Origin of the sequence: Rothia sp. HMSC073B08, from assembly GCF_001812975.1 — a bacterium.
Taxonomy (GTDB): domain Bacteria; phylum Actinomycetota; class Actinomycetes; order Actinomycetales; family Micrococcaceae; genus Rothia; species Rothia mucilaginosa.
On sequence record NZ_KV811050.1, the window covers coordinates 46,524 to 104,194 of the forward strand.

At 60.3% G+C, this 57,671-nt stretch carries 42 protein-coding genes, 2 tRNA genes and 1 other RNA gene (1 of these 45 only partly in view); 26 read left to right on the plus strand and 19 right to left on the minus strand.

Annotation, left to right across the window (positions count from 1 at the left end; genetic code table 11):
* Positions 1-260 precede the first annotated feature (260 nt).
* Positions 261-333 (minus strand) — tRNA-Lys (locus HMPREF2884_RS01260).
* Between the two features lie 219 nt (positions 334-552).
* On the opposite strand from HMPREF2884_RS01260, the gene bcp reads away from it, so the two are divergent.
* The 8 genes from bcp (at position 553) to HMPREF2884_RS01300 (ending at position 10,001) form a co-directional block, all read left to right on the plus strand.
* Entirely contained in the window at positions 553-1,029 is a 477-nt protein-coding gene (bcp, locus tag HMPREF2884_RS01265) for a thioredoxin-dependent thiol peroxidase (RefSeq protein WP_005508643.1), read from the plus strand.
* Between the two features lie 185 nt (positions 1,030-1,214).
* Positions 1,215-1,296: transfer RNA gene (locus HMPREF2884_RS01270), tRNA-Leu, on the plus strand.
* Positions 1,297-1,445: 149 nt separating this feature from the next.
* A complete protein-coding gene (locus HMPREF2884_RS01275) occupies positions 1,446-3,566 on the plus strand; it encodes an ABC transporter substrate-binding protein (RefSeq protein ID WP_070614946.1) in 2,121 nt (706 codons plus the stop codon).
* 210 nt (positions 3,567-3,776) lie between these two features.
* Positions 3,777-5,258, plus strand: coding sequence for a malate:quinone oxidoreductase (locus HMPREF2884_RS01280; protein ID WP_049337811.1), 1,482 nt, complete (start codon positions 3,777-3,779; stop codon positions 5,256-5,258).
* Between the two features lie 262 nt (positions 5,259-5,520).
* Positions 5,521-6,912: a YihY/virulence factor BrkB family protein gene (locus HMPREF2884_RS01285; RefSeq protein WP_070614948.1), complete on the plus strand. Its 1,392-nt coding sequence runs from the start codon at positions 5,521-5,523 to the stop codon at positions 6,910-6,912.
* A 100-nt stretch (positions 6,913-7,012) separates the two neighbouring features.
* Positions 7,013-8,068 (plus strand): alpha/beta fold hydrolase, encoded by a 1,056-nt coding sequence (locus HMPREF2884_RS01290; protein ID WP_070614951.1) that lies wholly within the window; start codon positions 7,013-7,015, stop codon positions 8,066-8,068.
* Between the two features lie 184 nt (positions 8,069-8,252).
* Positions 8,253-9,344, plus strand: coding sequence for an S-(hydroxymethyl)mycothiol dehydrogenase (locus HMPREF2884_RS01295; protein ID WP_049337814.1), 1,092 nt, complete (start codon positions 8,253-8,255; stop codon positions 9,342-9,344).
* A 9-nt stretch (positions 9,345-9,353) separates the two neighbouring features.
* Positions 9,354-10,001, plus strand: a complete 648-nt coding sequence (locus HMPREF2884_RS01300; protein WP_005508635.1) for an MBL fold metallo-hydrolase — start codon at positions 9,354-9,356, stop codon at positions 9,999-10,001.
* 105 nt (positions 10,002-10,106) lie between these two features.
* Here the strand turns inward: HMPREF2884_RS01300 and HMPREF2884_RS01305 are convergent, their stop codons facing one another.
* From HMPREF2884_RS01305 to HMPREF2884_RS01315, 3 genes are all read right to left on the minus strand, one after another.
* On the minus strand, positions 10,107-11,699 hold the full coding sequence (locus HMPREF2884_RS01305) for an MFS transporter (RefSeq protein WP_246827904.1): 1,593 nt from the start codon (positions 11,697-11,699) through the stop codon (positions 10,107-10,109).
* A 62-nt stretch (positions 11,700-11,761) separates the two neighbouring features.
* The gene (locus tag HMPREF2884_RS01310) at positions 11,762-15,010 is read right to left on the minus strand and encodes an AAA family ATPase (RefSeq protein ID WP_070614953.1); all 3,249 of its coding nucleotides are present in this window, start codon (positions 15,008-15,010) and stop codon (positions 11,762-11,764) included.
* On the minus strand, positions 15,007-16,203 hold the full coding sequence (locus tag HMPREF2884_RS01315) for an exonuclease SbcCD subunit D (RefSeq protein ID WP_070614955.1): 1,197 nt from the start codon (positions 16,201-16,203) through the stop codon (positions 15,007-15,009). The genes HMPREF2884_RS01310 and HMPREF2884_RS01315 overlap by 4 nt, the downstream gene beginning before the upstream one ends.
* A gap of 378 nt (positions 16,204-16,581) precedes the next feature.
* Between HMPREF2884_RS01315 and HMPREF2884_RS01320 the strand changes: the two genes are divergently transcribed.
* Positions 16,582-17,727: an ADP-ribosylglycohydrolase family protein gene (locus HMPREF2884_RS01320; RefSeq protein ID WP_070614957.1), complete on the plus strand. Its 1,146-nt coding sequence runs from the start codon at positions 16,582-16,584 to the stop codon at positions 17,725-17,727.
* Between the two features lie 441 nt (positions 17,728-18,168).
* Here HMPREF2884_RS01320 and HMPREF2884_RS01325 read toward each other — a convergent pair whose 3' ends face one another.
* From HMPREF2884_RS01325 to HMPREF2884_RS01335, 3 genes are all read right to left on the minus strand, one after another.
* Entirely contained in the window at positions 18,169-19,539 is a 1,371-nt protein-coding gene (locus HMPREF2884_RS01325; protein WP_070614959.1) for an RNA polymerase sigma factor, read from the minus strand.
* A gap of 399 nt (positions 19,540-19,938) precedes the next feature.
* Positions 19,939-21,822, minus strand: a complete 1,884-nt coding sequence (locus tag HMPREF2884_RS01330; protein ID WP_070614961.1) for a metal-dependent hydrolase — start codon at positions 21,820-21,822, stop codon at positions 19,939-19,941.
* Between the two features lie 215 nt (positions 21,823-22,037).
* Positions 22,038-22,943 carry a PAC2 family protein gene (locus HMPREF2884_RS01335; RefSeq protein WP_005505492.1) on the minus strand — a complete coding sequence of 302 codons (906 nt, stop codon included), beginning with the start codon at positions 22,941-22,943 and terminating at the stop codon, positions 22,038-22,040.
* Between the two features lie 435 nt (positions 22,944-23,378).
* Here HMPREF2884_RS01335 and HMPREF2884_RS01340 point away from each other — a divergent pair, with 435 nt between their 5' ends.
* The 3 genes from HMPREF2884_RS01340 to sucB all read left to right on the plus strand — a co-directional run bounded on the left by HMPREF2884_RS01340 (position 23,379) and on the right by sucB (position 28,561).
* Entirely contained in the window at positions 23,379-24,875 is a 1,497-nt protein-coding gene (locus tag HMPREF2884_RS01340) for a leucyl aminopeptidase (protein ID WP_070614962.1), read from the plus strand.
* 462 nt (positions 24,876-25,337) lie between these two features.
* Positions 25,338-26,723, plus strand: coding sequence for a dihydrolipoyl dehydrogenase (lpdA, locus tag HMPREF2884_RS01345; protein WP_049337822.1), 1,386 nt, complete (start codon positions 25,338-25,340; stop codon positions 26,721-26,723).
* 191 nt (positions 26,724-26,914) lie between these two features.
* Entirely contained in the window at positions 26,915-28,561 is a 1,647-nt protein-coding gene (gene sucB, locus HMPREF2884_RS01350; protein WP_070614964.1) for a 2-oxoglutarate dehydrogenase, E2 component, dihydrolipoamide succinyltransferase, read from the plus strand.
* 203 nt (positions 28,562-28,764) lie between these two features.
* On the opposite strand, the gene HMPREF2884_RS01355 is transcribed toward sucB, so the two are convergent.
* A complete protein-coding gene (locus HMPREF2884_RS01355) occupies positions 28,765-30,360 on the minus strand; it encodes a peptidase (RefSeq protein WP_070614966.1) in 1,596 nt (531 codons plus the stop codon).
* 91 nt (positions 30,361-30,451) lie between these two features.
* On the opposite strand from HMPREF2884_RS01355, the gene lipB reads away from it, so the two are divergent.
* The 5 genes from lipB (at position 30,452) to budA (ending at position 36,430) form a co-directional block, all read left to right on the plus strand.
* Positions 30,452-31,246, plus strand: coding sequence for a lipoyl(octanoyl) transferase LipB (lipB, locus tag HMPREF2884_RS01360; RefSeq protein WP_256388058.1), 795 nt, complete (start codon positions 30,452-30,454; stop codon positions 31,244-31,246).
* A gap of 164 nt (positions 31,247-31,410) precedes the next feature.
* Positions 31,411-32,418: a lipoyl synthase gene (gene lipA / locus HMPREF2884_RS01365; protein ID WP_005505472.1), complete on the plus strand. Its 1,008-nt coding sequence runs from the start codon at positions 31,411-31,413 to the stop codon at positions 32,416-32,418.
* Positions 32,419-32,627: 209 nt separating this feature from the next.
* On the plus strand, positions 32,628-33,344 hold the full coding sequence (locus tag HMPREF2884_RS01370; protein ID WP_005505470.1) for a DUF4191 domain-containing protein: 717 nt from the start codon (positions 32,628-32,630) through the stop codon (positions 33,342-33,344).
* 346 nt (positions 33,345-33,690) lie between these two features.
* Positions 33,691-35,115 carry a type I glutamate--ammonia ligase gene (gene glnA / locus HMPREF2884_RS01375; protein ID WP_005508615.1) on the plus strand — a complete coding sequence of 475 codons (1,425 nt, stop codon included), beginning with the start codon at positions 33,691-33,693 and terminating at the stop codon, positions 35,113-35,115.
* 565 nt (positions 35,116-35,680) lie between these two features.
* Positions 35,681-36,430, plus strand: coding sequence for an acetolactate decarboxylase (gene budA, locus HMPREF2884_RS01380; RefSeq protein ID WP_005508614.1), 750 nt, complete (start codon positions 35,681-35,683; stop codon positions 36,428-36,430).
* 126 nt (positions 36,431-36,556) lie between these two features.
* On the opposite strand, the gene HMPREF2884_RS01385 is transcribed toward budA, so the two are convergent.
* Both HMPREF2884_RS01385 and HMPREF2884_RS01390 read right to left on the minus strand, forming a co-directional pair.
* On the minus strand, positions 36,557-36,985 hold the full coding sequence (locus tag HMPREF2884_RS01385; protein ID WP_060824575.1) for an HIT family protein: 429 nt from the start codon (positions 36,983-36,985) through the stop codon (positions 36,557-36,559).
* Positions 36,986-37,040: 55 nt separating this feature from the next.
* The gene (locus tag HMPREF2884_RS01390; RefSeq protein WP_060824574.1) at positions 37,041-37,718 is read right to left on the minus strand and encodes an MBL fold metallo-hydrolase; all 678 of its coding nucleotides are present in this window, start codon (positions 37,716-37,718) and stop codon (positions 37,041-37,043) included.
* A gap of 157 nt (positions 37,719-37,875) precedes the next feature.
* On the opposite strand from HMPREF2884_RS01390, the gene HMPREF2884_RS01395 reads away from it, so the two are divergent.
* Complete coding sequence (locus HMPREF2884_RS01395; RefSeq protein ID WP_060824573.1) at positions 37,876-38,340, plus strand: Fur family transcriptional regulator; 465 nt, start codon at positions 37,876-37,878, stop codon at positions 38,338-38,340.
* 265 nt (positions 38,341-38,605) lie between these two features.
* Here the strand turns inward: HMPREF2884_RS01395 and HMPREF2884_RS01400 are convergent, their stop codons facing one another.
* The 6 genes from HMPREF2884_RS01400 to HMPREF2884_RS09210 form a co-directional block, all read right to left on the minus strand.
* The gene (locus HMPREF2884_RS01400; RefSeq protein WP_060824572.1) at positions 38,606-39,526 is read right to left on the minus strand and encodes a metal ABC transporter permease; all 921 of its coding nucleotides are present in this window, start codon (positions 39,524-39,526) and stop codon (positions 38,606-38,608) included.
* Positions 39,523-40,422 carry a metal ABC transporter ATP-binding protein gene (locus HMPREF2884_RS01405; protein WP_049327709.1) on the minus strand — a complete coding sequence of 300 codons (900 nt, stop codon included), beginning with the start codon at positions 40,420-40,422 and terminating at the stop codon, positions 39,523-39,525. The genes HMPREF2884_RS01400 and HMPREF2884_RS01405 overlap by 4 nt, the downstream gene beginning before the upstream one ends.
* Positions 40,423-41,430 (minus strand): metal ABC transporter solute-binding protein, Zn/Mn family, encoded by a 1,008-nt coding sequence (locus HMPREF2884_RS01410; protein ID WP_070614971.1) that lies wholly within the window; start codon positions 41,428-41,430, stop codon positions 40,423-40,425.
* 352 nt (positions 41,431-41,782) lie between these two features.
* On the minus strand, positions 41,783-42,865 hold the full coding sequence (locus HMPREF2884_RS01415; RefSeq protein WP_070614973.1) for a hemolysin family protein: 1,083 nt from the start codon (positions 42,863-42,865) through the stop codon (positions 41,783-41,785).
* Positions 42,862-44,196: a hemolysin family protein gene (locus HMPREF2884_RS01420; RefSeq protein WP_070614975.1), complete on the minus strand. Its 1,335-nt coding sequence runs from the start codon at positions 44,194-44,196 to the stop codon at positions 42,862-42,864. The genes HMPREF2884_RS01415 and HMPREF2884_RS01420 overlap by 4 nt, the downstream gene beginning before the upstream one ends.
* On the minus strand, positions 44,187-44,372 hold the full coding sequence (locus HMPREF2884_RS09210) for a hypothetical protein (protein ID WP_141762572.1): 186 nt from the start codon (positions 44,370-44,372) through the stop codon (positions 44,187-44,189). Before HMPREF2884_RS09210 ends, HMPREF2884_RS01420 begins: the two co-directional genes overlap by 10 nt.
* 411 nt (positions 44,373-44,783) lie before the next feature.
* On the opposite strand from HMPREF2884_RS09210, the gene HMPREF2884_RS01430 reads away from it, so the two are divergent.
* The 8 genes from HMPREF2884_RS01430 to HMPREF2884_RS01465 all read left to right on the plus strand — a co-directional run bounded on the left by HMPREF2884_RS01430 (position 44,784) and on the right by HMPREF2884_RS01465 (position 54,773).
* Positions 44,784-48,461 carry a multifunctional oxoglutarate decarboxylase/oxoglutarate dehydrogenase thiamine pyrophosphate-binding subunit/dihydrolipoyllysine-residue succinyltransferase subunit gene (locus HMPREF2884_RS01430; protein WP_070615067.1) on the plus strand — a complete coding sequence of 1,226 codons (3,678 nt, stop codon included), beginning with the start codon at positions 44,784-44,786 and terminating at the stop codon, positions 48,459-48,461.
* A 220-nt stretch (positions 48,462-48,681) separates the two neighbouring features.
* Positions 48,682-49,281 (plus strand): GDSL-type esterase/lipase family protein, encoded by a 600-nt coding sequence (locus tag HMPREF2884_RS01435; protein ID WP_005505446.1) that lies wholly within the window; start codon positions 48,682-48,684, stop codon positions 49,279-49,281.
* Between the two features lie 231 nt (positions 49,282-49,512).
* Entirely contained in the window at positions 49,513-49,587 is a 75-nt protein-coding gene (locus tag HMPREF2884_RS09490; protein WP_095343185.1) for a 50S ribosomal protein bL37, read from the plus strand.
* Positions 49,588-49,744: 157 nt separating this feature from the next.
* On the plus strand, positions 49,745-50,485 hold the full coding sequence (locus tag HMPREF2884_RS01445) for a sigma-70 family RNA polymerase sigma factor (RefSeq protein WP_070614979.1): 741 nt from the start codon (positions 49,745-49,747) through the stop codon (positions 50,483-50,485).
* 88 nt (positions 50,486-50,573) lie between these two features.
* The gene (gene rsrA, locus HMPREF2884_RS01450; protein ID WP_070614981.1) at positions 50,574-50,888 is read left to right on the plus strand and encodes a mycothiol system anti-sigma-R factor; all 315 of its coding nucleotides are present in this window, start codon (positions 50,574-50,576) and stop codon (positions 50,886-50,888) included.
* Positions 50,889-51,136: 248 nt separating this feature from the next.
* Positions 51,137-52,618: a 3-phosphoshikimate 1-carboxyvinyltransferase gene (gene aroA / locus HMPREF2884_RS01455; RefSeq protein WP_070614983.1), complete on the plus strand. Its 1,482-nt coding sequence runs from the start codon at positions 51,137-51,139 to the stop codon at positions 52,616-52,618.
* Positions 52,619-53,746 (plus strand): ribosome small subunit-dependent GTPase A, encoded by a 1,128-nt coding sequence (gene rsgA, locus HMPREF2884_RS01460; RefSeq protein WP_012903240.1) that lies wholly within the window; start codon positions 52,619-52,621, stop codon positions 53,744-53,746.
* A gap of 82 nt (positions 53,747-53,828) precedes the next feature.
* A complete protein-coding gene (locus HMPREF2884_RS01465) occupies positions 53,829-54,773 on the plus strand; it encodes an inositol monophosphatase family protein (RefSeq protein ID WP_070614985.1) in 945 nt (314 codons plus the stop codon).
* A 121-nt stretch (positions 54,774-54,894) separates the two neighbouring features.
* On the opposite strand, the gene HMPREF2884_RS01470 is transcribed toward HMPREF2884_RS01465, so the two are convergent.
* The 3 genes from HMPREF2884_RS01470 to HMPREF2884_RS01480 all read right to left on the minus strand — a co-directional run.
* On the minus strand, positions 54,895-55,491 hold the full coding sequence (locus HMPREF2884_RS01470) for a hypothetical protein (protein ID WP_070614994.1): 597 nt from the start codon (positions 55,489-55,491) through the stop codon (positions 54,895-54,897).
* Between the two features lie 1,513 nt (positions 55,492-57,004).
* Positions 57,005-57,377, minus strand: a transfer-messenger RNA (tmRNA) gene (ssrA, locus tag HMPREF2884_RS01475).
* 290 nt (positions 57,378-57,667) lie between these two features.
* Positions 57,668-57,671 carry the 3' end of a DUF4190 domain-containing protein gene (locus tag HMPREF2884_RS01480; protein ID WP_070614996.1) on the minus strand. The gene runs 905 nt beyond the window's last position, so the window shows 4 of its 909 coding nt (coding positions 906-909); its start codon lies off the right edge, out of view; it ends in the stop codon at positions 57,668-57,670.

Here is a 57,671-nt window from a genome sequence, read left to right on the forward strand (position 1 = left end):
CCAGTTCGCTAGGCACGGGGCGCACATACTGAGCCACCACGCAACCCAACGAACCGGCGGGATTCCGCGAACCCCTGAACCACAGATGCGCAGAGGTATAGATATTCCCCGTCGCGACATCAGGGTGTCCGAAGCGAAGCGAGGACGGGTCCCCTGTAGGAGCAAGGGGAATATCTATACCTCAAGCCCAGCAAAATCTTTTTCAGAGGGAACGCAAAAATCCCGCCGATTCCGAAGAATCAGCGGGATTTTCTTTGAAGTGCGCCCCCTGGGACTCGAACCCAGAACCCATTGATTAAGAGTCAATTGCTCTGCCAATTGAGCTAGAGGCGCTTGTCTGTTTCAAGGTTTCCCTTGCAACAGAAAAATACTATACGCGAGTTTTTGTGGTGTGCGCAAGTTGATTTGGAGTGAGCCTGGACACATTATTTGGGTGGGGTGTGTGGGACACTAGACTGTGTGTATTGCATGGGGCGCGTCCGCCCTTGGTACTGTGTGGGGCGCATCCGCCGCTCCCCTGCTGATCTCTATTGATGTTTTGAGGAGTTATTGATGAGCGTTCGTCTTGAGCCGGGTACCCCGGCGCCTGCTTTTACCCTTGCTGACGCTTCGGGTAAGGAACATAGCCTGAGTGATTATGCGGGTAGCAAGGTGATTTTGTATTTTTACCCGAAGGCTTCGACTCCGGGTTGTACGAAGGAGGCGTGCGATTTCCGCGATAATTTGGCGTCGTTGAAGTCGTTGGGTTACGTGGTGTTGGGTGTTTCTCCGGATTCGCCGGCGGCTATTGCTCGTTTTGTGGAGAAGGAGTCGTTGACGTTCCCGCTGCTGTCTGATGCTGATCATGCGGTGGCTGAGGCGTATGGTGCGTGGGGTGAGAAGAAGAATTACGGCAAGGTGTATGAGGGCCTGATTCGTTCGACGTTTGTGATTGATGAGCAGGGTGTTATTTCTGTGGCTCAGTACAATGTGCGTGCGACGGGTCATGTGGCGAAGTTGCGTCGTGATTTGGGTATTGACCCGAAGTAGGGTCACGTTTTCTGGGGTTTGCGTATCGCCGTTCTGTTGCTTCTTGAGGGGGTTGTTGTTCGGCGTGTTTGCGGACTTTTGCCCTATGGGGGCTTCTTTTAAGGCTTGGAGAACCTTGGTTCCTGGTGTACACTAATTTTTTGTTGCCTCAGACGCATGCATCTTCGGATGTGGGGTGACGCTACGCGCGAGTGGTGAAATTGGCAGACACGCAGGATTTAGGTTCCTGTGCCTTATGGCGTGGGGGTTCAAGTCCCCCCTCGCGCACACACATTCACATTGGGCCCGCCGTCACGGTTTTCGTGGCGGCGGGTTCTCTTGTATGTGCCTTGCCGGGGTGGATGTGTCTCGCCCGGTTGGGTGTTGAACCGTTATCCTGAGAGATAAGCATCCGCGACGGAAGAGAGGACCCTCCCGTGCAGCATCAGCCTTATGCATCGTCAGCTGTTGGCAGTTCTGATGCGCTGCTGCGAGCCACTGCCGGCTCGAGTGGCTTGAGTCGACGTGCCGTTTTGCGTTTTGGCGCGCTTTTTAGTGCTGGTTTGGCGCTTTCTGCGTGTTCTGGTCAGTCTTCTGCTGGTTCTTCGGCGAGTGCGAGCGCGTCGTCTGCTGATGCGCGTCGTGTGTTTCGTTTTGCGCAGGGTGCGGCGCCGTTGGGTTTGGATCCGGCGTTGTTTCCTGTGGCGAGTACGTATCAGGTGACGGCGCAGGTTTTGCAGACGTTGTTGGTGGCGAATCATTACACGGGTGATCCTGAGGTTCAGGATTCGTTATGTAGTGAGTGGACGGTTTCTGATGACCGTTTGGTGCATACGTTTGTGTTGCGTGAGGCGCATTTTAGTAACGGTTCTGCGTTGACTGCGGATGCTGTGGTGCAGAATTTCCAGAGGTGGCAGGCGTTGGCTACGGGTGAGGGTACTGCTGCTTTGGCGGTGCCTGCTCAGCCGTTGTTTGCGTGGGGTTTTGGTGTGCCGAAGCCGGGTTCTATTGATCCTTCGGCGGTGGAGCCTGCGCCTGTTCAGGCGTCTCCGTCGGGTGCGGCGACTCCGTCTGCGAGTGCTTCTGAGACTGCTGCCCCGAGCGCGTCTGCTTCTGCATCGGCTTCTGATGCTGCGCATCCGGGTGAGAAGAAGTCGGATTCCGCTCAGTCCTCTGTGGTGCAGTCGTTCTTGCCGTTGGTTTCGTCGGTGGTGGCGAAGGGTAACTCTGTGGTGGTGACGCTGTCGCGTCCTTCTCTGGCGTTTCCGCGTATTTTGACGCAGCAGGCGTTTGGCATTATTGATCCTTCGCTTTTTGGTGCGGATCAGAAGCTGACGGGTAACCCGGTGGGTACGGGTGCGTTCCGTGTGGAGTCGTTCGAGGCTGGCACGGTTCGCTTGCTGAAGAATACCCATTTTGATGGTCAGGCACCTGAGCTGGATGAGATTCAGATTTCGACCCTCACTTCGTCGGATAAGCGTTATTTTGCGCTGATGGAGGGTCACATTGATGCGTGTGATCAGGTGAATTCGTCTGATCTGGGTCAGTTGGCGCGTGATGGCTATCAGACGCCGGGCCGTGACCCGTTCTCGCTGGTGTATTTGGGTTTGAATACGGCGCATCCGGTGTTGAAGAATATTTCGGTGCGTCGCGCTATTTCGCATGCTGTGGATCGCGGTGCACTACGTCAGTATTATCCGCAGGGCACCTCGGATGCGCAGACGCTGATTTCGCCGTCGTTCCGCATTAAGGCTGATGACGCGAAGGATTACACGGACCGTAATCAGGATATGGCACGCTCGCTGTTGGCGACTGCTGGGTACGACAATCAGGTGATTGAGTGTTACTACCCTGCCGATGTGTCTCTGCCGTGGATGGATACTCCGCAGAAGGTGTATTCGGAGATGGTGGCTTCGCTGATTGAGGTGGGCCTGAATATTAAGCCGGTGCCTCTGCCGTGGTCTGAGTATCTGTCGAAGAGCCGTGAGGTTTCTTCTGAGCGCGGTATTACGTTGGCGGGTTTCTACGGCATGTACCGTGACCCGTATGCGTTCTTTGGTCCGGTGTTGGCGCCGCTGATTGCTGAGCATCAGGTGCGTTCGTTGATTGCTAATGCGCCGTCGGATATGACGACTGGTTTGATGAAGAAGAGTTCTGATGTGCCGTCGTCGGGTGGTGCGAATTCGAATGTGCGGATTTCTGCGACTCCGAGCCCGCAGCCGAGTTATTCGCCGGACCCGTTGATGCCTGAGGAGGAGGCTTCGGCTTCTGCTTCGCCGAGCCCGTCGGCGTCGCCTTCGCCGTCGCCTACTGCTGTGGCGGTGGCGCCGTCGCCTCGTTTTACTGAGATTTTGGAGGCGATTCGTACCGCGGACTCTGCCGATTCGGTGGATTCGCAGCGCGAGTTGTATGCGAAGGTTGTGTCTCAGTTGGGTCAGTTCATGCCGGCGGTTCCGTTGCTGAATGTGACGTCTAAGGTGGCGGTGAGCCGTGAGGTTCAGGGCTATCAGACGGAGCAGAATGCGATTGAGCTGTTCGGTAAGTTGCGTAAGTTGTAGGCAGTTCAGGTTTGAGTGTTGCGTTGCGTGTGTGTTTGGCGTGCCCTGGAGGGTTTTTACCTTCCAGGGAAGCTAACATGTGAACTGCAACACTCTCCTGTTATTTGCTGATTCTAGCTATGCCAACCCCGCTAAAAGGAGTAGGCTAGATGATGTACCCCACAGTCATTGTGCCCAGGCCGGGCACCCGCACCCCTAAGGGAGAATTCAGTGGTAGCACGTACTGAACGAACCGACGTCGTCCTGGTCGGCGGCGGCATCATGAGCGCCACCCTCGGCGTGTTCCTCAAGGAGCTCGAACCGACCTGGAATATTATCCTGCTCGAACGCCTCGACAAGGTTGCTCAGGAATCCTCCAACCCCTGGAATAACGCAGGTACCGGCCACTCGGCGCTATGCGAACTCAACTACGCACCCGCTGGCCCCGACGGCACCGTCTCGGCAGCTAAGGCGCTGAACATTAACGAGCAGTTCCAGGTTTCCCGCCAATTCTGGGCTTCCCTGACTGAGAAGAATATTCTGACTGACACCAGCTTCATCAACCCGGTCCCCCACATGTCCCTGGTCTTCGGCGAAGACCACTCCAAGTACCTGGCTGCGCGCTACGATTCTTTCCGCAAGGAGAAGCTCTTCGAGCGTATGCAGTTCTCCAATGACCGCGAGAAGATTGGCGAATGGGCACCGCTGACCGTCAAGGGCCGCAAGGGTAACGAGTCGATGGCTGCAACCTGGTCCCCCGAAGGTACCGACGTGAACTTCGGCTCCCTCACCGAGCAGCTGGTCGATTACCTGCAGACCAAGGGTGTTGAGGTTCGCTACGGCTACCAGGTCACCAACCTGAACCGCGAGTCGAACGGTTCCTGGCAGGTTGAGGCGATTAACCGCATCAACAAGGATGAGCCTCTGAGCATCAACGCGAAGTTCGTGTTCCTCGGTGCCGGCGGTGGCGCCCTGCACCTGTTGCAGAAGTCCGGCATTGAAGAGGGTAAGGGCTACGGCGGCTTCCCCGTCTCCGGTCTGTTCCTGCGCAACACCCACGAGGCAACCGCAAACCAGCACAACGCTAAGGTGTACGGTCAGGCTTCGGTGGGTGCACCTCCCATGTCTGTTCCCCACCTGGACACCCGCTACGTGGACGGCAAGCGTGCTCTGCTCTTCGGACCCTACGCCGGTTTCAAGACAAACTTCTTGAAGCAGGGTTCCGTGCTGGATCTGCCGAAGTCCCTGCGCCTGCACAACCTGTACCCCATGACCCGTGCAGGTCTGGATAACTTCTCCCTTGTCAAGTACCTGCTCTCCGAGCTGGTCAAGGACAAGAACGCTCGCCTGGAGACCCTGCACCAGTACTACCCCGAGGCTGACGGCGGCGAGTGGGAGCTCATCGAGGCTGGTCAGCGCGTCCAGATCATGAAGAGGGACGCGAAGAAGGGCGGCATCCTGCAGTTCGGTACCGAGGTTGTCTCCGCAGCGGACGGCTCCATCGCGGCTCTGCTGGGCGCATCCCCCGGTGCTTCCACCGCGGCTCCGATTATGCTGAACCTGTTGGCTAAGTGCTTCCCCTCCAAGATTGCTGGTTGGGAGCCTCGCCTGAAGGAGCTTATCCCCGGTTACGGTGTGAAGCTCAACGACAACCCGGATCTGGCTGATGAGCTGATGGCTCACACCGCTAAGGTTCTGGGTATTCACAACTAGTTTTCAGTTAGGCTCAGCAGGTAGCTTTATACCCTAGCTGACAAGCCTTTTTTGAGGCTTTTCGGGGCGGTTACCCTCTCTAACTGACCGACAGGTCAGCTATCTGCACTCGCAGAAAAATGCGGGAGGGTTAGAAAACCCTATAATGTCACCGCAGGGGCGGGAAGGACAGCTCATTGTTCTCCTCGCCCCTTCTGTGCGCCCACACGCTGAAGCTCATAGGCGCACCACTGTGTACATCCCACTCATTCAAGGAGCCCCATTGGCTGCACACACCGGCTCTTCCACGGACACCTCCTCAACCCAGGTACCCGCCGGAGCTCGACGCGGACTCTTCTCCCGTAAGAAGAAGCCCGCAGCCCCCAAGTACGCAAGCGTGAAACTGCGCGACTTCCCCAAGGGCAGCATCCTCTACATTCTGCGCCGTGCCATCTACAAATTCGGCGCAAACGGCGGCACCGACATGGCGGCAGCACTCACCTACTTCACCGTGCTGTCCATCTTCCCCGCCCTGCTGGCGATCGTCTCCCTACTGGGCGTATTCGGTCACGGTGAGGAAAGCGCCGCCGTCATCCTCGCCTTCCTCAAGGACAACGCACCCGCCCAGATGTACGCCATTATGGAAGACCCCATCAAGCAGATTACCGGTGACCAAGGCGCAGGCCTGGTGCTGTTGACCGGTATCCTCAGTGCGCTCTGGTCCGCCTCTGGGTACACCGGATCCTTCGGCCGAGCTCTCAACACGGTTTACAACGTGCGTGAAGGCCGCCCCGGCTGGATGCTCAAACCCATCAACGTGTTCGTCACCGCCGTGCTCATCATCCTCGTGGTACTCATGATGCTCATGCTGCTGCTGGGCGTAACCGTCCTGGACATGGTCGGTCAGTACGTACCCGAAACCGTCAATATGGAGCTCATCAAGCTCATCTGGCTCAACGGCCGCTGGGTCCTCATCCTGTTCATGGCAATCGGGCTCATCACCCTGCTGTACGCCGCAACCCCGAACGTGCGCCGCTTCAAACAGTGGAAGCTCTCCCCCGGTGCGGCACTTGCCCTCTTCGGCATGGGCCTGGGCGGTTTCGGATTCACCCTCTACGCCAACAACTTCAGCAAGTACAACGCCACCTACGGCCTTATTGGTGGTGTGATTGTGATGCTGCTGTTCATCTGGATTATGAACAATATGCTTCTCTTCGGCGCGCACCTGGACGCAGAAATCATGCTCATGCGCCAGGTACTCGCCGGCGAAGACGACCACGGATATCTGAAGGTTCAGCCGCGCAGCACCACCGCATCCCGTGCGATGAAAGAACAGCGCGAACGCCTCATGTCCGCCGGACGCGAATTGCAGCAGCAGGCGGCAGGCCAGGGCATGCTCCCCAAGCCGAAGGGCCCCTCCATTGCGGCTCGCGTGCAGAAGGCTGTGGACACCAACACCACCATGATTCGCACGCTCATTGCCGACGGTAAGGAACGCATCGAAAACGGTAAGGAGCAGCTGCAGCAGAAGCAGGCGAAGGCAGACGCCACCGAAACTCAGGCTTCTGAGGCAACCGCGGCGAAGGCAGAAGCGAGCGCAAAGGCTGAACCTCAGCAGGAGGCGCTCTTCGACCTGAGTGCCGACAACTCAACCGGTGCGGCACAGAAGAACTAAGCGGCAGCTCAGCTGGGCGCGTACCGTCTCAACGCATCAAGGGCGCGAGATAGAAAAGGGCGCAGGACAGAAACCCTGCGTTGGTCACTAAGATAGAACTATGACCAGTGCAGATTTCTCTCCCGCGCCCTTTGCCGTACCCAATGCTACTGTACCCGGCACTACCCTGCCCGACCTCGAGTACACCCTCTACCAGCCGCAGCAACTCAAAAGCCGCGTCCCCGCCCTCATGATTCACGGCTTCGCCACCCGCGGCGAGCAGCTCTACGGCGGCACCGGCTGGATCCGCCAATACCTGCGCGCCGGATACCCCGTGCTGATTGTTACCCTGCCCTACCACTCGGACGAATATCTCAAAGACCCCGAGTCCATGCGCGCTATCGACTGCAAGCTCCCCGACAACACGGGTGTGCGTAGTGGCACGATTCCGTTCGATGCGGCGCCCTCTGTCGATGCGGCGCCCTCTGTCGATGCGGTGCCCCCTATCGATGTGGCAGCTCAGCCGCTGACCCCCATGCACCTGTTCACCAACCTGCTCGCCCAATTGCTGCGCACCGTCGCCACCGAGAACGACCTCGACGTTGAACTGCAGCCGCGCGCGCACGTTATTGGCTTCTCCTTCGGCGCCCGCGTCGGCTGGGAACTCGCCCTCACCCACCCGGAGGCGGTCGCATCCCTCACCCTGGGCGGCCTGCCCCTACACGACCACCTCATTACCCTGCGTTCCATGCTCGAAGCGCACGAGGGAACCAGCGTCACGGCGGATAGTGAAACCCCGGCGGCGGACTCCACCGACGAGGCGATTGCCTCCTTCACCTCGATTATTGACAACTCCCCCATTCAGCCCGACGCACTGCTGAAGTTCGTGCGGATTCCCTTCGGCCCGTTCTTCGACGTGCCCGCCCTGCGTGCCGGATCCCCGAACCTACCTGCCGGTCACCCGGGCGCGCATCCGCACGCACCCGTTGCTGTCGTGCTCGGTGACGCGGACACCATCGCCGCAGACGGTGCGGAACTCTACGACATGGTGCGCGGCAACAACCCGCTCAACCGCTTCATCTCCCTGCCCGGCCGCGACCACGTGAATGCACTGACCTCGGGCGCATTCCGACGCGGTGCGCTCGCCTTTGCAGCAGAGGTGGAGGCGGCAGAGTAAGTAGCCGCAGGCTACGCGGGTTCCGGGAGGAGTAAGAGACAACGTCATAAAACGTCACATTCACCTGGGGGCTTCACGCTCAGCCCCGGGGTGCATCAGGTATGCCTTAGCTCTTAGAATGGGAACGTATCAAAAAACCTTTATCTGCGGTTGAACCTCAACCGTGCCTCAGCAAAGGAGCACCATGCACAAGGTTAAGGCTGTCGTAGCCCTCGCCCAGGACGCGCCCGTCACCGTCACCACCATCAACGTACCCGACCCCGGCAAGGGCGAAGCACTCGTCAAGGTCCTCACCTGCGGTGTCTGCCAGACCGACCACCACTACGTCACCGGCGGCGTCGGCCAGGACTTCCCCTACCTGCTCGGCCACGAGTCCGCAGGTATCGTCGAGGCTGTCGGCGATGACGTCACCGACATCGCCCCCGGCGACCTGGTCATCCTCAACTGGCGTGCAGTCTGCGGCGAATGCCGCGCATGCCGCAAGGGCCAGCCGCAGTACTGCTTCGCAACCCACAACGCAACCCAGAAGATGACCCTCGAGGACGGCACCGAACTCACCCCCGCACTGGGTATCGGCTCCTTCGCTGAGAAGACCCTCGTCGCAGCCGGTCAGTGCACCAAGATCACCGCTGACATCAGCCCCGAACAGTACGCAGCCATCGGTCTGCTCGGTTGCGGCGTTACCGCAGGTCTGGGTGCTGTTCTGAACACCGGTGAGCTCAAGCGCGGCGAGTCCGTCGCAGTCATCGGCTGCGGCGGCGTCGGAACCGCAGCAATTGCAGGCGCACAGCTCGGTGGCGCAACCACCATCATCGCCGTCGACATCGACGAAGAGAAGCTGGCACGCGCACGCGAGCACGGCGCAACCCACACCGTGAACTCCTCCAAGGTCGACCCCGTCGAAGCCATCAAGGAACTCACCGGCGGCTTCGGTGCAGACCTCGTCATCGACGCTGTCGGCATCGCCCCCACCTTCAAGCAGGCATTCGAAGCACGCGACCTGGCTGGCCGCGTCGTCCTCGTCGGCGTGCCCGCGCCCGGCACCACCTGGGACATCCCGCTGGATGAGGTGTTCGGCCGCGGCGGCTCTATCAAGAGCGCATGGTACGGCGACACCCTGCCCTCCCGCGACTTCCCCGAATTCGTGGACCAGTACCTGCTCGGCCGCCTCGATCTGGACGGCTTCGTCTCCGAGCGCATCCGCCTCGAAGACGTCAACGAAGCATTCGAAACCATGAAGACCGGCCGCGTGCTGCGCTCGGTCGTGGAACTCTAGGAGCGTAGCGTGAGCGAACGTATTGAACGAGTCGTCACCTCCGGCACCTTCTCGCTGGACGGCGGCTGCTGGGACGTCGACAACAACGTCTGGATCATCGGCAATGACTCCTCCGTGATTATCATTGACCCCGCCCACGACGTCGACAAGATTTCCCGCACCGTCGCAGGCCGCACCGTGGAGAAGATTCTGCTGACCCACGCCCACGACGACCACATCCGTAGCGCCAAGGAGGCGGCAGAACGCTTCGGCGCACCCGTCTACCTGAACCCCGCGGACCGTGTGCTCTGGGAAATGGTGTACCCCTCCTGGGACTTCGATCACGAACTCGCTGACGGCGACGTACTGCGCATCGGCGACACCGAACTGAAGGTCCTCGCCACCCCCGGCCACTCCCCCGGCTCCGTGTGCTTCTACGCACCCACCCTCAGCTGGGAGAACAGCGAAGGCGTCGTCTTCTCCGGCGACACCCTCTTCAACGGCGGCCCCGGCGCAACCGGACGCTCCTACAGCGACTTCGACACCATCATCGAGTCGATCTCGACCCGCCTGCTGACCCTGCCCGAGTCCACCGCGGTCCTCACCGGCCACGGCGACAGCACCGGCATCGGTCTGGAAGCACCCGAGCTTCCGGCATGGATCAAGCGCGGTCACTAAACCGGCAGCCTCACGCTGAGGCATGAAAAAGCCAAGCACGGTACGCAAAAGGCGGATGCCCCACCACCTGCATAAAGTGGCGGGGCATCCGCCTTTAAACATGCCCTAACGACGTTCCAACTGATCCCAAGGAGTCAGCTGCTCCTCATGCTCCTCACGCCACAGGTAGCCGTACAAATGACCCAACGCAAAATACAGAGTCGCAATAATCACCGGAACCATAAACGCATTACGGTAATACGGGGCATCCCCCATATAGCCGCCCCACATACTACCCAGCGCTAGACCAATACCCAGCATCGAGCGGGTAAAGAAGCTCGCCTGAGCATCAGGAATATGCTTGAGCGAACGGTTCAGCCACAGCTCATGGCCACCAAACGCCACGCCCAGCACCGCGCCGCACAGCGCCAACGCATAGAAAATCGTGGACGTATCATCGCTCGCCGGCAAGTACAGCGCCGCCATAATCAGCAGAACACCGCTCGCCAGCCAGCCATGCCACGGGTTCACCGAACGGCCACCCAAAACCACGGGGAAAGCCACCACCACGAGCGCACCGGTACCGGTCGCAACCATCGCCATGAACAGGTTCATCGAACCGTGAATCAGCGAGAAGCCCAGCAGACCAGAACCAACCGAACCCATGCACGCACCCAGCAGCACCAGACCAAGAATCAGCACCACCGTCTGACGGCTCGGACGCACCAGATTCTGCGGCGGAGCCATGCGAATACGCGAAATATCCGGTAGCCACCTCGGCGCCGCCAGCACCACGACGAACAGTAGCGCATCCAGAATAATCGTGATCCAGAAACCCGCATACTCATGATTCGGGGTGATGTACACATCACCCAGCCATACCAACAGAGCAGCCAGCGGGTGCATCGACATGTTCGCCGTAGTACCCCACGACACCGCAGTCGACAAGCGAACATCACTGTACTGATAGTTACGGCGATACAGCGACTCAAGAGCGAACGGAGTCCACGGCGGAGTCGTGAAACCCATCGCCACACACGAGAGCGCATGGTAGGTCGTACTCACATTATTCGGGTCAACCGTCAAACGCCAACCAATCACCAGCATGTTCAGCACCGCAGCGATGTTCAGAATCGACGTAATCGCCAGCAACGACCGCAAACCCAGAGCACGCACCAGCATCGGGCCGAGCATAATCTGCACCGAATACGCGCCAGTAAACGCCGCCACCGCATAGCCGCCATCATGCACACTACCCAGGTGGCTCGCCAACAGAATATACAGCGCAAACGCCGAAGAAGCCGCCGGAATGTGGAACAGAATCGTCAACACATTACGGGCAAAACCCTCAGCACGAAGCACAGCATACAGGTGACGACGCTGCTCCTTACCGTTGCGCAGGAACAACGCCCAATGCTGACGCAAAATGTCCGGCACCGACGCGTTCGTATTAATCTCGTCCGCAGCCGGAATCGGGCGAGGCGGCAGCTCCTGCAACACGTGCTCGTTGTTGCGCACCACATCCGTCAGGGACGTGCCCGGAACCGTCGGAATGCCCGTGCCCGAAGCACGCATTTTATTCAGCGCATCGGAGGCTGGGCTCACCTTCATGGTGCGCGGAGGAACCTCCGGCGCGGATGCGCCAGTGCGCGCATCAGCCGAAGGTTCCACACGATACGTTGAATTCGGGTCCCTATCCTGAGGTGTCGAGGTCATCATCTCTTTCACGAATAAGCCGCCGGACATGCCACAACAGCGGCCCGGAAGCGAATTTATGCCTACTAGGAGTTTACCCTCACCGAGGAGCCGTTCTGACCCTTTTCAACCACAATCTGGGCGGGAATACGGTTCTTCATCTCCTCCACATGCGAAATCAGGCCAATAGTGCGGCCACTATCACGCAGAGATTCGATCGTGCCCATCACCATGTCCAGGGTCTCGGCGTCCAACGTGCCGAAGCCCTCATCGATGAACAGGGTGTCCAGCTCGATACCGCCGTTATTCGCCTGCACAACCTCAGCCAGACCCAACGCCAACGACAGCGACGCCAAGAACGACTCGCCACCGGACAGCGACGACGCCTCACGCGGCTCGCCCGTCCAGGTGTCGGTAATCTCCAGGTTCAGGCCGCCGCCGGAACGGCTACCCTTCGCACGATGATCGCTGAACATCATGCCGTAGCGGCCCTCACTCATGCGATCCAGGTGCAGTGACGCCGAGTGCAGAATCCGCTCAAACTCGGCGCCCAGCACGTAACTCACCAGGTCAACCTGATGCTCATAACCGCCCAGCGTGTCACCGCGGGCAGCCGCCGCCAGGTTCGCCAGCATCTGCGCGCGGTCATAACGCTGCGCCGTCTTCGCACGGAACGCCGCATACTCGCCGCGCAGCGCCTGTAGGGAACGCAGCACGCTCTCCCGCTCACCCTCACGAAGAGTCAAACGGTGCGCCGCCGCACGCAACTGCTCAACCTGCTCACGCACACCTTGCAGATCATCCGGCGCCTGCTCACCAGCGGCAACGCGAGCCGCCACCGCAACAATCGCCTCACGACCAAAGCCCTCAAGAAGGCGGGCGTGCTCCAGCTCATACGCGGCAACAGCCTGCTCCAGGGCGTCAATGCGCTCGGGGGTGCGCACCGCCGCACGAACCAGCTCGGCGCTCTCAAACGCCGACTCGCCCAACAGACACTGCGCCTGCGCCGCCGCCTGGGCATGACGCTCACGCGCCTGACCCAACAGCAACACCGCACGAGCCAGACGCTGATGCGCCGCACGGTAGCCATCCACAGCCTCAACACGCTGCGCAAATCCCACCGCCGCACGAGCAGGCGCCAAATCAGCCGCAGTAACCTCGCAGCGCGCCGAAGCGTCACGGTGACGCGTCTGCGCCTCAACCGCCGCGCCCTCGATGGTGCGCAGCGCCTCCTGAGCCTTCTGCTGCTCAACCCGCACCCGCTCAACCTTCGCATGCACACCGTCACGCGCCGTCACGCGCGACTGAGCCTGCGCGAGGCGGGTCTGCGCCTGCTGCAGCTGCGCGGCAGTCTGCTCGACATCGCACTCGCCCTGGGCAGCCAGGGTCTCGTACTGGGTGCGGGCGGCGGCAAGCGCCTCGGAGGCTTCCTGATGCGCCTTGGTCGCCCGGTCCTTAGCGAGTTCGTGGGTGCGCGCCTGCTTGTGCGCCTTGTCTTCACGCTCCTTGGCGGCGTCCAGGTCGGCGCGCTCAACCAGCTGCTCACCCTCGGCAATCTGCGCCGGGGCGGGGTGCTCCACCGAGCCGCAGACCGCGCAGGGTTCGCCGTCCTTGAGCTCACGCGCCAGCAGGGAGGACGCCTGGGCGAGGCGCAGCACCTGCAGGTTCTTGAACTCCTCCGTCGCGGCGAGCGCCTGCTGAGCCGAAGCCTGCCACTTTTCCTGCGCCTTCTGCTCGGCGGTGGCGGTGCGCTTGTTCTGCTTCTCAGCCTCAGCAACCGCTGCGGAGGCGGCATCGAGCTTCTGCTGCATCTGCTGAGCGGCGTCGTGCTTCTGCTGCGCCTCGGTGACCAGGTGCGCGGCGAGGGTACGCTCCTCGTCGGCGGTGCTGTAGCCGGCGAGTTCTTCGGCAAGCTGCTCGGCGGCGGCGGTCAGGTCGCTCAGGGTCTTTTCGGCACGCGCCTTGTCCTGTTCGAGGGCATTAGCCTGCTTCAGCAGGGCGGCAACGGCGGCTTCCTCGTCGGTAAGCTGTGCGTCCTTCTTCTGCAGGGCGCGCAGGGTGTCGAGGAGCGCTTCGAGCTGGGTTTCCTGCTCGGCGGGTTCGAGATCCGGGAGCGCGGCGAAGGTCGTCTCTTCGGGGAAGGTGACGTCTGCTGAGGTTTCCTCATCGCGGAGCGCCGCAAGCAGGGCGCGACCGTTTTCCTCAAGCGCGGAAGCACACGCCGAATGTTCCTGTTCTCGGGCGGCGAGCGCCTGCGATTCGGCTTGGACCTGCGCGTACTGTGCGTGCAGGGGCGCCGCGGCACGCGCCTGCGCCAGCTCTTCACGCTGCGCCTTGTGCTCGTCGGCGCGTTCGGTCAGGCGGGTGCGGCGCTCGCAGAGCTGCTCGTATTCGCGCCAGTCGGCCTGTAGCTGGGCGCGTTCGGCGAGTAGGCGGGTGTTCCGGTCGGCTTCGTCGGTGAGGCGCTGCTGTTCCTGCTTTTCGCGCGTGGAGGTTTCGCGGGCGCGCGCTATCCCAACGGCGATCCATGTGTCGAGGGTTTCGGCGGTGACACTCTCAGCGGTGAGCTGTTCGGAAGTCTCCTCCCCTGCAGCCTCTTCAGCGTCCGGGTCTGCAGCGTCCAGTAGCGCCTGCAGGGCGAGCATTTCTGCGCGGGCACGTTCGAGGTAGCCGCGCTGGGTGTTTTCGTCCTGGGCGACTTCCTGCTGGGCGGTTTTCGCTTCCTCGGTGAGTGCGGCGAAGAGCTGTTCGTAGTGTTCGACGGGGAACATCTTTTTGAGCAGTTCTTTGCGTTCTTTGGGCTTGGACTTGAGGAATTGCGCGAACTGACCCTGCGGCAGGAGTACGACCTTGAGGAATTGTTCTTTGGTCAGGTGGGTGCGTTCGGCGATGGTGCGGTTGACTTCGGCGACGCTGCTGGAGATGGGCGTCCATGCCTTTTCGTCGGAGGGGTCGGCGCCGGGTGCGAGTTCGGCGAGGGTGGCTTTGGCGCTTTCTTCGCGCATCTGGCCTTTGCGGGCGCCGCGGGTGATGGGCTTGTTGTAGGCGGGGGTGCGGTCGATGCGCAGGCGCTTGCCGTGGAGGGTCACGTCGAGTAGCACGCGCGGTTTGGTGCCGCTGTGTGCCGCGTAAGTGGAGTGCAGTTTGGCGGATTCGCGGTCGCTGCTGGTTTCGCCGTAGAGGGCGTAGCAGATGGCGTCAAGGATGGTGGTTTTACCGGCGCCGGTGGGGCCGTTGAGCAGGAATACGCCGGCGTTGTTGAGGGCGTCGAAGTTGATTTCTTGGCGCTTGGGGTATGCCATGAAGGCTTCGAATTCGAGGTTGTGCAGGATCATGCGTTGTCCTTGTGGCTTTTGATGTGGTCACTGAGGGTGGTGATGACGTTGCGTTCTTCGCTGGTGAGGGGGCGGTTGCGTACGTATTGGTGGAATTGGTCGAAGGTTTCGACGGGGTCGGCGTCGCGGGTGAGGGGTGCGGCGGCGGGTTTGTCAGTGGCGGGTTGGGTGCTGCGGTAGCTGAAGTGGGAGATGGTTTCGTAGCGGCTGCGCAGGCGGTCGACGGCGCCGACGGGTAGGGGTTCGTCGGTGAGTTCGATGCGGCAGTAGTAGCCCTGCTCGTAGGGGCTGTTTTCTGGGTCGTTGAGTAGCTGCTCCATGGTGCCGCGCAAGGTTTTCATGTGCACGCGGGTTGCCCATTCGTGGCTGCTGATGGTGGGTTCTTCGCCGGGGTTGAGTTCGATGAGGTAGGCGCCGTTGCGGTTGTGTTCTTCGCTGAATGAGAAGCCGAGGGGTGAGCCGCTGTACCGGATGGTGGGGGTGACGGGGTACCGCTTGTGGATGTGGCCGAGGGCTACGTAGTCGAAGCCGTCGAAGAGGGAGGCGGGTACCCAGTCGATGCCGCCGACGCTGATGTCGCGTTCGGAGTCGCTGCGGGGCGTGGTGTCTGCGCTGCCGGCAATGTCACTGCCGGTGGTGTCGCTGACGGTTGCGTGGCTCATGACGATGATGCGGTCGGCACCTTCGCCGCGGGCGCGTCGTTCTGCGGCGTCGGCGCGGATGGCGTTGGTGACGGCGCCGAGGACTGCCTGGTGGGTGGGTTCTACGCCGAGGGCGGTGGCGTGGAGGCGCGGCGCGAGGTAGGGGATGGCGTAGACGTGTACGCGCAAGGTGCCGTCGGTGAGTTCGACGGGGCGGGTGGTGTCTTCGATGGTGGTGCGTAGGTGCACGCCGGAGGCTTCGAAGAAGGCAGCGCCGTAGCTGAGGCGGCGGAAGGAGTCGTGGTTGCCGGAGCTGAGGATGACTTGCACGCCGGCGCGCATGAGGCGGGTGAGTGCCTGGTCGAGCAGGGTGGTGCTTTCGGCGGTGGGGATGGTGCTGTCGTAGACGTCGCCGCTGATGAGGAGAGTGTCGATGCCTTCGGCGTGCACGTAGTTGAGCAGTTCGTCGATGAACTGCTGGTGTTCGCGTGTGAGGGGGCTGCGGTGGAAGGTGCGGCCAAGGTGCCAGTCGGAGGTGTGCAGGATCTTCATGGTTTCAGTATGGCATTGCGTCTTATTTTGCGCCTCACAGTTCGTCATTCAGGGGCGGAACCCTCTGCTCAGACCCCACCGCGGCGTAGGCACTCGCGTGGAGCGGGGGCTCCGTCCCAGGTATCTCCCCATCCGCGGAGCAGGCACCCCACCGCGGCGCAGGTGCTCATGCGGAGCGGGGGCTCCGTCCTCGAAGCGCCCCCAGGCGCTGAAGAGGGGGCACTCCCCCGCGAGCATGAGTACGAAGCCGCCCGGTACATCCTCCTCCCGCAAGCGTGAGCACAAAGCCGCCTGGTACACCCCCACCCCGCGAGCGTGAGCACGAAGCCGCCTGGCACATCCCCCGCGCATCCTAACCACCCGTGGGATAATCGCCCTATGAGTTTTTCTTCTGTTGAGTTCACACGTGCACCTGAGGTTTCGGCTGAGTTTGCGGACAGGGTGCGCGGCTTGTTGCGTGCGTCTGCGTTGGGTGATGCGCTGGGTTATCCGTTGGAGTTGTTGCCGGCGGATCAGATTGCGGCGTGCGACCCGAAGCCGTGGGATTCGGCGTTTGGTGAGCTGTTGGTCAGTGATGATACGCAACTGACCTGCTTCACTTTGGATGGCCTGACGGAGGTTTTGGAGTGGAATAATGAGGGCGCGGCGGCGGATGAGTTGGCGTGTCTGTGGTTGGCGTATTTGCGGTGGTTCCGCGGTATTGGTGAGGTTTTGCCGGAGTCTGCGCCGTTTTCGTTGGATCGTGAGATTGATGGGTCTTCGGAGTTGACGGCTCGTCGTGGTCCGGGTGCGGCGACGTTGCGGGCGTTGGGTTCGGGTGAGATGCAGTTGGTGTCGAAGTCTTTGAATCCTGATGCTTTGGGTAGTGGTGCGTTGGTGCGTTCGGCGGCGTTGGGTGTTTTGCCGGTGGCGCAGGAGCGTACGGTGGTTTTGTTGGCGGTGCGTGCGGCGGCGTTGACGCATGGGCATCCGGAGGCGTTGGCTTCGGCGGCGGCGTATGCGTTGCTGGTTCGTGACCTGTTGGCGTCCCCGGCTGGCTCGTTTGATGCATTGTTAGAGGCGGCGCGGCGTGTGGTGTCGTGGTGTGGTTCGGTGGCGGCGGATGATTCGATTCCGGGTGATGCTTCGCGTACGGCGGCGGCGTTGAGTCGTGCCGTTGAGCTGCTGGAGCGCGGCGTGGCCCCGGTTCCGGGGGCTGTGGCGGAGCATTTTGGTACGGGTTGGACGGCGCCGGAGCTGTTGGGTGTGGCGTTCTGGTGTGCGGCGTATGCTGTGAAGATCTTGCCTGCTGATACCGACGATGCGACGGTACGCAATGCGCTGTTTGAGGGTTTGTGCCGTGCGGTGTCGGTGGATTCGGATTCGGATTCGGTGGGTGCGATGACGGCGGCGTTGTGGGCGGCGGCTGGTTTGCCGGTGTCTGGCGGTGAAGCTGATGCGTGGTCGCAGGCGCTGGGTCGTGTGTGCGGCTTGGATCAGGTGGAGGCGGTGGCGGACCGCTATCTGCGTCAGCTGGGTCTGTAGCGGCGCGGTATAGCTGGCGGCGTAGCGGACATGCGGAGCGGGGGCTCCGTCCTCAAGGCGGCTGGCCCATTCACTTATTGGGGCGCCGCAGAGGGGGCACTCCCCCGCGAGCATCGTCCGCAAGCGGTCTCACGAACCCTACCTGCGCAAACCTATAAGGGTATAGAAAAGGCTCTCCGGTATCTCGGAGAGCCTTTTCTGTATGTGCAACTAAACCTTACGGCGTAGCCGGTCACGCGGAGCGGGGGCTCCGTCCTCGAAGCGCCCCCAGGCGCTGAAGAGGGGGCACTCCCCCGCGAGCGGGAACCGGTGCGCCGTCTGTAAGGACAAGCGCACGGAGTCCGGCCCCGCAATCCCCCGCGAGCATCGTCTGCGTGCCGGACAGCAGACCAGCTGCACGAGCATCCGCCAGCACGTTAGAACCGCTAGCTATGAACTTTTTTAGTCCAGGTAGTCGCGCAGTACCTGCGAACGCGACGGGTGACGGAGCTTAGACATGGTCTTGGACTCGATCTGGCGGATACGCTCACGCGTCACGCCGTAGACCTTACCGATTTCGTCGAGGGTCTTGGGCTGGCCGTCGGTCATGCCGAAGCGCATTGCGACCACGCCGGCTTCACGCTCGGAGAGGGTGTCGAGCACGGAGTGGAGCTGTTCCTGCAGAAGGGTGAAGGACACTGCGTCTGCGGGGACGACTGCCTCGGAGTCCTCGATGAGGTCACCGAATTCGGAGTCGCCGTCTTCACCTAGGGGGGTGTGCAGGGAGATGGGTTCGCGGCCGTACTTCTGGACTTCGATGACCTTTTCGGGGGTCATGTCGAGTTCCTTGCCGAGTTCTTCGGGGGTGGGTTCGCGGCCAAGGTCCTGGAGCATCTGGCGCTGCACGCGGGCGAGCTTGTTGATGACTTCTACCATGTGCACGGGGATGCGGATGGTGCGGGCCTGGTCTGCCATTGCGCGGGTGATGGCCTGGCGGATCCACCAGGTTGCGTAGGTGGAGAACTTGAAGCCCTTGGAGTAATCGAACTTTTCGACGGCGCGGATGAGGCCGAGGTTGCCTTCCTGGATGAGGTCGAGGAAGAGCATGCCGCGGCCGGTGTAGCGCTTGGCGAGGGAAACGACGAGTCGCAGGTTGGCTTCGAGCAGGTGGTTTTTGGCTCGCTTGCCGTCGTGGACGACCCAGCGCATGGCCTTTTTGAGTTCTTTGTCCATGTCGGGGTTTTCGGCGAGCTTGTGTTCGGCGTAGAGGCCTGCTTCGATGCGCATGGCGAGGTCGACTTCCTGCTGTGCGTTGAGCAGGGAGACTTTGCCAATCTGCTTGAGGTAGTCCTTGACGGGGTCGGCGGTTGCGCCGGGGGTGACGACGCGCTGTGCGGGTGCGTCGTCGTCGTCGTTTGCGGTGAGGACGAAGCCGGAGCCCTTGGCTGCTACTTCTTCCGCGGCCTTCTTTTCTTCTTTTTTGGCTACGGTTTCTTCGTCTTCTTCGTCGGTTTCGTCTTCGGCGTCGGTGGTTTCGAGTTCTTCGTCGAGTCCGAGGTCGAATTCGTCGTCGTCGTTCTTTTTGCGGCGGCCGCCGGTCTTGCGCTTGGTTGCGGTTTTGGTGGTGGTTTTACGGGTGCGCTTGGGCTTGTCTGCCTCGGTTTCGGCAGTAGTTTCGGCACCGGTTTCGGCGGTTGCGCCGGTGGTGTCTTCGGTTGCTGCTGCGGCTTTGGTGGTTGCCTTCTTGGTGCGGGTGGTCTTGGTGGTGGTTTTTGCGACGGTTTCTTCGGTTGCGTCGCCGGTCGCGGTCTTCTTGCTGGTTGCAGGTGCCACTAGAACCCTTTCTGGCTTGTGGTGGGGTGTTTTGTTTGCAAAACACCTAAGACCCTGTCAAGTCTGTGCTGGCGTCCTCGGTCGGGGTGTTTGCTGCTTTTGACGTGTTTAACGCTGTGGGGGCGGGTTTTATTCCGCGTGCGTTGGTCGTTTGCAGGGTTCCGTTGCTCGTTGTGTTGAGCTGTTTGAGGGCGCGTTGTAGCGCATTGACTATACGGGGTCAATATATAAGTATTGCAGATTTTTGGTTGCTTTCAACTTGACGCGCTGTTTGGGGGCTTGTGGGCCTGGTTTTGGGTGGGTGCGGCTGTGTACGGTTGTGTGTGGGAGGGGCGTGCCTGGTGGCGCGCCCCTCCCCTGTTTGTACTTCGCTTTAGGCACCGCTTTTAGGTGCCGCTTTTAGGGTTTTCGGGGTTTGAGGGTGCTGATGGGTTCGCGGTGTGTTCCGGGTTCGCCGCAGATGGTGTGTTTGATCCAGGCGGGTAGGTTGCCGGCGTTGAGGTGTACGTCGAGGATATTGAGGTCCTTTCCGGATGTGTGGCGGTGGGCTTCTTGGCGGAGCATGCGGGCGTAGGTGCTGTAGCCCTTGTACCAGTTGGTCCAGGCTTGGGTGTTGCGTAGTGCGGCATATTCTCCGTCGGTGCTGTGGGGTGTGAGCAGGCTGGTGAGTAGTTCGAGTGCGTTGAGACGTGCCCAGTGGGGGCTGTCTAGTTTTCCTTTGAGGGCGTTGAGGTAGTGGGTGTAGACGGCGTGGTGTTTGGTGAGGTATTCGCTGGTGGTGCAGCTTTCGTCGATTTGTTGTTTGAGGTTTTCGAGTTTGTTGTGGGTGTTGTGGTCTTTGGGGTGTTCCTCGAGGAGTGGGAGCAGGTCGCGGCTGATGGTGTTGAGTTCGGCTGCGCTGGCGTGGTCGGCGGGGGTGAGGTTTTCGAGTGCCCAGCCGTTGAGGTTGGCGTGCTGGTTGGTGCGGTTCTGCTGAATGGTGCGGTTCTGCTGGCTGCTGCGATTCTGTTGAATAGCGCGGTGGGTGCGGCGAATCCAGTCTTGCCATTGCACGCATTTTTCGGGCACGGCGCGTACGTGTGTCTGTTCGGTGCCGGGTGTGGCGCTGAGCGCGTGGGTGAAGCTGGCGGGGATATAGGTTTTGCGGGTGATGCGGGTACCGTAGTGGGGTGGTTCGAGCGGCACGAAGTTGGGGCTGGTGCTGGGGTATTCGCCGCCGAAGGCGTGGTAGGTGTATTGGGCGGAGTAGTGCAGGTAGGCGAGCGCTTTTTGGGCGTGGTTGAGCCCGTAGCCGGCGAGGTAGGTGAGCATTTCGGAGGTGATGGGGTTGAGGGTTGCCGGTGCGATGGAGGCACGTAGGTGCCCGGCGACTTCGGCGGGGATGAGTTCGCGGAGTGCGTCGCCAATGGTGGGCGCGTCACCGATGGTGGGGTTGCCGGCGTTATCGACCGGGTGGGTGGTGAGCAGGTGCGCGGCGGCGTTGATGGCTGCGTCCCAGTAGCAGAGGTCGACTTGGGCTTGGCGGTAGATGGTGCGGACGCCCTGGCGGGCTTCGTCGTTCCGGACGGTGTTGGTGCGGGTGTTGTCCCAGAGTTCTACGGCGTTTTCCCAGTCGTGGCGGGTTTCGGGGTTGCGGGTGGGGTCGGTGTCCCAGGGGCTGTGGGCGTAGTTGTGTTGGGCGGTGGCGGCGATGGTGTCGCCGTGGCGGGTGAGCCAGGTGTAGTAGCCGCTGTGGCGGAGTTCTTCGATGGGTGCGAGGAGGGTGAGCGTCTGCTGTTCGGGGTTGAGTGCCCAGATGCTGGCGCCGCCTGCGTAGATGACGTCTTCGCAGCGTAGTTCGCTGACGATGCGCGGGTCGTGGAGCAGGTGGAGCCAGGTGTTGATGTTGATTTGGGTTTCGAGGTCGTTATGGATTTCGTCGATGGTGGCGAGCTGTGCGGTGTCGGGGTTGAGTTGGCGTTGGCGTACGGTGTTGTCGCCGTCGATGATGATGGCGTAGAAGCGGGTGAGGGTTTCACCGTTGTGGCAGGTGGGGAGTTTGGTGAAGGTTTCGTGGAGGAAGTTGGCACGTTCGGTGTGGGTGCAGGGTTCGTCGGGTAGGTTGACGCGCAGGCTGGGACCGAGGGCGTTGTCGGTTGCGGTGAGGATGATGAGTGAGTGGTCGGGCCAGTAGCCGTGCTGGTGGAGGGCGCAGCTGAGCACGTCGTATTCGTTGCGGATGGGCGGGGGCGTGTCGTAGCCGCTGTTGGGGATATTGCCGTTGGAGATGTTGTTTGCGTTCATGCTTTCACGGTGGCATGGTTTGCGCGGGTGCTCAGGTTATACAAATAAATCTGTGGATACTTCGGTTCATGAATCCGAAGTATCCACAGATTTATTCGTATTGTTCGTTTGTACGCTGGGGTTTGTCCACAGCGGCGCGGGGTGCCGCGTCATAATTTGTCACGCAATATCTGTCAGGCACTATCTGGCGGGCGGTATCCCCTACTGCGCACGCTTTACTGTTCGTCGAGGAACCGCTCGAAGAGCGCACCAATCTCGTCGCGGCTGGGCACGTTGTGCGCGTCGCGGCGCGAGAGGGGAACCGCAATGTCGGAGGTGCGGAAGTTCTCGTCGTAGTTCTCTTCCATGGTCGTAATCATGCGACCAATTTCGGGGTTCTGCTTGACCTGATCGTTGATCTGGCTGTGCACGTGGCGTGCGGCTTCGCGCAGGTTCTCGGTGGGTAGGGAGAGGTGCGCCGCCATGCCCACGTGTTCGAGGGCGGTGAGGGTGCCCTGCGGCAGGTCCGCCTCTGAAATGTACTGGGGAATGTTCACGCCGAAGCCGACGGTGTCGATTCCGTTTTCGGTGAAGAGCACTTCCAGCAGGTTGGTGACGGTTGCGTGCACGTCCGCGCTGGGCTTCCACGGGGAGATGCCGCGAATCAGGTCCTTGCGGGAGCCGTGCGCGGTAATCGGGAAGGGGCGGGTGTGCGGCACCGGCATGGGGAATGCGGAGACCAGCACGACCAGGGAGGGCTTGACCCGCTGGGCGATGGTCAGCACCGCCTTTTCGAAGCGCTGCCACTGCAGGTCCGGTTCGGCACCGGTGAGTAGCAGGAACGGCTTGTCGAGGCTGTCTTCTACGGCGTAGAGCTTCAGCTGCGGGTATTGCGGCTTTTCGAAGTGGTCTTTTTCGTAGCGGATGTAGGGGCGGCGGGCGCGATAGTCGTGCAGCTGGTCGCTGTCGAACTCGACGATTTCAATGTTTTTGAGTTCGCTGAGTAGCACCTGCCCGAGCTGACCTGCGGTGGAACCTGCGTCTTGCGGGCTGGAGAGGGCGATGACGAGGGTTAGCCCGTGCATCCTGGGGTCGTCCAATATTTTGGTGTTGGCTAAGTAGAGATCTTCGGGGTTGAGCATTACGCCTCCTCACTTCTGTCTGGTTCGCGCCGCGTTCGGGGGGGGGCTTAGCGTTTTCTGCCGGCACCCGAGGTGTTGGGGCGAAGGGGCGTCTTCTGTTATCTGACGCTTTCCGTAGTCTTTCATTTTATGCCACTACTGCCCTGTCTCGACAGCGTGTGGGCTTTTCTCGCAGTAGGTGAACTTGTTTGGTGTCTCGTCTACGTTCTTAAGACGCTACAGCTCGGCCTTCTTGTGCCTTTTCTGTTCTGCCAGCTGTTCGGGGTGAGAGCTGAACCTCACGCCCTCCTACATATCCGTGTAGAGTAGAAGCAGTAGTCCGCGCGGCTTTGCGCGGCGGTATTCATCCTCACTCTTCGAGGGCCTACAGTTGAGTTTTTCGGGCGCGAGGATGTGCCCCGACTATTTTGAGAAGACATACGCAAAGGAGTAACGATGTCTCTGTCTCTGTCTATTCACAGCACCGACCTTGAAGCGCTCGAAGCTGACGTTCTGGTTCTGGGCGTTTTGAAGGGTTCGGACGGTGCGTACCTGGCGCCGAGCTCCCTGTCTGAGGACTCTGTTGAGGGTATTAACGAGCTGCTGGAGGCGCTGGGCGCCTCGGGTGCCCCCGATCAGCTGCTGCGTCTGCCCGGCCTTGAGGACACCGGTGCCGGCATTGTGGCACTGGCGGGTCTGGGCTCTGATACTGCTGAGGGTCAGGAGCGTCTGGACGCTCTGCGTTACGCGGCTGGTTCTGCGGCTCGTCAGCTGGTCGGTTCCGCTGAGGAGATTGCTTTCGATTTCGGTGTTTCTTCGGTAGAGGAAATTGAGGCTATTGCTCACGGCGCCGTGCTGGGTAACTTCGTTGAGGAGGGCCTGCGCGGCAAGACTCAGGACTCGATTAAGGAAGAGATCGATTCCATTCTGATTGTTTCCTCGATTGACCAGGAAGAGGCTGAGGAGGCTCTGGTTCACGCCCTGGTTCTGGGTGAGACCGCTAAGGATGCTCGCCGCCTGGTGAACCTGCCTCCGTCGCACCTGTACCCGGAGACTTTCGCTGAGTTCGCTGCTGAGGTCGCTGAGGATTACGCAAACATTGAGATTGAGCTGTTCCACCACGACCGCCTGGCTGAGGAGGGCTTCGGCGGCATTTCCGGTGTTGGTCAGGGTTCGCCCCGCAAGCCGGTTCTTGCCGTTGTGAAGTACACCCCGGAGAACCCGAAGGCTCACGTGGCTCTGGTCGGTAAGGGCATCACCTTCGATACCGGCGGTAACTCGCTGAAGCCTGCCGCTTCGATGATGACCATGAAGTGCGACATGGCGGGTGCCGCATCCGTTCTGAACGCTGTGCTCGCTTCTGCTGAACTGGACGTTCCGGTTGCTGTGACCGGTTACCTGTGCCTGGCTGAGAACATGCCCGGCGGTCACGCTCTGCGCCCGGAGGACGTCATCACCATGCGTGATGGTCGTACCGTTGAGGTGCTGAACACTGATGCTGAGGGCCGCCTGGTCATGGCTGACGGTATCGCTCTGGCTTCTGAATCGAACCCGGACGTCATCCTGGATATCGCTACCCTGACCGGTGCCGCTATGGCTGCTCTGGGTCTGCGCACCGCGGCTCTGCTCGGTGACGAAGAGATTCGCGACCGCGTGATTGCAGCCGGTGCTGCTGCGGGTGAGTCTTACTGGCCGATGCCGCTGGAGTCCTACCTGCGTAAGAGCCTGGAGTCCCCCGTTGCTGATATTAAGAACATTGGTTCCCGCTACGGTGGCGCCCTGACCGCGGGCCTGTTCCTGAAGGAGTTCGTGGGCGAGGGCATCCCTTGGGCTCACCTGGATATTGCGGGCCCCGCGTTCAACGAGGAGGCACCCTACGGCTTCACCCCGAAGGAAGGTACCGGCTTCGGTACCGCTACCCTGGTGAACTTCATCCAGTCCTACGCTAAGTAGCCTGTAGCTTTACTGGGCGCGCGGCATCACTAGGTACGTGTCCGTGCGCATCCACCAGCATAGACATCCGCCAGCATAGAGCTGATCTGAGGAGGGCTTCTCGGTATTCCTACCGGGGTGCCCTCCTCTGCATCTGTTCTTGACTGGTTCTGTTCTTGACCGGTTCAGTGCGACCGAGGTGGTGGTCCTGCCATCTGACTGTTCCCTGCCATCTGGTTGTTCTATGACGCGCCGCTTTTCTTGCGTGGTGAAAAATTTGGGGTGTTTGGGCGATTAATCGGCTAAAACCGCCCTGAGTGAACTTAAACGACCTTCAACGGGGGTATTGTTGTATTAAGTGTTTTTCTGCGTACGCGGAGGGGCGCGCGATTTTTTGTAAGTCGCGGGCCTTTCGCGCATGCTGGGAAACCTACCAATAAATTGGTAAAGAACTCATTGCAGGGGTCTTTAGCCCCAACAACTATGCAAGGGAGCAATATCGTGGCTCAAGAATTCGACATCCTCATCCTCGGCGGCGGTTCCGCTGGCTACTCTGCAGCTATTCGCGCACGCCAGCTAGGCTTCACCGTCGGCCTGATCGAGAAGGAAAAGGTCGGCGGCACCTGCCTGCACACCGGCTGTATCCCCACCAAGGCGTACCTGCACGCTGCTGAGCTGGCAGAAGAGGCACGCGAGGCGTCCAAGGTTGGCGTTAACGCTGTGCTGCAGTCCATCGAAATGGGCAAGGTTCGCGATTACAAGGACGGCATCGTCTCCGGTAAGTTCAAGGGTCTTGCAGGCCTGCTGAAGATGAAGGGCGTAGAGGTTATCCCCGGCGAGGGTAAGCTGACCGCTCAGGACACCATCACCGTCGGTGGTGTTGAGTACAAGGGTAAGAACATTATCCTGGCATCCGGCTCGGTCTCCAAGACCTTCGGTCTGCCCATTGAGGGTCGCGTTCTGACCTCCACCGAGGCACTGGAGATGGACTACCTGCCCAAGAGCGCTATCGTGCTCGGTGGCGGCGTGATTGGTTGCGAGTTCGCATCCATGTGGAACGCTATGGGCGTTGACGTCACCATCATCGAGGGCCTGCCGAACCTGGTTCCCAACGAGGACCCGGCTATCATCAAGGTTCTGGAGCGTGCGTTCAAGAAGCGCGGCATCAAGTTCAACACCGGCACCCTCTTCGAGAAGGTTGAGCAGGACGCTAACGGTGCTAAGGTCACTCTGGCTGACGGCAAGGTCTTCGAGGCAGAGATCGTTCTGGTTGCTGTTGGTCGTGGCCCGAACACCGCAAACATGGGCTACGAGGAGCAGGGCATCCCCATGGATCGCGGCTTCGTCCTGGCTAACGAGCGTCTGCACACCGGTGTGGGCAACATCTACGCTGTTGGCGACATCGTCCCCGGCGTTCAGCTGGCTCACCGCGGTTACCAGCAGGGTATCTTCGTTGCAGAAGAGATTGCTGGCCTGAACCCCACCGTTGTTGAGGACATCAACATCCCCAAGGTCACCTTCTGTGACCCGGAGATTGCTTCCGTTGGTTACTCCGAGCCCAAGGCTAAGGAGAAGTTCGGCGCTGAGAACGTTGAGACCGCTGAGTACAACCTGGCTGGTAACGGCAAGTCCGCTATCCTCGGTGCTACTGGTATTGTGAAGGTTGTCCGCCAGAAGGACGGCCCCATCGTTGGTGTTCACGCTATTGGTAAGCGCATGGGTGAGCAGATTGGTGAGGCTCAGATGTGGGTTGCTTGGGAAGCATTCCCCGAGGACGTCGCTAAGTTCATCCACGCACACCCGACTCAGAACGAGTCCCTGGGTGAGGCTGCAATGGTCCTGAACGGCACCCCGCTGCACAGCGCATAAATTTTGCTGACTGGCGTTAGCGCGTCAGCTTAGTATTGACGACCGTTGGTCGTTAGCGGTTGCCGGGCGTATCCGCTGAACAACGCCCCTATCCGGATGCGCGTCGACATGTTTCGACGCATGCGGCGCGCATCCGGGTCGCCGCTCACATTTTTCTAGTTCAAGCATTCACAAGGAGAACGGGAAAGATTATGTCCCACACCGTAGTACTGCCCGCACTGGGCGAGTCCGTGACCGAGGGTACCGTTACCCGCTGGCTCGTTGAGGTCGGCGACACCATTGAGGTTGACGCACCCCTGGTTGAGGTTTCCACCGACAAGGTTGACACCGAGGTCCCCTCCCCCGTAGCAGGCGTTGTTGAGCAGATTCTCGTCCCCGAGGACGAGGACGTCGAGGTTGGCGCTGCTCTGGCTATCATTGGCGACGGTTCCGGCGCTGCTGCTCCGGCTGCTCCGGTTGCTGAGGCTCCCGCAGCACCCGCTGCTGCTCCGGCTGCTCCCGCCGCTGGCTCCGCTTCCGGCACTGAGGTTCTGCTGCCCGCACTGGGCGAGTCCGTCACCGAGGGCACCGTTACCCGCTGGCTGAAGGAAGTTGGCGAGCAGGTTGAGGTTGACGAGCCCCTGGTTGAGGTTTCCACCGACAAGGTTGACACCGAGGTTCCCTCCCCCGTAGCAGGTACCCTGCTCGAGATCCGCATCCCCGAGGATGAGGACGCAGAGGTTGGCCAGGTTCTGGCTATCATCGGCGACGCTTCCGCTGCTGCTGCTGCACCGGCTGCTCCGGCTGCTCCCGCTCCGGTTGCTGAGGCTCCTGCAGCTCCTGTAGCACCCGCTGCTGCTCCGGCTGCTCCTGCAGCTCCCGCTGCACCTGCCGCTCCGGCAGCTGCTGAGGGCGAAGCATACGTGACCCCGCTGGTCCGTAAGCTCGCTAAGGACAACGGCATCGACCTGTCCACCGTCAAGGGCACCGGTGTTGGTGGCCGCATCCGCAAGCAGGATGTTCAGGCTGCTATCGCTGCTAAGGGTTCCGCTGCTCCCGCCGCTGCTGCACCCGCTGCAGCTGCTGCTCCGGCTGCTGGTTCCGCAAAGGCACCGCACACCTTCGAGGTTTCCCCCAAGCGTGGCACCGTCGAGAAGACCGCACGTATCCGCCAGGTTATTGCAAAGCGTATGCGTGAGTCCCTGGATATCTCCACCCAGCTGACCCAGGTCACCGAGGTTGACGTGACCCGCATCGTTCAGCTGCGTGCAAAGGCTAAGGACGGCTTCGCTGCTCGTGAGGGCGCTAAGCTGACCTTCCTGCCCTTCTTCGTCCAGGCATCCGCTGAGGCTCTGCAGCAGCACCCCGCTCTGAACGCTTCCATGACCGAAGACTACAAGCAGATCACTTACCACGGCTCCGAGAACATCGCTATTGCTGTGGACACCCCCAAGGGTCTGCTGGTTCCCGTCATCAAGAACGCTTCTGACCTGGGCATTGCTGGCCTGGCAAAGGCTATTGGCGACCTGGGTGGCCGTGCACGTACCGGCGACATCTCCCCCGAGGAGCTGTCGGGTTCGACCTTCACCATCACCAACATTGGTTCCTTCGGTGCACTGTTCGACACCCCGATCATCAACCAGCCGAACGTTGCAATCCTCGGCACCGGTTCCATCGTGAAGCGCCCCATGGTTGTTAAGGATGTTGATGGTAACGACGTTATCGCTATCCGCTCCATGTGCTACCTGTCCCTCACCTACGATCACCGCGTGGTCGACGGCGCGGACGCTGGTCGCTTCCTGCACACCCTCAAGACCCGCCTGGAGGAGGCAAACTTCGAGTCTGAGCTGGGCCTCTAAGACCTGCATAGATTCAAGGAAGTTTCCTTGTGGCGGTGCCCTGATGGGTAACTGAGTGTAGCTCTCCGGGTTTTCCCGGACAGTGAGCAAAAAGGCGGCGGCTCCATCCACTTCGGTGGGTGGGGCCGCCGCTTTTGTTGTGCCCGTTGTTATGCCCGCGTTTCTGCAGCGTCAGCTATACGGTGTTAGCTATACGGCATCGGCTATGCAGGGACGGGTTCGGCGCGGGCTATCTCCCAGCCTTTCTCCCCGCGGTGCAGGTCGAAGATGACTTTCTGGCGGGTGACGCCGTTTTCTTCGCTGAGTTTGCGGGCTTCCCGCTCGGTTTTATCTGCGCGGTAGCCGGGCGCGGAGACTACCGCCATCACGCGGATGTTCTCGCTGTCGCGGCTGAGTTCTTCGGCGGTGTCGACGGTGAGCTCTGCGCCGCCTCGGGCACGGCGTTCTTGGTTTCGCTGGTCGATGAGGGCACGTAGAATCTGCTCACCCTGCACAGTCTGACTCTGTTCTTCCGTTCCGCCGGATGCTTGCTCCCCCGCTACGTTCGCGGCTTGCGCGGACACGGGCTGTGCCGTTGCCGGGGCGTTCTGCCCGTAGGCGGTGAACCCGAGCGGCAGGGCGATAGCCCCCAGAGCCAGCGCGGCTACGCCCAGACGTACGGAGGGGCGGCTCAGCGCACCGCGTAGCGCCGCCAGTCGGGATGCATCCGTCGCTTCTGCGCTCTTCGGGGTTGGTGCACTCTTTGCGGGACTCAACGGCTTAGAGCCTGTGGCAGCTGCTGGCTTCTTCACGCGGGGCATACGTTCTGACAAGTAACGTTGCGTCTTCTGGAGCTTTGAGGGCTTCTGCACCGGCGCGGGATCTACCGCAACGGGAATCAGCGCGCGGGCGCGTTCGGAACAGCTCAGGTACACGTTGAGCGGGCGAGGCGGCACCTCCTCCGCGAGCGCTACCACGGAGCTCAGTCCGGCGGCCGCCGCCTCCTGGGCGGGTGCGTCTAGAAGGTATTCGAGGGCACGGCCGAGGCGTTCGACCCACTCGTTGCTGGGCGCGCCATTAGCTGTTGCGCCGGTAGCGCCGGTAGCGCCCATGCGCAGTGAGAGGGGTACGCGGGCGGCGGAGGGTTCCGGCTTGTGGCCGCAGGCGGCTTGCCAGAGCAGGGCGGCGGCGGAACGCGCGTAGTCACCGTAAGCGACTGTGAGCTGTTCAGCGTCGAGAGATTCCGCTTCACGATAGACGGCATCTGGTAGAAGGAGTTTGGGTACTCCGGCGGCGCTCAGCGCAATGTATTCGGCACTCAGCTCGGCGCGTCCCTCCCCCACCTTTTTGAGGCTGCCGAGTGCCCGGTGTAGCGTGCGCGCCAGGGTCATGAGCTCGGCGGGGTTCAGGGTGCGAGCACGCAGGAGCTTGTCGAGGGTGCCCGCGTCGAGGGGCTCGTACCAGAGGCACAGCTTGCTGTCGTACTCCTCGCTGGTGACGGCGTGGAGTTTGGCGACTCCGGGTGCGTTCCGCAGGGCGGCGGCTACCTGCGGGGTCTGGGCGTGAGCGGATGCATCCGTGCTTTCTTCGAATCCGTACCCGTTGGCTGCCGCGCGCAGAGTGGGCGCGGAGGGAGCGGAGCTCTCGGGTGCAGCAATGGTGCGCAGGGTGTAGCGTCCGGGGCGCGCGGAGGTTACCGGGGATACGGGAGTTACAGAGGGTGCGCTCTCGGCGGTTCCGCCCCGGTACTCGACAATCTGCAGGGTGGGCAGGGCCGAGTTGGCGATGCTTTCCAGAACGTGTGCTTCTTTGCTTCTCATACCATTATGTTATCAAATAACACCAAATAATATGTTTAGACTCAATAAAACACTATAAATAAACCATGCAACCCTAAAATCAACACCTGGAATATTCACCCCTCACTATCCACCACACCCGCCCGTAACATTCCTACATGTTCGCTCATCACGTGATTCAGGGCGCCCTAATTTTCTTCCCTCCACCAGCAGTACTAAGGTAGAAAGTATGTCTGTGACGATTGAACGCGTGGGCTTCGCCCCGAACTATGTGAACTATGTTGAGTGCCTGGACAAGCAGTACCGCATCCACGATGAGGTGGCTAACCGCACCCGCCAGAATACGATTCTTCTACTTGAGCACGAGGCAGTGATTACTGCCGGTAAACGCACCGAAGACCACGAGTACCCCGCAGACAAGTCCACCCCTGTCGTCAAGATTGACCGCGGCGGCAAGCTGACCTGGCACGGCCCCGGTCAGCTGACCGGCTACCCGATTCTGCGCCTGCCCGAGCCCATTGACGTGGTGGCGTATGTGCGCATCGTCGAGGAAATCATCATTAACGTCCTGGCTGGTCTGGGCATTAAGGGTGAGCGCGTTGAGGGCCGTAGCGGCGTGTGGATCCTGGGCGACGGCATCACCCAGGACAAGAAGATCGCGGCACTGGGCATGCGCGTTTCGCGTAACACCACCATGCACGGCTTCGCAATCAACTGCTGCAACGACACCGCACCTTTCCAGCAGTTCATTCCCTGCGGCATTAGCGATGCGGGTGTTACCACTATTTCGGAGCAGCTGGGCCGCACCGTCACCCCCGCCGATATTTTGGAGCCGCTGGAGGCAGAGCTTCTGAAGTACCAGGACCGCCTGGCAGAGTCTTTCGAGCCCATTGCGGCGCAGGACTAAACGCAGGGTTAGACGCAGTCAAGAAGCATCGAACGGGTCGTACACGTAACGCGTCCGGCTTTGTTCGTCATATACGAAAACCAGTTTCACCTACGCCTGAGCGGGCGTAAAATAGAAGATGGCCCACCTGCACAGAGGGCACATCTAGACCAAGGAGAAGACTTTTGAGCACCGCACCTGAAGGACGCAAGCTACTGCGTGTGGAGGCCCGCAACGCTGAGGTTCCCATTGAGAAGAAGCCTCACTGGATTAAGACCAAGGCTATTGTTGGCCCCGAATACAACGAGATGCGCGAGCTGGCTCGCGGTCAGGGCCTGCACACCGTGTGTGAAGAGGCTGGCTGCCCCAATATTTACGAGTGCTGGGAAGACCGTGAGGCAACCTACCTGATTGGTGGTTCCGAGTGCACCCGCCGTTGCGACTTCTGCAATATTGCGACCGGCAAGCCTGTTGCTGTTGACTACGCTGAGCCGTTCAAGGTTGCTAAGAACGTGAAGGTCATGGGTCTGCGTTACGCAACCGTGACCGGTGTTGCTCGTGATGATCTGGAAGACGGCGGTGCGTGGCTGTACGCAGAGACCACCCGTCAGATTCACAAGATGTGCCCGAACACCGGCGTTGAGATGCTCGTCCCCGACTTCAAGGGTGTTCCCGAGCATGTTCAGAAGGTGATTGACGCTAAGCCTGAGGTGTTCGCACACAACCTGGAGACTGTTCCCCGTATCTTCCGTCAGATTCGCCCGGCGTTCCGTTACGAGCGTTCCCTGGATGTTATTACCCAGGCTAAGGAAGGCGGTATGGTCACCAAGTCCAACCTGATTCTGGGTATGGGCGAGACCGATGACGAGATTTACGAGGCGCTGTGCGATTTGCACGATGCTGGTTGTGACATCATTACCCTCACCCAGTACCTGCGCCCCGGCCCGCTCTTCCACCCGATTGAGCGTTGGGTGAAGCCGCAGCAGTTCGTGGATTTTGCGAACATGGCTGAGGAGATTGGTTTCGCTGGCGTTATGGCGGGCCCGATGGTTCGTTCTTCGTACCGTGCAGGTCGCCTGTGGGCTCGTGCAATGCGTAAGAACGGCTACCCGATTCCTGAGAACCTTGCCCACATTGAGGGTGAGGGTGCAGCTCTGCAGGAAGCCTCCTCCCTGGTGGCTGCGGGCTACTAAGCCTTTTCAGAATCTTTCTGAGAGCGTTGAGGCTCCTCGAACCCGGTGTTCGTCCGGTGTTCGGGGAGCCTCCCCTTATGCACCGCCCCTTGTGCGGGTAGGGTAAACTAGAAAAATTGCAGGCATACACTGCATCGTTACGTCACTATGGTTCCGTGAGCGTTTGAGGCGCTTCTCGGGGCCGCGGAAGAACCAGCCGAGGAAGAATCGTGGCAGATAAGCGCGAAGAGAAGAAAAAGAAGAAGGAACGCACTCCGGGCACTTTCGCCCAGATGAAGCAGGTCTACCAGATGACCAAGAAGTCCGACCCGAATATCGGTTGGATTCTGAGTCTGTCGGCTCTGGGTACCCTTTTGGTTTTCCTCCTCATCGGTATTGCCCTGGGTAACTGGATTACTTTCCTGATTCTGGGTCTGGGCGTTGCCGCTATTGTGGCGATGCTTCTGCTGGGTCGCCGCGCGCAGACTGCGGCTTTTGCTCAGATTGAGAACCAGCCCGGTCGTAGTGGTGCGGCGATGAACTCGGTGCGCCGCGGCTGGATTGTTGAGGAGCAGCCCGTTGCTGCGAACCGCAACCAGGATCTGGTGTTCCGTGCGCTGGGCCGTCCCGGTATTGTGCTGGTGACCGAGGGCCCTCACAGCCGCGTGAACTCGCTGGTGAACACTGAGAAGAAGCACTTGGCTCGTGTGGCTCCCGGTGTGCCGGTTCATGTGATTGAGACCGGTCACGATGAGGGTCAGGTTGAGCTCAAGGACGTTGTGAAGACTATGAACAAGCTTCCGAAGGCTCTAACTCAGCAGGAGATGCAGGTTGTTTCTGGTCGTCTGAGCACCTTGAACACTATGCGTAACCCGATGAATGGTCTGCCGAAGGGTGTTGACCCGATGCGTGCTCGCCCGGACCGTCGTGCGATGCGCGGCCGCTAAGCGAGACGCTGATATAAGGTTTTGAAGGCTCCGGCTCTTCCCGTGGGGGGAGGGCCGGGGCCTTTTGTTATACCCGGTTATTGCGTTGCTGGCATTGATGTTGGCTTTACTAGAGCTTTATTAGAGGGCGTTAGCATCTGCGCTGTGTGTCGTAAGACAACCAAGATGTAACTCCTTTCCAGGATTTGTAACATTACCGAAACACGATAGTCACGCACGCGCAAAAAATAACCACTATGCTTGATATGTCACAGGGTTTTGCCCGCGGCCAAAAACTAAACCAAAGACTGAATGTGATGAGGGAAGATACCCTCCTGCACCGTCAGTCGAACAAGGAGCAGTCCTCATGTTTACCAGCCCCCAGGAAGTTCTCGACTTTATCAAGAACGAAGAAGTAGTCTTCGTTGATATCCGATTCACCGACATGCCCGGCGTGCAGCAGCACTTCAACCTGCCCGCTAAGGCGATTGATGACGATTTCTTCGTCAACGGCCAGCTTTTTGATGGCTCCTCCATTCGCGGCTTCCAGGGCATTGCAGAGTCCGACATGCAGCTGATCCCCGACGTTCAGTCCGCGTACGTTGACCCCTTCCGCATTGAGAAGACCCTGGTCATCATCTGCTCCATCGTGAACCCCCGCACCGGCGAGCCCTACCACCGTGACCCCCGCGGTGTCGCTGAGCGTGCCGAGGCGTACCTGCAGTCCACCGGCATTGCAGACACCGCATTCTTCGCATCCGAGGCTGAATTCTTCGTCTTCGAGGACGTCCGCTACCAGGTCGAGCCGAACTCCGTGTTCTACAAGATCGACTCCGATGAGGCACCCTGGAACACCGGCCGGAAGGAAGAGGGCGGCAACCTGGGCAACAAGACCCCCGTCAAGGGCGGCTACTTCCCCGTCTCCCCCGTCGACAAGCAGGCTGACCTGCGTGACGCAATGTGCGTAGCAATGGACGAGGTTGGCCTTGAGGTTGAGCGTAGCCACCACGAGGTGGGCGCAGCCGGCCAGGCAGAAATCAACTACAAGTTCGACACCCTCACCAAGGCTGCTGACGACCTGCTGAAATTCAAGTACGTCATCAAGGGCACCGCAGACGCATGGGGCAAGTCCGTGACCTTCATGCCCAAGCCCGTGTTCGGTGACAACGGCTCCGGTATGCACTGCCACCAGTCGCTGTGGCAGGACGGCGAGCCCCTCTTCTACGATGAGCGCGGCTACGCTAACCTCTCTGACACCGCACGCTGGTACATTGGCGGTCTGATTGAGCACTCCTCTGCTGTTCTGGCATTCACCAACCCGACCGTGAACTCTTACAAGCGTCTGGTTCCCGGCTACGAGGCTCCCATCAACATGGTGTACTCGCAGGGTAACCGTTCCGCCGGTATCCGCATCCCGATTACCGGCACCAACCCGAAGGCTAAGCGTCTGGAGTTCCGTGCACCGGACCCCTCCGCTAACCCCTACTTCGCGTTTGCTGCTCAGCTGATGGCTGGTCTGGACGGTATCCGTAACCGCATTGAGCCGCCGGCACCGATCGATAAGGACCTGTACGAGCTGCCCGCTGAAGAGGCTAAGGACATCAAGAAGGCTCCGGCTAACCTGGAGGAGGCGCTGGCGGCTCTGGAGGCTGACCACGACTTCCTGCTCGAGGGCGGCGTCTTCACCGAGGACCTGATTCAGGCTTGGATTGACTACAAGCGTAAGAACGAGCTGGAGCCGCTCTCGCTGGTTCCGCACCCGCTTGAGTACCAGCTGTACTACGGCGTCTAATCTTTCTTCCTGAACGGTGCCCCTTGTAGGGGGTGCGTTCAGGAGAACAGGCAACGGCCTATACGTTCCTTTGGGAGCGTATAGGCCGTTGTTGTGTTTTCTGCTGGGTTTCTGCAGGGGGTCTGCCGGTTGCAGGCTCGTCGGGCCATTTTTGGTGACGGTTCGTGTCTAATATTTTTCTGCCTCGATGAGCCTCGGGTGTCTTAGTTGCGCTTAGAGCGGCTCTAAGGGCTAAGCTGTTGGTGCTGGCGTTCCCTCTCTTTTTGTCGTGCAACCGGAGGGAATGCCAGTCTATTTTTATGCCCTTGTGCAGTTGACTGCTTTCAGCGTTCTAGAGGCCACATCATAAGATGTTGTACCCGCTAGTCCCGGGGTTCTTCCTGCACAGGCGTACAATGAGAGTGCGTGCGCCCGGCCTGCGTCACCTACGAATTCCTAGAGAAACGACATCACACGCCGTGTTCTCCCCGACGCCCTTCCCCTTTTTAGCATCAGTTAGGGCGAGTATCGCCGATGACCGACCGACCCGTCTGACGCCGCATCCACTGTAACGAGGAGAAATCTCATGGCATATCAGCCGACCATCCTAAACGGTGAAACTGTTTTCCGTAACGAAGTTTTTCAGACCGGCCTCATGTCCCAGCTGCTGGACGGCATCTACGATGGCGAGATGACCATCGGTGAGCTCCTGAGCCACGGCAACTTCGGTGTGGGTACCTTCAACGGCCTCGACGGCGAAATGGTCGTCCTCGACGGCGTCTGCTACCAGGTACGCCACGACGGCTCCGTATCCCTGCCCGACCTGCGCCAGCAGACCCCCTACGCCGTGGTCACCAACTTCGTGCCCATGATTAAGCGCGAACTACCGCAGAACCTACTCCGTAAGTCTGCCTCCCAGATTCTGGATGACTTCACCGTCTCCAAGAACTACATGTACGCCATCAAGATTTACGGCGAGTTCGAATGGGTCCGCACCCGCACCGTCATCAAGCAGGAGAAGCCCTACCCGAAGATGGTTGCGGCCACCGAGAACGAGGACATTGTCCAGTTCGATAACGTGACCGGCACGATTGTTGGCTTCCGCACCCCGATCTACGAGCAGGGCATCTCGGTGCCCGGCTGCCACGCCCACTTTATCGATGATGAGCACGTTCAGGGCGGCCACGTGGTCGACTTCAAGCTACGCTCCGCAAAGGTCGAGATTTGCCCCGGTACCGGCCTGCAGCTGCACCTGCCGCTAACCCCCGAGTTCTCCTCCGCTAACCTCTCCCCCGAGGACCTGGCTGACCAGATCTCCAAGGCTGAAAAGCACTAAGTTTCTTTCCCCCCGGGATATAGCAACGGGCTATATTAACGAAGGAGCCGCCCTCTACTGTTCTGTAGAGGGCGGCTCCTTCGTGGTTATACGCGTTGTCGTGTTTATACGCGCTGTAAAGGGCGCTTACGCCTCCGGCACGAACTCGCCGTGACCGCGCTCGCGCAGGGCAGCACGCACCTTCTCGGCGGCCGCATCCAGCTCTTCTGCGGTAGCGTCCTTCTTCGCGTTGGCGGGATCGTAGTCAGCCATGCCGTCAGCCGGGAACAGGTGGATGTGGGTGTGCGGAACGTCGAAGCCCGCAATCATCAGAGCCACACGGTCCTTATCAAACGCCTGATCCAGGGCACCAGAAATCTTGTGCGCCACAGCGAACAGGTGCGCAGCCAGCTCATCCGGCAGGTCGGGCCAACGGTCGACCTCAGCGCGGGGAACGAGCAGCAGGTGACCTTCCGACAGGGGCATGATGTCCAGGAAGGCGACGCAGTGCTCGTCCTTCCAGACGAAGCGGCCGGGAATCTCGCCCTCAATAATCTTGGTAAAAATCGTGCTCACAATATAATCTCCTTCATGCGCCGTCGTCGGCGCGTTTGAAGCTCAACGGTCAGGCTTACGCCTCAACCTCAATGCTCTCGCCGGGGTTCAGGTGCTTCAGCTCAGTGCCGTACTTCGCGCCGAAGTTCGTCACCAAGCCCTCAATAATGCCGGTGCCGTTGGCGTTAATCATGCCGTTGTGAATCGGAACCACACGCTGAGCGCCGGTCGCAATCACAAAATCAATGACTTCCTGAACCTTCGACCAGGGCGCGTGAATCGGCACCAGAACGGTATTCGCACGCACGCGGTGCGGAACCACCAACGAGTCACCCGGGTGGTACACGGCACCGTTAATCAGGTAACCGACATTAGCGATGGTCTGAATCAGCGGGTGAATCAGGGCGTGCTGACCGCCGTAGGTCTTCACCTCAAAACCGGGGATGCTGAACTCAGAATCAGAGGAAACAACGGTAACCTCGGCAGCGGGCACAGCCTCCTTGATGACCTGGGCGACAGTCTCGGGAGCCCAAATCTTCAACGGGGTCTGCGACTCGGCACGCTCAGCAATCAGCGGTAGCACCGACGGGCCATCAAAATGGTCCGGATGCGCGTGGGTCACGAACAGGTAATCGGCGTCTTCCAGCGCGGTAGCGTGTTCGCCTTCTGCGGCAAAATTGCCGGGGTCAAGAACGAGGGTGCGCCCCTCATTCTCAAGGCGGATACATGAGTGGGTGTACTTCGTCATTTTCATAGTTTTAGTCTACCGTTAACCCTCATTCGTGCCTGTTGATGACTTCAATTTTTGAGATAAAGCGCAAATCAACCACCTTTTGAACGCCTCTAGTGTAAAGTCGTAAGACAAGATCGACCACACAATGGGGCGGATTTCCGCCCCGAAAGGTTCAGCAATGGACACTCATATTCCCGTACGGAGAATTACGAAGCCCGCCGAAGCCCGAAATACCCGCCAGCGTCGCATCATCAAGGCGACCATGGAAGAGCTCGGCGATTTCATCTCAGCACAGGATCTGCACCTGACCCTCGCGAACCGCAAGGAACAGGTCTCTCTCGCAACCACCTACCGTGTGCTGCAGTCGCTGGCTAACGCCGGTGAGCTCGACTCGGTCAAGGGCGTTGAGGGTGAGACCCTGTACCGCCACTGCCAGGTAAAGGACCATCACCACCACCTGCTCTGCCGCCGATGCGGCACCGCCATTGAGCTGGAAGCACCCGCTCTTGAGGACTGGGCACTGGCTATGGGTAAGCAGCACGGCTTCTCGGAGCTGGAGCACGTGGTTGAAGTGACCGGTTACTGCCCGGACTGCACTTTGGCACGTCGCGAGGAAGAATCGCAGGGCGGCACTGCACGCTAACGTTGCAGGCTAAGCCGCAACCTCTAAGCCCCTCATTCTGAGGAGCTCTCCCCCACCGGGGAATCCCTTCTGCTCGAAGGATACGGCGCCTTCAAAAATCTTCGACGCCACTACAGCACGACACACAGGGCATCTGGACAGGGCAACACAACGCCACACAGGTTGAGCCCGCATTGCGCACCGGGTACATGACCCGTAGCGCTAACACAGCACGACAACGAAAGAGCCCCACCTCATTCCCGAGGTGGGGCTCTTTCTACAGGTCTTATGCCTTCTCAGCCAGCTGGCGGCCCGACGCGCTATGGCGGCGCTTCACGCCACCAATCACACGGCACACCACGTAAATCAGGAAGGAAATGCTGGTCACGTAGGGGCTAATCGGCAGCGAACCGGCAAGAGCCAGCAGAATACCGCCCACAATAGACGCCTCCGCAAACAGCACCGACAGAATCAGGGTGCGTACCGGAGATGCCGTTACCTGCATCGCCGCAGCCGCCGGAGTAATCAGCAGCGCCAGCACCAGCAGCGAACCGACCACCTGCACCGACAGCGCCACAGCAATACCCAGAATCACCATGAACACAAGGGACAGGAAGCGCATCGGCACGCCCTTAGCGCGGGCGACCTCCGGGTCCAGGGAGGAGAAGCTCAGCGGACGCCATACCATCACCAGCAGGGAAATAATAACCACCGCACCAATAATCATGGTGTGCAGCTGGTCGGCATCCACGGACACAATCTGACCGGTCAGCAGACCAAACTTATTCGCGCTACGGCCCTGGTACAGGGAGAGGAAGAGAATACCCAAGCCCAGGCCGAACGGCATGAGCGCACCAATGACCGAGTTCGAGTTGCTCGCCTTAGAGCCCAGAAAGGCAATCAGCAGAGCCGAGGCAATCGAACCGACCATAGAGCCGGTCACCACGTCATAGCCGAGCAACAGGGCAAGGGCGGCACCCGCGAAAGACATTTCAGAGACGCCGTGCACCGCAAAGGCATGGTCGCGCATCATCACAAAAATACCGACGAAACCACCGATAAGGCCCAGCACAGCGCCAGCAAAAATGGAGTTCTGTAGCATCTGCAACAGCTCGCCGTAGCGGTCAAAAACGAAGATACGGGAGAGCAAATCATTCTGCGCGGCGGCAACCGGAGCCAGAGCGGGGAAGGAAGCAAGAATGGTCATCGAGTGGTTCCTCCCGGAATGTGTAGGGTGCGCTGCGGTTCAGAAAGACCAGACTTCAGGTGGGAGCCGTGAATGTTCTGGTCGGTGCCCTCAATATGGCAGTGGTCGCTGGCGTGAGTCTCACCCACCACCACGTAACGGCCATTAGACTTGAGAACGCTCACCGGGGTTCCGTACAGGGAGGTGAGAGTCTCACTGGTCATGACCTCTTCCACCGACCCGACCGTGAAACGGCCGTTCGCCAGGTAGAGCACGCGATCCACATGCTCAATGATGGGGTTGATTTCGTGGGTCACGAACACCACCGCCACGCCGCGTTCACGGTTGAACCGGTGAATCAGCTCAGCCACCGCGTACTGGTGGTTGAGGTCCAGGGAGAGTAGCGCCTCATCAGCCAGCAGAATCTTCGGGTCGTTCGCAAGCGCCTGGGCGATACGCAGGCGCTGCTGCTCACCGCCGGAGAGCAGACCCACCGGCACGTTCGCGTACTCGGTCGCACCGACGGCTTCGAGGAGCTCGTCAACCTTGGCGCGGTATTTGCGGCCGTGCAGGCGGATGCCCCAGCGGTGCCCGTCCACGCCAAGTCCCACGAGGTCGCGGGCGCGCATCGGGGTGGAGGTGGGGATGGACTTCTGCTGCGGTACGTAGCCGACGCCGGCGTTGCCCAGGCGTGCGGGTTTGCCGAGCACGGAGATTTCGCCGGCGTTGAGTCCGGTCAAGCCGAGAACGACTTTGAGGAAGGTGGACTTGCCGGAGCCGTTGGGTCCGAGCACGGCGAAGTATTCGCCTGCGCCGATGTCGAGGGTTAGATCTTTCCAGAGGGTGCGGGCCCCGAAAGCGAGGCTACCCCCGCGAATGGAAATCGCGGGGGCGGCACCGTTATTGTTGTCAGTCACTTAGGAGAGCGCCTTTTCGAGGTTGCTGACGTTGGTCTTCATCCATGCCAGGTAGTTGGTGTTTTTCGGCAGGGTTTCGGTGAAGGATACGTAGTTCACCGAGGCGTCCTTAGCTGCCTGCAGTACCTCGTTGGTCTGGGAGGTGGAGGTCTGCTCGTTGTAGGCGAGCAGCTGGACCTTCTTCTCGGTGACCATGTCCTTGGTTTCCTTCAGGACGAGGGCGGGGACGTCGTTGCCGGCTTCTGCCGCCTCAGCGAATTCGCTGGGGGTTGCGTTCTCTGCGCCGGTGGAGGAAATCAGGTAGTCCGGCACGGGCTCGGTGGACAGGTACTTCTTGCCTTCACCGGCGATTGCTTTGGCGGTGGTGTCCAGTGCGTCCAGTTCCTTGGAGAAGGTGGATGCGTTGGTGCGGAACGCCTCAGCGTGTGCGGAGTCGAGGCCTGCGAGCTCTTCAGCGATCTTCTGGGCGACCTTCTTCATGGTTTCGAAGTCGTACCAGAGGTGCTCGTTGAACTCGTGTGCGTGGGCGTGGTCGCCGCCGTCTTCGTGGTGTTCGCCGCCGCGGTGGTCCTCGACCAGGTGGGTGTATTCGGCGTCGGTGAGCTTGCCGCTGACCTTGACCGCGTTCACGATCTTCTGGGAGGCGTTGTCCTTGCCTGCGAGGTCTTCGAGGAACAGGTCGTAGCCTGCGCCGTTGATGACGATCAGGGATGCGTCCTTTGCCTTGAGGCGGTCGGCGCTGGTGGCTTCGTAGGAGTGAGGGTCGGTGCTGGTGGAGGCGATGAGCGCGGTGACCTCAATGTAGTCGCCGCCAACCTGCTTGGCGATGTCTGCGTAGACGTCGGTGGAGGCGACGACCTTCACCTTGCCCTTGTTGGAGCCAGCCGAGGAGGACGAACCGGAGGAGGGGCTGTTCTCGGTTGCGCAGCCTGCCAGCAGCAGGGAGGACGCTGCGAGTGAGCCCATTGCGGTGAGGAAGTGCTTGCGGGTAATCTTCGGGTGCGACATGAGAGCTCTCTTTCGGTTCGTTCTAGTCTGTAGGTTCCTTAACTACATCATGCGCACACCCGTATAAACAACTCTTTATTGGTGTCATTTGGGTGCTGTTAGGCAACCCTTTTCCCTGTTAGTAGCTTATGCAACAGGGATAGTTAGCTCAGCCTACTGCGCTCCCCCACCGCTACTTTATACTGCCGCTTCATCCCGCCGTCTGAGAGTGCCCCTTGGGTGCATCCGTAAGCCGTTTTTGACCGCAAAACAGCCCGCCCCGCGCCCTCCGTGACGAGGGCACCGGGCGGGCTGTGTGTTCAAGATTTCCCTGTTTTATTCGGGATATCTCACGATGCGGCTACTGGGCTTATTACTGGGCTTCGCGCGCCTGCTGTCGGCGTACACGCTCACGCACCGCGTCCTGGGTGGTGTCGTTGATTTCGCCGACAAGCTCCTCCAGCACGTCTTCGAGGAAGACCACGCCGAGGGTTACGCCCTGCTCATCCATAACCTGCGCGATATGGGTTCGGCTGCGCTGCATGGAGGCGAGCGCATCGTCAATATCGGTGGTCGGTGTGAGCGTGTCCAGGGAACGTAGCTTGTACCAGGGGAAGGGCTCGTCGAACCGCTCGGGGGCGATGGCGAGGGCGTCCTTCACGTGCAGGTAACCCATGTAGGTTCCGTCGCTGTCGGTAATGACGAAGCGGGAGTATCCGCTACGTGCCACGGCACGTTCCAGTTCGGCGGGGGTGCTGCCGAAGGGCAGGGTGACGAGCTTATCGCCGGGCACCATGATTTCGTAGACGTCCTTCTCGGTGAATTCGAGGGCGCTTTCAATCACGCCGGCGTCGTCTTCCACGGTGCCTTCCGCGGTTGAGGTTGCCACGATGGTCTGTAGCTCCCCCAGGGTGAAGGTGGATGCGACTTCGTCCTTTCCTTCGACCTTCATGAGCGCCAGCAGCTTATTGGACAGGTTGTTCAGCAGGGCGACCACGGGGGCGAAAATCTTGGAGAAGGTCACCAGGGTCGGCACAATCCAGAGAGCCACACCGCGGGCAGCGAGGGTCACGGCGGCGTTCTTGGGAACCATCTCGCCGAAGATCACGTGCAGGTAGGTGACCAGAATCAGGGTGATACCGAAGGCGATTACGTCCACGATCGCGTGGGGCAGGCCGACCAGGTGCAGGGGCACCTCCAGCATGTGGTGCAGTGCCGGCTCTGAGACGTTCAGAATCAGCAGCGAGCAGATGGTGATACCCAGCTGGCAGGTGGCGAGCATGAGCGAGACGTTCTCTAGCGCGTAGATAACGGTCTGCGCTCGCTTATTGCCTTCTTCGGCGAGCGGTTCGATTTGTGCTCGTCGAGTGGACATGATGGCAAATTCACCGGCGACGAAGAAGGCGTTTCCGGCGAGCAGAATGACGAGCAGTGCGATGGCTACCCAGTCGTTCATGCGTTGCCTCCCTTCTCGGTCTGTTCCTGTGCGCTAGGTGCGGGGGTGAATCGGATGCGGTCCACGCGGCGGCCTTCGAGGGTGTCGACGCGCAGGGTGCCGCCGGGTACGGGTACGCTGTCGCCTACTTCGGGGATGCGGCCGAGCCGTTCCATCATGAAGCCGCCGACGGTTTCGTATTCGGGGCTTTCCTCAACCTCGAGTTCGGGGATGAGGGTGTTGATTTCATCGGGGCGGCGCAGGCCGGAGAACACCCAGTCGCCGTTGCCGTAGCGTAGGGGGCGTTCGGTGCGGCCGCGGTCGTGTTCGTCGGAGACTTCGCCGACGATTTCTTCAACGAGGTCTTCGAGGGTTGCGATGCCGGCGGTTCCGCCGTATTCGTCGAGGACCACGGCGAGCTGCAGGGCACCCTGGCGTAGCTGGGTGAGTAGCGCGTCCAGGTGCAGAGTTTCGGGGACCTGCAGCACGTCTTCTGCGAGGGCTCCGGCTTCGAGGGTTTCACGTACCTCCGGGGGAACACCGACCGCCTTCTTCACGTGCACGACGCCCACGATGTTGTCGTGGTCGCCCTTGTAGAGCGGGAATCGGGAGTGGCCGGTGGAGCGCGCCAGTTCAATGACCTCGGTGACGGGGGCGGTGTCTTCGAGCATGGCGACCTGGCCGCGCGGGGTCATTACTTCGGAGGCGGTCAGCTCGGAGAAGCGCAGGGTGCGGTCCACGAAGCGTGCCGCGTCGGAGTCGAGGGTGCCTTCTTCTGCGGAGCGACGAACCATGGAGGAGAGCTCTTCGGGGGTGCGTGCCGCGGAGAGTTCTTCCTTGGCTTCCATGCCGAAGCGTCCGAGGATCCAGTTTGCGGAGCCGTTCATGATGCGCACGAGCGGGGACATGACGCGGGTGAAGGCGAGCTGCGCGGGGGCGACTCGACGCGCCACATCGTAGGGTTCGGCGATGGCGAGGCCCTTGGGCAGCAGTTCGCCGACGACCATGGAGAGCAGGGTTGCGATGAGCATCGCCAGCACCAGGGTGAGTACGTCGGTCACACTGGTGGGCAGACCCAGGCTACTGATGGCGCCGGTGGTGAGCGCCTTGATGGCGGCGTCGAGGGTGTAACCGGTCAGCAGCGTGGTGATGGTGATGCCGATCTGGCAGCTGGACAGCTGAGTGGAGAGGGTTTTGAGGCAGCGCAGGACGGCGTCGGCTGATTTATCGCCGGAGTCCTTTGCCTGCTGCACGGTGGCGGTTTCGAGTGCCACGAGTGAGAACTCTACGGCAACGAAGAAGCCCGTGCCCAGGATGAGGAGCAGGCCGATGAGTAAGAGAATCAGATCCACTCAGCCACCGCCTCCATCGGCTGGTGTGCGGCGCCTTGGGCTTGGCGGGGTAGCCCCGCAGTCAGGCTGTCCAGATGCTGAGCATCGGAGGTGGTGTTTTTGGGTGTTACAGTGCCGTGTTGTGCAGAGTACGCGGGCAGTATCCTGCGCTGGCTAGTAGTCAGAGTCTTACTCAAAGGGTCATCCATACCCCATATTTTAGCGAAGGTTTCGTCTCTTCCCGGTGCTGTAGAGTGCCTGCTCACAAGTGCAAGACAGTACTTGTTGCGCACGCGGCTCATTGCTAATCCGTAAGAGTGAAAAATTGCATTGCGGATATAGCGCGATGAGCTGGAAAGTTCACCGTGCTTCTCTTTACACTTATACATAGGAGCATGAGTGTGCCGCCATGCAAGCGGATGAACCCCGACGTTCACGGCACGCTAGGCAGGTTTGTACGGTGCACACCCCGCACATACGGCCATCATCTTAGGCGATGCGCACATGCTCAGCGTGATGATTCGCCCCTCGAAGACGCGGGTCGTCTATGCCGGGGAGAGTCCCGGACGCGACGGATAAATTCACACTAATTGGAAGAGGCGTTTAACGTGCCAAATCTGCCAGAACATCTGGTGCCTGAGGAATTTGCCGGTAACGAATGGTTCGTTGAAGAACAGTACGAGCGTTACCAGAAGGACAAGAACCTCGTGGACCCTTCATGGTGGCCCATTTTTGAGACCATCGACAAGGCGCTGGGAGGCGCCGGTACCGCTAGTGCAGCTCCTGCTGTGGCACCCGCCGCACCGGCTGCACCTGCCGCACCTGTAGCAACTCCCGCCCCCGCGGCACCGAAGCCTGCGGCTGCGCCTGCTAACCCCACCCCTCCCGCTGCTACCAAGAAGGCTGAACCTGTGGAACCTGCTGAAGACAAGATTGTCCCCCTCCGCGGCCCTGCTAAGGCAGTCGTCACGACCATGGAAGAGTCGCTGACTGTCCCCACCGCAACCACCGTTCGTGCGGTCCCCGCAAAGCTGCTCATTGAGAACCGTGCTGCCATCAACAAGTACCTGGCAAGCACCCGCGGCGGCAAGGTCTCCTTCACCCACCTGATTGGTTACGCAGTAATTCGCGCTGTGGCAGCGATGCCTTCGATGAACGTGACCTACGGTGTGGATGAGAAGGGCAAGCCCGTTGCGATCCACAACGCGCACGTGAACTTTGGTCTGGCTATTGACCTGCCCCGCCCCGATGGTTCCCGTAACCTGGTCGTTCCGAACCTCAAGGGTGCTGAGAAGCTGAGCTTCCGCGAGTTCTGGGATGCATACAACGACATCGTTAAGCGTGGCCGTAACGGCGCGCTGACCATTGAGGACTTCCGCGGCACCACTGTTTCGCTGACCAACCCCGGTGGTATTGGTACCGTCCACTCGGTGCCCCGTCTCTCCAAGGGCCAGGCAGCCATCATCGGTGTGGGTGCGCTGGAGTACCCGGCTGAGTTCCGCGGCCTGTCCGAGAAGCTCATCACCCAGCAGGGCCTGTCCAAGATCATCACCCTGACCAGCACCTACGACCACCGCGTCATTCAGGGTGCAGGTTCCGGTGAGTTCCTGAAGCTGGTTGAGCACTACCTGCTCGGCGGCGACGACTTCTACGACGCAATCTTCCGCGACCTGAAGGTTCCCTTCGAGCCGGTTCGTTGGGCACGCGACAACCACGTCGATGACGCTCAGGAAATTTCCAAGGTTGCACGTATCCAGCAGCTCATTCACGCTTACCGCGTGCACGGCCACCTGACCGCAGCAACCAACCCCGTTGGTTACAAGATGCGTTCGCACCCGGACCTGAAGCTGGAGAACTACGGCCTGACCCTGTGGGATCTGGACCGCGTCTACCCGACCGGTGGCTTCGGCGGTTCCGAGCGTCTGCCGCTGCGCACCATCCTGGAGCGCCTGCACGAGGCATACTCCGGTTCCCTGTCCGTTGAGTACATGTACTCTGAGGACCCCGAGGTTCGCGCATGGTTCCAGGAGCGCCTGGAGCGCGGTGTTGCTAAGCCCACCCGCGAGGAGCAGCTGCGTGTTCTCTCCAAGCTGGTTGAGGCTGAGGCATTCGAGAACTTCCTGCAGACCAAGTACCTGGGTCAGAAGCGTTTCTCCCTGGAAGGCGGCGAGTCCCTGATTCCGCTGCTGGACGCTGTTCTGGACAAGGCCGCTAACAACGACCTGAAGGGCGTTGCCATTGGTATGGCACACCGCGGTCGCCTGAACGTGCTGACCAACATTGCTGGTAAGTCCTACGCTCAGATTTTCCGTGAGTTCTCCGGCACCGCAGCACCTTACGAGGGTGGCTCCGGTGACGTGAAGTACCACCTCGGTACCGAGGGTGTCTTCACCTCCGATTCCGGTAAGCAGACCCAGGTTTACGTGGCTGCTAACCCCTCGCACCTTGAGGCTGCAAACACCGTGCTCGAGGGTATCGTCCGCGCTAAGCAGGACGTCTACCGCGAGCAGGGCGTTGAGGGCCACCCGGTCCTGCCGATCCTGATTCACGGTGACGCAGCGTTCGCTGGCCAGGGTATCGTCATGGAGACCCTGCAGATGGCTGACCTGAAGGCGTACACCACCGGCGGCACCGTGCACGTTGTGGTGAACAACCAGATTGGCTTCACCACCCTGCCGAACGACGGCCGCACCGCAACCCACGCTACCGACATTGCGCGTATGACTAAGGCTCCGGTCTTCCACGTCAACGCTGATGACCCGGACGCAGTGGTTCGCGCCGCACGCCTGGCATTCGAGTACCGTGAGCGCTTCGGTCGCGACGTTGTCATTGACCTGATTTGCTACCGCCGCCGCGGTCACAACGAGGCTGACGATCCGTCGATGACCCAGCCGAAGATGTACCAGGATATTGACGTCCTGCCCTCGACCCGCACCCTGTATGCACAGGACCTGGTCGGTCGCGGCGATGTCTCTCAGGAAGAGGCAGACGAAGTTCTGGACTCCTACCACTCGAAGCTGGACGCTATCTTCGTCGAGACTCAGTCTTCGGCACCGGCTCCTGCTGGCGCGCACGTTTCCGGTCTGGAACTGCCCGCATCCCAGCAGAACACCGAGGTCGTTCACGGCGGTAAGACTGCAATTTCCCGTGAGACTCTGCAGCACATCGCTGATGCGTTCGGTAAGGAGCCCGAGGGCTTCACCGTCCACAAGAAGCTGAAGAAGCTCATGGAGCAGCGCGTTGAGATGGGCCGCACCGGCAACGTGAACTGGGGTATGGGTGAACTGCTCGCCTTCGGTTCGCTGCTGATGGAGGGCACCGACGTTCGTATGAGCGGTCAGGATGTTCAGCGCGGTACCTTCGTTCAGCGTCACGCTGTTCTGCACGACCACATCACTGATGAAGAGTGGTCGCCGCTGGAGCACCTCTCTGAGGACCAGGGCAAGTTCCGTATCTACAACTCCTTCCTCTCTGAGTACGGCGTTCTCGGCTTCGAGTACGGCTACTCGGTGGAGCGCCCCGACTCGCTCGTGGTGTGGGAGGCTCAGTTCGGTGACTTCGCAAACGGCGCTCAGACCATCATTGATGAGTTCGTGTCTTCCTCCGAGCAGAAGTGGGGCCAGCGCTCCTCGCTGGTTATGCTGCTTCCTCACGGCTACGAGGGTCAGGGTCCTGACCACTCCTCGGCTCGTGTTGAGCGTTACCTGCAGCTGTGCGCTGAGAACAACATGACTGTTGCCTGCCCCTCGACTCCGGCTTCGCACTTCCACCTGCTGCGTCGCCACTCTCAGCACCGTCCGTACAAGCCGCTCGTGGTGATCAGCCCCAAGCAGCTGCTGCGTCTGAAGGCTGCTGCGTCCTCCATCGAGGACTTCACCGAGGGTTCGTTCCAGCCGGTGATTGGTGACCGTTCGGGTATTAACCCGGCTCAGGTTGAGCGTGTGGTCTTCGTATCCGGTCGTCTCTACTACGATCTGGAAGCTGAGCGCGAGCGCCGCGGCGACACCAAGACCGCTATTGTCTCGGTGGAGCAGCTGTACCCGCTGCCCGAGCAGGAGATCAAGGAGCAGCTGGCTCTGTACTCGAACGCTACCGACGTTGTGTGGGCTCAGGACGAGCCTGCTAACCAGGGTCAGTGGCCGTTCATGGCTCTCAACCTGCAGCCGCTGATTGACCGCCGTATGCGCCTGGCTTCCCGCTCCGCAGCTGCTTCCCCGGCTGCTGGTACCGGTAAGCTGCACGCAGCTGAGGCTGAGGCTCTGCTCAAGCAGGTCTTCGAAGGCTAAGGTCTTCTACTGCTAAACCGCTAAGGTTTTAGCTCTTCAAAACCCGTCTTCCCGTCAGATGTTTCTGGCGGGCAGACGGGTTTTTTAGTCTCGGATGCTTACCGGATAGGGTATTAAGTTCGAAAAGAGGCCGGTAAGCGCTTATCCTAGATATGAAGACTATTACTCACGTGCCTTGCCGCCTCTCACGGCGGGCGCATACTGCAGAAGAAAGAATTCCGTGGAGCAACGCAATATTCGAATTGTGGCAGTCGGCGATGACCTGCTCGCCGGTGTTGGCGATCCCCGTACCCTCGGCTGGTTTGGCCGTGTTATGGCGCGCACCCCGCAGACCACCGCATCCATTGCGGCATATAACCTTGCCGCCCCCAATGAAGGTAGCGAGCAGCTGAATGCACGCTGGTTCGAGGAGGCGCGTCGCCGCTTCGTTCCCGGTGCTGATAACCGCCTCATTATTGCTCCGTCGACCTTTGACATTGATTTGGGTCTGACCAGCGCTCGTTCGCGTTTGAACCTGGCGAACATTGTGGACATGGCGTCGCAGAACAACATTAAGGTTCTGGTTGTTGGTCCGCCGCCGACCCTGGACGCTGAGCGTAACCGCCGTATCGCTGACCTGTCGGCGGCGTACGCGGATGTGGTGACCCGCCGTAACCACGTGTACGTGGATACCTTCAACCCGCTGCTTCACCACGAGCAGTGGCGCAACGACCTTGCCGCTAATGACGGCCGCCCGGGTCAGTCCGGTTACGGTCTGATGGCGTGGCTGGTTCTGCACCGAGGCTGGTACAACTGGCTGAACATTCCTGAGCACGGCTAAGAGCCTGCTCCCCCGGCTGGGGTTGTGAGTTGAGGCGAAGAAAGTTCGTGTTTTTTAGCTCATATCCCGGTTCCAAGATGCAATCATGCCGTTTCTATGAAAAAATAGACGGCGTTGCCCTTATAGCGTGGGCCACCGTTTTTCGGTGACCGCCTCTGCTAGGGCAGGTAATAGGGAGCGCGCACCGCCGAAGGTGGGGCGTGCATCCATGAACACTATAAGGAGGCTCTGATGAGCAAGCGCGGTCGTAAGCGCAAGGACCGTCGTAAGGGCGGCGCAAACCACGGTAAGCGCCCCAACGCATAAGGTATCTTGCATACACTTTAAAACCCCGGCGTTTCGGATATTATTCGGACCCGGGGTTTTGCTTTACCCGCAGATGTTTGTGCGCGTTCTGCGGAATAAAGAGAAGAATTCTACGTTATGGAAGTGAACGCCTGGCGCGTTCCTGTAGAGGAGAAACATGGCTGAAACCAACACCGCGGCGGATACCCGCGAGCTACGCGAACGCTTTACCGCGGACGCTATGCAGTATGTGGATCAGCTCTACGCTGCTGCCCTGCGGATGAGCCGCAACTCTGCCGATGCTGAAGACTTGGTGCAGGAAACCTACATGAAGGCTTTTGCTTCGTACCACCAGTTCACCGAGGGTACGAACCTGAAGGCGTGGCTGTACCGCATCCTGACGAATACGTACATCAATTTGTACCGTAAGCGTCAGCGTGAGCCGAAGCAGTCTCAGGGTGAGACGGTGGAGGATTGGCAGCTGGCTCAGGCCGGTGAGCATGATGCGGTGGGTCTGCGTTCTGCCGAGGCGGAGGCGCTGAGTGCCCTGCCGAATACGGAGGTTCGTGAGGCTCTGAACGAGCTCTCTGAGGATTTCCGCATGGTGGTGTACTACTCCGATGTGGAGGGGTTCGCGTACAAGGATATTGCGGAGATTCTGGATATTCCGCTGGGCACGGTGATGTCTCGTCTGCATCGTGGCCGCCGTATTCTGCGTGAGAAGCTGCTTGATTATGCGCGTGAGAACGGTCTGCGCCCTTCGACTATCGCGAAGGTAGAAGCGAAGGCTGAGGCGAAAATTGCGGCGAAGGCGAGCGCTAAGGCGCAGCCAACAAAGGCAACCAGGGGCACTAAGGCAGCCAAGGGCGTAAAGTCCCCGCCGGCGGGCTCTGGCTCCGAGGCACCTGCGGCTTCTTAGCTTCGCTCTTCTATACGTGAGCTGGACCCGATGCGGTCGAGGTAGCTCTCCCCTAACGCTTTATACCTTCCGTGTGAAAGGAACCCCGATGTCAAGCACAGACAAGAATTCTTCTGCCCCCGAAGCCACCGCGGCTTCCGAGCCTCTAGAGGATTGCGGCGGTCAGCCCTGCTCTGCGACCCTCAAGCACCTCTACGAATTCCTCGATAGGGAGCTGAGCCCCGAGCAGCTGCGCACGATTCAGGAGCATCTGAATGCCTGCCCCGAGTGCGCGGATGTGAAGGACTTTGAACTGATGGTGCGTGAGAAGATGCGTTCTTCGTGTGCGCAGCAGGCACCCGAGCAGTTGAAGGCTCGCCTGTTGCAGGATGTGCAGAAGTTCTGCGCCGAGGCGAATCTCTAAGTAACGCGAACTCATAATGCTCCTGTACGTATGAAGGCGGTGCACCAATGACGGTGTGCCGCCTTCGCGTTTTCTTGGGTGCAGTTTGTTTGCAGGATCCGCTGTGTGGTTCCGGGTTCTTTCGCCTATCTCACCGCTAGAGCGCTCGGAGGTTCGCAAACCCTCAACCGGTAGAATAGGGGTAGACATCAACCGGCGCAGCGCACCACAGCCTGCGCCTCCCCATGATTCGACCTAGAAGAGGATGTATGAGCGACGCAGCAGTGCAGCTTTCCCCCGGTGATTGGCCCGCTCCCCTGGCACCCGCCTCCAGCGAAGCCGCTGGCAAGAACGCGCTGGTGCATATTCCGGGTTCTAAGTCGCTCACGAACCGCTATCTGTTGCTTGCCGCTCTGGCTAATTCGCCGTCGTATTTGCGTGCGCCGCTACATTCGCGCGATTCGGCGCTGATGATTGAGGCGCTGCGTCAGCTGGGTGCGGGTATTGAGCTGGTGCCGACCGATTCGCCGTTCGGTCCGGATGTGAAGGTCATTCCCCTCGACTTTACGCAGGCACAGCCGCATGCTGTGTCGATTGAGTGCGGTCTTGCCGGTACCGTGATGCGCTTTGTGCCCGCCCTGGCGGCGCTGCTGCCGGGCGAGTTCGCTTTTGACGGTGACCCACACGCCCGTCAGCGTCCGATGGGTCCGGTTCTGGAGGGTCTGCGTCAGCTGGGCGTACAGGTGGATTGTGAGCAGGGCGAGAATGCTCTGCCCTTCGTGCTGCGCTCCCCCGGTCTGGCTTCCGCTGAGGGTGTTTCTGAGGCGCCCGTGGTTCGTATTGATGCTTCGACGTCTTCCCAGTTCGTTTCGGCTCTGCTGCTGATGGCGCCTCGTCTGCCGCAGGGCATGGTGCTGGTGCACGAGGGCTCTTCGGTGCCGTCCATCCCGCACATTCAGATGACCGTTGAGGCGCTGCGCCAGATGGGTATCCGGGTGCAGGAACACTACCCAACCCAAGGCAACGAAGCAGAGGGCAGCGAGTACCGCTGGACGGTTCACCCCGGTTCCTTCCCCGGCTTTGAAATGACCATTGAGCCGGACCTGTCGAATGCCGGCCCGTTCCTTGCCGCCGCGGTGGTGACCGGCGAGTCTGTAACTATTCCTCACTGGCCCGCCCCCGCAGCTGATTCTTCGCCGGGCACGACCCAGGTGGGCGACATGTGGCGTGAGCTTCTGCCCGCGCTGGGCGCGCAGGTTCGCTACGCTGAGGGTCGTCTGACCGTGACCGGTCCCCGTGAGCTTCCCGAGGGTGATTTCTCCTTTGATCTGTCTGCCGGTGGCGAGCTGGCGCCGACCATGGCAGCTGCCTGCGCCTTCGTGAAGGGTCGCGTTGAGCTGACCGGTATTGCGCATCTGCGCGGTCATGAGACGGACCGCCTCGCCGCGCTTGCCGCCGAGATTAACCGTCTGGGAGGTGCCGCCCACGACACCGCCGATTCGCTGGTGATTGAGGCGCCCATCCCCGCTGATACTGAGGCTGCGCAGGTTCTGGCGCGCACCTACGACGATCACCGCATGGCGACCTTCGCGGCGATTATTGGTCTGCGCCGCGGCAATGTGGTGGTGCAGAACGTTGCCACCGTCGCGAAGACCATGCCCGAATTTACGGCAATGTGGGAGGACATGCTGGCGCAGTGGCAGGCCGGCGCCTCCACCGCTGATGCTACCGCTGACCAGGAGGTCTTCTAAATGGGTTCTTCCCGCATGAACGTGCGCGATTTCTCTGAATGGGATGAGTCGGATGTGCGCGTGCGCCCCAATAAGAAGGGCTCCCGCCCCCGCACGAAGGACCGCCCGACCTTCAAAGAAGCGATTCGTGGCAGGGTCATTACGGTGGACCGCGGCCGCTGGTCGGTCGTCGTGGATGAGGGTACCGAGAAGGAGCGTACCCTCATTGCGGCGCGCGCTAAGGAGCTGCGCCGCACCGCGATTGTGACCGGCGACTTTGTGGACCTGGTGGGTGACACCTCCGGCGCGAAGGATACGCTGGCGCGCATTGTGCGTCTGGGCGAGCGCACCTCGATTCTGCGCCGTAGCGCCGATGACACCGACCCGTCGGAGCGCGTGGTCGTGGCGAATGCTCAGCAGCTGGTGATTGTGGTTGCTGCGGCGAACCCGGAGCCGCGCACCGGCTTCATTGACCGTGCCGTGGTGGCGGCGTTTGATGCCGGGATTGAGCCGATCCTGTGCATTACCAAGACCGATGTGCGGTACCCGCAGAACCTGCTGGATTACTATGCGGCGAGCGGTTTGAAGATTGTGCTGTCTTCGTCTTCGGATGGTTTGGCGCCGAGCCAGGAGGGCGCTGCCGGTTTGGAGTCGGCACCGGTTCAGGAGCTTCTGCAGGAGCTGCTGGGTCAGGTGTCGGTGCTTCTGGGCCACTCGGGTGTGGGCAAGTCGACCCTGGTGAATGCGCTGACCGGCTCCGAGCGTGCGACCGGTCATGTGAACGCGGTGACGGGCCGTGGCCGCCATACTTCCTCGTCGGCGTTGGCGTTGCGTCCGGTGAATGCGAACGGCGACCCGATGGAGCCGGGCACCTGGATTATTGATACTCCGGGTATTCGTTCTTTCGGTCTGGCGCATGTGCCGCCGGAGACCGTTGTGGAGGCGTTCGTGGATCTGGCACCCGGCGCGGCGGACTGCCCGAAGGCGTGTACTCACGCGGCGCAGGCTCCCGAGTGCGGTCTGGAGGCGTACGTTGCCGCCGGTCACGCCGGTGAGAGCGGTCCCGCCCGTCTGGAGTCGTTGCGTAAGCTGCTGCTGTTGACTCCTGAAGAGGGCGATTCGGAGAAGGAACTGGGCGCTCTCGTCTAGGGTTCTCTGCAGGGTGCTCTGCCCCCCTCCCTCACACACATTTTTGCTGACTACATCACCGATACTGAAGAAGAGCATTACTATGAGCCGTCCCCAGCAGTACACCGACGATTTGCGTCTTGCGCATATCCTTGCCGATAGCGTCGATCGTGTGAGCGCTATGCGTTTTCGTGACCGCCCGGTCTTCTCCCCCACATCCGAGGCACTAGAGCCCGCGGAGGCGGCACCCGCCGCGGCACCGTTGGCGCCGTGGCAGCAGGCTACTCAGCAGCCGGCAGAACCGCAGGAAACGCCGGTGCAGGAGCCTGCCGATTACGCCTCGGGTGTGGCTCAGGAGGTTGAGGAGCTTCTGCGCGCGCAGCTGTCGCGTGTGCGTACTCGTGACGGTATTACCGGTGAGCATGCCGGCTATAACGGTCAGGCGTCGCGCCAGTGGGTGATTGCGCCGATTGCTGAGCTGGATAATTTTCGCCGCGGCGTGCCGGTGTGGGCGACTCTGATTGCTCTGCTGGATCAAGGCGAGCCGGTAGTGGGTGTGGTGTCTGCGCCCGCGCTGGGTCGTCGGTGGTGGGCTGCTCGCGGTTCGGGCGCGTACACGGGTAAGTCCTTGGCGCAGGCTACTCGTCTTGAGGTGTCTTCGCTGACTCAGCTGGATCAGCTGTCTGCCGCGTACACCGACCTCGCCTCCTGGAAGGCTGCCTCTGAAGGCGCTGTGGACCGCTCTGGCGAGCTTGTACAGCTTCTGGGTTTAGTGGGTCGTTCCCGCGCGTACGGCTCGTTCTGGGCGGCGTGTATGCTCGCTGAGGGTGCCGTGGATACCCTCGTGGATCCGTCCCTGTCGTTCTACGAGGTGGCGGCGCTACTGCCGCTGATCCGTGAGGCTGGCGGCGTCGCCTCCACCTTGGAGGGCGATTTGCCCGAGCACGCGGGCGTTTCGGTCTCCGGCGTGCAGCCGGTGTCCCTGGTGGCAAGTAATACGGCGGCAGTTCAGCAGCAGGTGCTGGAGGCGCTCGCGCCCCGTTCCTAGACTGTCTCCGCCCCTAGCCCCTCCCCCGGTCGCGGTAGCAATATAGCGAGGCGGCGGCTTTCCGGTAAGTGGAAAGCCGCCGCCTCGCTATGTATCGCTATGAGAGCAAGCGTTGTCAGTTTTAGGACAGCATGGTGAGGGTGCCGAGCAGACCCAGCAGGCTCAGACCCGAGATGATGTACGCCAGAATGTTGAAGGTCGTCATCTTCGAGGTGTACTTGGTGGTGTGACCGGCGTTCACCTTCGCCGAGTAGATGGCAAGCCAGATAGACACGCCGACCGGGATCAGGCCCACGAGCAGCAGAGCAATCACCATGATGTTGGGGCTCAGACCGGAGCTATACGCAGAGGAGCTATAGCCGCGGGAGTTGAGCGTTGCTTCAGAGTGGAGTGCCGCTACCTGAACCCACGCGTAGAGGGTCAGCGCCAGGGCGCCCAGGGAAGCGCCGAACGCGCCGATGGAGTAGAAGTAGCCGGGGCCGCGGAAATCACCGGTGGTCTCGCCGTAGGGGCGGCGGTGCTCAGCCGGCACCCGGTAGATGTCCGGGATGCGCTGGTAGCTGTCGTCGCGGTCGCGCACGTTAGCGGGTGCCACGCCCAGGGCGGGTGCGGGTGCTGCGCCGAGGGGAGCGCCGGGTGCTACGCCAGCAGGTACCGGCTGCGGGGAGTTTGCGTTGTTCTGCTCCGGGAAGGAGGGGGCGGGAATCTGGTTTTCCATGGTGTGTCCTTGAGTGGTCGTCATAGCGGGTATGTAGCTACCGCGTCGTAGCGGTGGCGTCCCTATGACCGGCTATTCTGTGGCTCGTTTGGTGGCTCTGTGGTTGCTCTCGAATGTTGCCGGTGAGATTGAATGAACAATCAACGCCGAACAACGATATTTACCCTTCGATACTACGCCATAGGGTGCGTTTTCGTCTTCTCTGATGACGTTCTCATTACAATGCGGTCACCTGAGCACCCTCGGACACGCCGGTACACCCCAAAACAGACCGACAATACAGACAAAATACCCGGCAGGTGACGCCGTGGGGCGTCCTGCCGGGTGGTAGAAACCTACCGCGGTTCTTCCTCTGGATTGGAACCGATAATCACCGCCGCACCCCATACGGGATAGCGGAAGGCTGGGAGATCGTGGAGATGCGGGGAACGCGGTGTTCGTCAAAGACCAGGTGTTCTGTGGTGCTGATGGAGCAGGTGTTTTAAGACCAAACCAAGATAAAAGACTCATATATTACCTTTATATACAGCAAGATGTGGCAGCAGTTTTAAAACTGCTACCACATCTCGTTGACCACTTAGAAACTTCTAAGCGATGTTTTACACACTAGGTCCTTTAGGGGGTCCCTTAGGGAACTTTGAATCACTCTCAAGCGTCCTTCTGGCTGCAAAAGTGACCAAAAGACCTCCTAAAATTGCACTTAGAATTGATACTGGATTAAAGAACTCCCCGTCTCTGGCAAATGAGATAATCACCCAGAACACCGGAACAATAGTGAGAAAAAATCCTAGTGTAAATATATTCTTCGTACGCATTGGACCTCTCCCAGGTTAAAGAGTGAGAGTGCAGGACACTGCTGCAACAGCTAGCGCAGCGGCAATTACTGCCGGACCTCCAAGGGCTTTTCCAAAACCACCAACAAATGCTGGCCCTAAAGCTCTTGCAATCGTGGAAGCAGCTAGCCCCCAATTCCAAGCAGAAATTGCGGTTGTGGTTGCATTCCCACGTCACATAGTGACGTATCTTACGTTGCTACTCAGCAGTCTATCAGAGAGTCTCGCCAGACGTAACACGCAAATTTACATTACATGAAAAATATGCCTCTTCTGTCATACACACTCTCAGTGGTGGGTCCACTGCCGCATCTAATCGCGCGTTCGAGGCCCATGATGGTGGCCACCACGCCGTCGATCTTCTCGATGGATTTTTATTTGTCGGGTTTGATGTTCCTGGCAGGGTCAGTGCGGATGAAGATGTTGCCCATCTAAACCTTTCGACGCCAGCCCATACTTTTTGACGTTAGCCCAAAACTTTTGACGCCCAACCCACGAGCACGCCAGCACACCCCAGAACAGACCGGCAATACAGGACCGACCAATTGGGCATAAAAATACCCGGCAGGTGACGCCGTAAGGCGTCCTGCCGGGTGGTAGAAACCTACCGCGGTTCTTCCTCTGGATTGGAACCGATAATCACCGCCGCACCCCATACGGGATAGCGGACGGTTGGGAGATCGTGGAGATGCGGGGAATCGAACCCCGGTCCGATGTGGCGTCAACGGGGCTTCTCCGTGCGCAGTTTATGCGAACGCTACTTTTCGGCTCCGGTACTTGCATAAACACATATACCGACGAACCTAGTCACGTAAAAGTCCCGCTAACCCCCGCAACAAGGGCTAGCAGCAGTGGCCTTTTAAGTCGATGCCGGTAACTGAGCCAAAGGCATGCTCAGGCCGACAGACGGCAACTCGCGCTTAGGCAGCGAGTGCGAAGTCAGTGCGCTTAGATTCTGCACTTAATTTTTTGCAGAGGGCGTTAACGAGATAACCCTGCATCCTCGGCACGCTTCACCCATCTCAACTCACATCGTCGAAACCGATCATCCCCCTATGCTTTTATCAAAAAGCCCACCGTCTTCTGAAAGTTTTCCTCGACATACCTTGACGCCGCGGTGCCATTCAAACACGGTAGAGATTCAGTATATCTAAGATGTTTAACGGCGTGCAAGTCCCCCACCCCACACACACCCGGATCAACGGTGGGCGCAGAAAATCGGTGCAGAAAATCACGGGCACAGCAAACGGGGTGAGGCGCCCCAGAAAATCTGGGAGCCTCACCCCGTTCGCGTACCGCACTGGGTAGCCAAAATTAGGCAGTCAAAATTAGGCGGTCAAACCTTAG

Excerpts from the sequence above, each read along its gene's own strand:
- bcp (WP_005508643.1), top strand. The coding sequence starts at position 553 with ATGAGCGTTCGTCTTGAGCCGGGTACCCCGGCGCCTGCTTTTACCCTT.
- HMPREF2884_RS01290 (WP_070614951.1), top strand. The coding sequence starts at position 7,013 with ATGACCAGTGCAGATTTCTCTCCCGCGCCCTTTGCCGTACCCAATGCT.
- HMPREF2884_RS01295 (WP_049337814.1), top strand. The coding sequence starts at position 8,253 with ATGCACAAGGTTAAGGCTGTCGTAGCCCTCGCCCAGGACGCGCCCGTC.
- HMPREF2884_RS01305 (WP_246827904.1), bottom strand. The coding sequence starts at position 11,699 with ATGATGACCTCGACACCTCAGGATAGGGACCCGAATTCAACGTATCGT.
- HMPREF2884_RS01310 (WP_070614953.1), bottom strand. The coding sequence starts at position 15,010 with ATGATCCTGCACAACCTCGAATTCGAAGCCTTCATGGCATACCCCAAG.
- HMPREF2884_RS01315 (WP_070614955.1), bottom strand. The coding sequence starts at position 16,203 with ATGAAGATCCTGCACACCTCCGACTGGCACCTTGGCCGCACCTTCCAC.
- HMPREF2884_RS01320 (WP_070614957.1), top strand. The coding sequence starts at position 16,582 with ATGAGTTTTTCTTCTGTTGAGTTCACACGTGCACCTGAGGTTTCGGCT.
- HMPREF2884_RS01330 (WP_070614961.1), bottom strand. The coding sequence starts at position 21,822 with ATGAACGCAAACAACATCTCCAACGGCAATATCCCCAACAGCGGCTAC.
- HMPREF2884_RS01335 (WP_005505492.1), bottom strand. The coding sequence starts at position 22,943 with ATGCTCAACCCCGAAGATCTCTACTTAGCCAACACCAAAATATTGGAC.
- HMPREF2884_RS01340 (WP_070614962.1), top strand. The coding sequence starts at position 23,379 with ATGTCTCTGTCTCTGTCTATTCACAGCACCGACCTTGAAGCGCTCGAA.
- lpdA (WP_049337822.1), top strand. The coding sequence starts at position 25,338 with ATGCAAGGGAGCAATATCGTGGCTCAAGAATTCGACATCCTCATCCTC.
- sucB (WP_070614964.1), top strand. The coding sequence starts at position 26,915 with ATGTCCCACACCGTAGTACTGCCCGCACTGGGCGAGTCCGTGACCGAG.
- HMPREF2884_RS01355 (WP_070614966.1), bottom strand. The coding sequence starts at position 30,360 with ATGAGAAGCAAAGAAGCACACGTTCTGGAAAGCATCGCCAACTCGGCC.
- glnA (WP_005508615.1), top strand. The coding sequence starts at position 33,691 with ATGTTTACCAGCCCCCAGGAAGTTCTCGACTTTATCAAGAACGAAGAA.
- budA (WP_005508614.1), top strand. The coding sequence starts at position 35,681 with ATGGCATATCAGCCGACCATCCTAAACGGTGAAACTGTTTTCCGTAAC.
- HMPREF2884_RS01390 (WP_060824574.1), bottom strand. The coding sequence starts at position 37,718 with ATGAAAATGACGAAGTACACCCACTCATGTATCCGCCTTGAGAATGAG.
- HMPREF2884_RS01395 (WP_060824573.1), top strand. The coding sequence starts at position 37,876 with ATGGACACTCATATTCCCGTACGGAGAATTACGAAGCCCGCCGAAGCC.
- HMPREF2884_RS01400 (WP_060824572.1), bottom strand. The coding sequence starts at position 39,526 with ATGACCATTCTTGCTTCCTTCCCCGCTCTGGCTCCGGTTGCCGCCGCG.
- HMPREF2884_RS01410 (WP_070614971.1), bottom strand. The coding sequence starts at position 41,430 with ATGTCGCACCCGAAGATTACCCGCAAGCACTTCCTCACCGCAATGGGC.
- HMPREF2884_RS01415 (WP_070614973.1), bottom strand. The coding sequence starts at position 42,865 with ATGAACGACTGGGTAGCCATCGCACTGCTCGTCATTCTGCTCGCCGGA.
- HMPREF2884_RS01445 (WP_070614979.1), top strand. The coding sequence starts at position 49,745 with ATGGCTGAAACCAACACCGCGGCGGATACCCGCGAGCTACGCGAACGC.
- rsrA (WP_070614981.1), top strand. The coding sequence starts at position 50,574 with ATGTCAAGCACAGACAAGAATTCTTCTGCCCCCGAAGCCACCGCGGCT.
- aroA (WP_070614983.1), top strand. The coding sequence starts at position 51,137 with ATGAGCGACGCAGCAGTGCAGCTTTCCCCCGGTGATTGGCCCGCTCCC.
- rsgA (WP_012903240.1), top strand. The coding sequence starts at position 52,619 with ATGGGTTCTTCCCGCATGAACGTGCGCGATTTCTCTGAATGGGATGAG.
- HMPREF2884_RS01465 (WP_070614985.1), top strand. The coding sequence starts at position 53,829 with ATGAGCCGTCCCCAGCAGTACACCGACGATTTGCGTCTTGCGCATATC.
- HMPREF2884_RS01470 (WP_070614994.1), bottom strand. The coding sequence starts at position 55,491 with ATGGAAAACCAGATTCCCGCCCCCTCCTTCCCGGAGCAGAACAACGCA.